Annotated in this window: 56 protein-coding genes, 1 tRNA gene and 1 riboswitch (2 of these 58 running past the window's edge); of the genes, 14 read left to right on the top strand and 43 right to left on the bottom strand. The window is 69.7% G+C overall.

What is annotated here, in order from left to right; genetic code table 11:
• Positions 1–276, top strand: partial view of a helix-turn-helix domain-containing protein gene (locus tag KOL93_RS13595; protein ID WP_221585931.1) — the 3' end only. It extends 1188 nt beyond the left edge of the window; only the last 276 of its 1464 coding nucleotides appear in the window; its start codon lies beyond the left edge, outside the window; its stop codon occupies positions 274–276.
• Positions 277–300: 24 nt separating this feature from the next.
• On the opposite strand, the gene KOL93_RS13600 is transcribed toward KOL93_RS13595, so the two are convergent.
• Together KOL93_RS13600 and glyA are read right to left on the bottom strand one after the other, a co-directional pair.
• Positions 301–1182: a bifunctional methylenetetrahydrofolate dehydrogenase/methenyltetrahydrofolate cyclohydrolase gene (locus KOL93_RS13600; protein WP_221585932.1), complete on the bottom strand. Its 882-nt coding sequence runs from the start codon at positions 1180–1182 to the stop codon at positions 301–303.
• 96 nt (positions 1183–1278) lie between these two features.
• Complete coding sequence (gene glyA / locus KOL93_RS13605; RefSeq protein ID WP_221585933.1) at positions 1279–2577, bottom strand: serine hydroxymethyltransferase; 1299 nt, start codon at positions 2575–2577, stop codon at positions 1279–1281.
• Between the two features lie 38 nt (positions 2578–2615).
• A riboswitch (ZMP/ZTP riboswitch) is annotated at positions 2616–2704 on the bottom strand.
• A gap of 101 nt (positions 2705–2805) precedes the next feature.
• On the opposite strand from glyA, the gene KOL93_RS13610 reads away from it, so the two are divergent.
• Positions 2806–3207 (top strand): META domain-containing protein, encoded by a 402-nt coding sequence (locus KOL93_RS13610; RefSeq protein WP_260406566.1) that lies wholly within the window; start codon positions 2806–2808, stop codon positions 3205–3207.
• A gap of 144 nt (positions 3208–3351) precedes the next feature.
• Here KOL93_RS13610 and KOL93_RS13615 read toward each other — a convergent pair whose 3' ends face one another.
• Entirely contained in the window at positions 3352–5460 is a 2109-nt protein-coding gene (locus KOL93_RS13615) for a S1 family peptidase (RefSeq protein ID WP_221585934.1), read from the bottom strand.
• A gap of 283 nt (positions 5461–5743) precedes the next feature.
• Positions 5744–7765 (bottom strand): S1 family peptidase, encoded by a 2022-nt coding sequence (locus KOL93_RS13620; protein ID WP_221585935.1) that lies wholly within the window; start codon positions 7763–7765, stop codon positions 5744–5746.
• A gap of 258 nt (positions 7766–8023) precedes the next feature.
• Between KOL93_RS13620 and KOL93_RS13625 the strand changes: the two genes are divergently transcribed.
• Both KOL93_RS13625 and KOL93_RS13630 read left to right on the top strand, forming a co-directional pair.
• Positions 8024–8317 (top strand): META domain-containing protein, encoded by a 294-nt coding sequence (locus tag KOL93_RS13625; RefSeq protein ID WP_221585936.1) that lies wholly within the window; start codon positions 8024–8026, stop codon positions 8315–8317.
• Between the two features lie 307 nt (positions 8318–8624).
• Positions 8625–11408, top strand: coding sequence for a sigma-70 family RNA polymerase sigma factor (locus KOL93_RS13630; protein WP_221585937.1), 2784 nt, complete (start codon positions 8625–8627; stop codon positions 11406–11408).
• A 163-nt stretch (positions 11409–11571) separates the two neighbouring features.
• On the opposite strand, the gene KOL93_RS13635 is transcribed toward KOL93_RS13630, so the two are convergent.
• The 7 genes from KOL93_RS13635 to rplJ form a co-directional block, all read right to left on the bottom strand.
• Positions 11572–13215 carry a glycoside hydrolase family 13 protein gene (locus KOL93_RS13635; RefSeq protein ID WP_221585938.1) on the bottom strand — a complete coding sequence of 548 codons (1644 nt, stop codon included), beginning with the start codon at positions 13213–13215 and terminating at the stop codon, positions 11572–11574.
• 40 nt (positions 13216–13255) lie between these two features.
• A complete protein-coding gene (locus tag KOL93_RS13640; RefSeq protein ID WP_221585939.1) occupies positions 13256–14971 on the bottom strand; it encodes a glycoside hydrolase family 13 protein in 1716 nt (571 codons plus the stop codon).
• Positions 14972–15060: 89 nt separating this feature from the next.
• Positions 15061–15990 carry a carbohydrate ABC transporter permease gene (locus KOL93_RS13645; RefSeq protein ID WP_221585940.1) on the bottom strand — a complete coding sequence of 310 codons (930 nt, stop codon included), beginning with the start codon at positions 15988–15990 and terminating at the stop codon, positions 15061–15063.
• The gene (locus KOL93_RS13650; protein WP_221585941.1) at positions 15990–17123 is read right to left on the bottom strand and encodes a carbohydrate ABC transporter permease; all 1134 of its coding nucleotides are present in this window, start codon (positions 17121–17123) and stop codon (positions 15990–15992) included. Before KOL93_RS13650 ends, KOL93_RS13645 begins: the two co-directional genes overlap by 1 nt.
• Before the next feature lie 3 nt (positions 17124–17126).
• Positions 17127–18419: an ABC transporter substrate-binding protein gene (locus KOL93_RS13655; RefSeq protein ID WP_260406567.1), complete on the bottom strand. Its 1293-nt coding sequence runs from the start codon at positions 18417–18419 to the stop codon at positions 17127–17129.
• A 207-nt stretch (positions 18420–18626) separates the two neighbouring features.
• Positions 18627–19010: a 50S ribosomal protein L7/L12 gene (rplL, locus tag KOL93_RS13660; RefSeq protein ID WP_221585943.1), complete on the bottom strand. Its 384-nt coding sequence runs from the start codon at positions 19008–19010 to the stop codon at positions 18627–18629.
• 57 nt (positions 19011–19067) lie between these two features.
• Positions 19068–19583 (bottom strand): 50S ribosomal protein L10, encoded by a 516-nt coding sequence (rplJ, locus tag KOL93_RS13665; RefSeq protein WP_221585944.1) that lies wholly within the window; start codon positions 19581–19583, stop codon positions 19068–19070.
• 304 nt (positions 19584–19887) lie between these two features.
• Here rplJ and KOL93_RS13670 point away from each other — a divergent pair, with 304 nt between their 5' ends.
• Positions 19888–20370 (top strand): DUF3237 domain-containing protein, encoded by a 483-nt coding sequence (locus tag KOL93_RS13670; protein WP_221585945.1) that lies wholly within the window; start codon positions 19888–19890, stop codon positions 20368–20370.
• 231 nt (positions 20371–20601) lie between these two features.
• On the opposite strand, the gene KOL93_RS13675 is transcribed toward KOL93_RS13670, so the two are convergent.
• Positions 20602–21282, bottom strand: coding sequence for a YqaJ viral recombinase family protein (locus KOL93_RS13675; protein ID WP_260406568.1), 681 nt, complete (start codon positions 21280–21282; stop codon positions 20602–20604).
• Positions 21283–21439: 157 nt separating this feature from the next.
• Between KOL93_RS13675 and KOL93_RS13680 the strand changes: the two genes are divergently transcribed.
• Together KOL93_RS13680 and KOL93_RS13685 are read left to right on the top strand one after the other, a co-directional pair.
• Positions 21440–23125, top strand: a complete 1686-nt coding sequence (locus KOL93_RS13680) for a DHA2 family efflux MFS transporter permease subunit (RefSeq protein ID WP_221585947.1) — start codon at positions 21440–21442, stop codon at positions 23123–23125.
• Positions 23122–23583, top strand: coding sequence for a MarR family winged helix-turn-helix transcriptional regulator (locus KOL93_RS13685; RefSeq protein WP_221585948.1), 462 nt, complete (start codon positions 23122–23124; stop codon positions 23581–23583). Before KOL93_RS13680 ends, KOL93_RS13685 begins: the two co-directional genes overlap by 4 nt.
• Here KOL93_RS13685 and KOL93_RS13690 read toward each other — a convergent pair whose 3' ends face one another.
• The 17 genes from KOL93_RS13690 to KOL93_RS13770 all read right to left on the bottom strand — a co-directional run bounded on the left by KOL93_RS13690 (position 23584) and on the right by KOL93_RS13770 (position 38176).
• Positions 23584–24129 (bottom strand): hypothetical protein, encoded by a 546-nt coding sequence (locus KOL93_RS13690; RefSeq protein ID WP_221585949.1) that lies wholly within the window; start codon positions 24127–24129, stop codon positions 23584–23586.
• On the bottom strand, positions 24126–24806 hold the full coding sequence (locus KOL93_RS13695; protein WP_221585950.1) for a hypothetical protein: 681 nt from the start codon (positions 24804–24806) through the stop codon (positions 24126–24128). Before KOL93_RS13695 ends, KOL93_RS13690 begins: the two co-directional genes overlap by 4 nt.
• A complete protein-coding gene (locus KOL93_RS13700) occupies positions 24803–25366 on the bottom strand; it encodes a signal peptidase I (RefSeq protein ID WP_221585951.1) in 564 nt (187 codons plus the stop codon). Before KOL93_RS13700 ends, KOL93_RS13695 begins: the two co-directional genes overlap by 4 nt.
• 16 nt (positions 25367–25382) lie before the next feature.
• A complete protein-coding gene (locus KOL93_RS13705) occupies positions 25383–25952 on the bottom strand; it encodes a SipW-dependent-type signal peptide-containing protein (RefSeq protein ID WP_308291639.1) in 570 nt (189 codons plus the stop codon).
• Positions 25953–26004: 52 nt separating this feature from the next.
• Positions 26005–26634 carry a SipW-dependent-type signal peptide-containing protein gene (locus KOL93_RS13710; RefSeq protein WP_221585953.1) on the bottom strand — a complete coding sequence of 210 codons (630 nt, stop codon included), beginning with the start codon at positions 26632–26634 and terminating at the stop codon, positions 26005–26007.
• 175 nt (positions 26635–26809) lie between these two features.
• A complete protein-coding gene (gene rplA, locus KOL93_RS13715) occupies positions 26810–27508 on the bottom strand; it encodes a 50S ribosomal protein L1 (RefSeq protein WP_221585954.1) in 699 nt (232 codons plus the stop codon).
• A 13-nt stretch (positions 27509–27521) separates the two neighbouring features.
• Positions 27522–27953, bottom strand: coding sequence for a 50S ribosomal protein L11 (gene rplK / locus KOL93_RS13720; protein ID WP_221585955.1), 432 nt, complete (start codon positions 27951–27953; stop codon positions 27522–27524).
• Between the two features lie 147 nt (positions 27954–28100).
• A complete protein-coding gene (gene nusG / locus KOL93_RS13725; RefSeq protein ID WP_221585956.1) occupies positions 28101–29084 on the bottom strand; it encodes a transcription termination/antitermination protein NusG in 984 nt (327 codons plus the stop codon).
• 16 nt (positions 29085–29100) lie between these two features.
• Complete coding sequence (secE, locus tag KOL93_RS13730) at positions 29101–29364, bottom strand: preprotein translocase subunit SecE (protein ID WP_221585957.1); 264 nt, start codon at positions 29362–29364, stop codon at positions 29101–29103.
• 36 nt (positions 29365–29400) lie between these two features.
• Positions 29401–29473 (bottom strand) — tRNA-Trp (locus KOL93_RS13735).
• Between the two features lie 145 nt (positions 29474–29618).
• On the bottom strand, positions 29619–30404 hold the full coding sequence (locus KOL93_RS13740; protein WP_221585958.1) for an amino acid ABC transporter ATP-binding protein: 786 nt from the start codon (positions 30402–30404) through the stop codon (positions 29619–29621).
• Positions 30401–31339 (bottom strand): amino acid ABC transporter permease, encoded by a 939-nt coding sequence (locus KOL93_RS13745; protein ID WP_221585959.1) that lies wholly within the window; start codon positions 31337–31339, stop codon positions 30401–30403. Before KOL93_RS13745 ends, KOL93_RS13740 begins: the two co-directional genes overlap by 4 nt.
• Positions 31340–31352: 13 nt before the next feature.
• Complete coding sequence (locus KOL93_RS13750; RefSeq protein WP_221585960.1) at positions 31353–32249, bottom strand: ABC transporter substrate-binding protein; 897 nt, start codon at positions 32247–32249, stop codon at positions 31353–31355.
• A 60-nt stretch (positions 32250–32309) separates the two neighbouring features.
• Positions 32310–34007 (bottom strand): amidase, encoded by a 1698-nt coding sequence (locus KOL93_RS13755; protein WP_221585961.1) that lies wholly within the window; start codon positions 34005–34007, stop codon positions 32310–32312.
• Positions 34004–35038: an agmatine deiminase family protein gene (locus KOL93_RS13760; protein WP_221585962.1), complete on the bottom strand. Its 1035-nt coding sequence runs from the start codon at positions 35036–35038 to the stop codon at positions 34004–34006. The genes KOL93_RS13755 and KOL93_RS13760 overlap by 4 nt, the downstream gene beginning before the upstream one ends.
• Positions 35039–35105: 67 nt before the next feature.
• The gene (locus tag KOL93_RS13765) at positions 35106–36704 is read right to left on the bottom strand and encodes an amidohydrolase (protein ID WP_221585963.1); all 1599 of its coding nucleotides are present in this window, start codon (positions 36702–36704) and stop codon (positions 35106–35108) included.
• The gene (locus KOL93_RS13770; protein ID WP_374107118.1) at positions 36701–38176 is read right to left on the bottom strand and encodes a purine-cytosine permease family protein; all 1476 of its coding nucleotides are present in this window, start codon (positions 38174–38176) and stop codon (positions 36701–36703) included. The genes KOL93_RS13765 and KOL93_RS13770 overlap by 4 nt, the downstream gene beginning before the upstream one ends.
• Before the next feature lie 69 nt (positions 38177–38245).
• Between KOL93_RS13770 and KOL93_RS13775 the strand changes: the two genes are divergently transcribed.
• Positions 38246–38851, top strand: coding sequence for a TetR/AcrR family transcriptional regulator (locus KOL93_RS13775; RefSeq protein WP_221585964.1), 606 nt, complete (start codon positions 38246–38248; stop codon positions 38849–38851).
• 57 nt (positions 38852–38908) lie between these two features.
• On the opposite strand, the gene KOL93_RS13780 is transcribed toward KOL93_RS13775, so the two are convergent.
• On the bottom strand, positions 38909–40372 hold the full coding sequence (locus tag KOL93_RS13780) for an NAD-dependent succinate-semialdehyde dehydrogenase (RefSeq protein WP_221585965.1): 1464 nt from the start codon (positions 40370–40372) through the stop codon (positions 38909–38911).
• 20 nt (positions 40373–40392) lie between these two features.
• Positions 40393–41748 carry a 4-aminobutyrate--2-oxoglutarate transaminase gene (gene gabT / locus KOL93_RS13785; RefSeq protein ID WP_260406569.1) on the bottom strand — a complete coding sequence of 452 codons (1356 nt, stop codon included), beginning with the start codon at positions 41746–41748 and terminating at the stop codon, positions 40393–40395.
• 73 nt (positions 41749–41821) lie between these two features.
• Between gabT and KOL93_RS13790 the strand changes: the two genes are divergently transcribed.
• Positions 41822–43321, top strand: a complete 1500-nt coding sequence (locus KOL93_RS13790; protein ID WP_308291640.1) for a PucR family transcriptional regulator — start codon at positions 41822–41824, stop codon at positions 43319–43321.
• 340 nt (positions 43322–43661) lie between these two features.
• Positions 43662–44861 carry a pyridoxal phosphate-dependent aminotransferase gene (locus KOL93_RS13795; protein ID WP_221585966.1) on the top strand — a complete coding sequence of 400 codons (1200 nt, stop codon included), beginning with the start codon at positions 43662–43664 and terminating at the stop codon, positions 44859–44861.
• Between the two features lie 67 nt (positions 44862–44928).
• Here KOL93_RS13795 and KOL93_RS13800 read toward each other — a convergent pair whose 3' ends face one another.
• Positions 44929–45267, bottom strand: coding sequence for a winged helix-turn-helix transcriptional regulator (locus tag KOL93_RS13800; RefSeq protein ID WP_221585967.1), 339 nt, complete (start codon positions 45265–45267; stop codon positions 44929–44931).
• A gap of 78 nt (positions 45268–45345) precedes the next feature.
• Between KOL93_RS13800 and KOL93_RS13805 the strand changes: the two genes are divergently transcribed.
• Positions 45346–45996, top strand: a complete 651-nt coding sequence (locus KOL93_RS13805) for an FMN-dependent NADH-azoreductase (protein ID WP_221585968.1) — start codon at positions 45346–45348, stop codon at positions 45994–45996.
• A gap of 90 nt (positions 45997–46086) precedes the next feature.
• Here KOL93_RS13805 and KOL93_RS13810 read toward each other — a convergent pair whose 3' ends face one another.
• The 8 genes from KOL93_RS13810 to KOL93_RS13845 form a co-directional block, all read right to left on the bottom strand.
• Positions 46087–47235 carry a UDP-N-acetylmuramate dehydrogenase gene (locus KOL93_RS13810; RefSeq protein WP_221585969.1) on the bottom strand — a complete coding sequence of 383 codons (1149 nt, stop codon included), beginning with the start codon at positions 47233–47235 and terminating at the stop codon, positions 46087–46089.
• Positions 47232–47657 (bottom strand): MaoC/PaaZ C-terminal domain-containing protein, encoded by a 426-nt coding sequence (locus tag KOL93_RS13815; protein WP_221585970.1) that lies wholly within the window; start codon positions 47655–47657, stop codon positions 47232–47234. Before KOL93_RS13815 ends, KOL93_RS13810 begins: the two co-directional genes overlap by 4 nt.
• A complete protein-coding gene (locus tag KOL93_RS13820) occupies positions 47657–48109 on the bottom strand; it encodes an FAS1-like dehydratase domain-containing protein (RefSeq protein WP_221585971.1) in 453 nt (150 codons plus the stop codon). The genes KOL93_RS13815 and KOL93_RS13820 overlap by 1 nt, the downstream gene beginning before the upstream one ends.
• 5 nt (positions 48110–48114) lie before the next feature.
• Positions 48115–48921: a sulfite exporter TauE/SafE family protein gene (locus tag KOL93_RS13825; RefSeq protein WP_260406570.1), complete on the bottom strand. Its 807-nt coding sequence runs from the start codon at positions 48919–48921 to the stop codon at positions 48115–48117.
• Between the two features lie 127 nt (positions 48922–49048).
• Positions 49049–49963: a DUF4097 family beta strand repeat-containing protein gene (locus tag KOL93_RS13830; protein ID WP_221585972.1), complete on the bottom strand. Its 915-nt coding sequence runs from the start codon at positions 49961–49963 to the stop codon at positions 49049–49051.
• Entirely contained in the window at positions 49960–50658 is a 699-nt protein-coding gene (locus tag KOL93_RS13835) for a response regulator transcription factor (protein WP_221585973.1), read from the bottom strand. Before KOL93_RS13835 ends, KOL93_RS13830 begins: the two co-directional genes overlap by 4 nt.
• Positions 50646–51917 (bottom strand): sensor histidine kinase, encoded by a 1272-nt coding sequence (locus tag KOL93_RS13840; protein WP_221585974.1) that lies wholly within the window; start codon positions 51915–51917, stop codon positions 50646–50648. Before KOL93_RS13840 ends, KOL93_RS13835 begins: the two co-directional genes overlap by 13 nt.
• 84 nt (positions 51918–52001) lie before the next feature.
• Entirely contained in the window at positions 52002–52913 is a 912-nt protein-coding gene (locus KOL93_RS13845) for a LysR family transcriptional regulator (RefSeq protein WP_221585975.1), read from the bottom strand.
• 110 nt (positions 52914–53023) lie between these two features.
• Between KOL93_RS13845 and KOL93_RS13850 the strand changes: the two genes are divergently transcribed.
• Together KOL93_RS13850 and KOL93_RS13855 are read left to right on the top strand one after the other, a co-directional pair.
• Positions 53024–53551 (top strand): quercetin 2,3-dioxygenase, encoded by a 528-nt coding sequence (locus KOL93_RS13850; RefSeq protein ID WP_221585976.1) that lies wholly within the window; start codon positions 53024–53026, stop codon positions 53549–53551.
• A complete protein-coding gene (locus KOL93_RS13855; protein ID WP_221585977.1) occupies positions 53551–54339 on the top strand; it encodes an alpha/beta hydrolase in 789 nt (262 codons plus the stop codon). Before KOL93_RS13850 ends, KOL93_RS13855 begins: the two co-directional genes overlap by 1 nt.
• Positions 54340–54388: 49 nt before the next feature.
• Here the strand turns inward: KOL93_RS13855 and KOL93_RS13860 are convergent, their stop codons facing one another.
• Genes KOL93_RS13860 through KOL93_RS13870 form a run of 3 tightly spaced genes read right to left on the bottom strand, consistent with a single transcriptional unit; the run spans position 54389 to position 56029 of the window.
• Entirely contained in the window at positions 54389–54967 is a 579-nt protein-coding gene (locus KOL93_RS13860; RefSeq protein ID WP_221585978.1) for a GyrI-like domain-containing protein, read from the bottom strand.
• Positions 54968–55027: 60 nt separating this feature from the next.
• On the bottom strand, positions 55028–55393 hold the full coding sequence (locus KOL93_RS13865; protein WP_221585979.1) for a nucleoside triphosphate pyrophosphohydrolase family protein: 366 nt from the start codon (positions 55391–55393) through the stop codon (positions 55028–55030).
• Between the two features lie 3 nt (positions 55394–55396).
• A complete protein-coding gene (locus KOL93_RS13870) occupies positions 55397–56029 on the bottom strand; it encodes a TetR/AcrR family transcriptional regulator (RefSeq protein ID WP_221585980.1) in 633 nt (210 codons plus the stop codon).
• A 166-nt stretch (positions 56030–56195) separates the two neighbouring features.
• Between KOL93_RS13870 and KOL93_RS13875 the strand changes: the two genes are divergently transcribed.
• Positions 56196–56419 carry the 5' end (the start) of an SDR family NAD(P)-dependent oxidoreductase gene (locus tag KOL93_RS13875; RefSeq protein ID WP_221585981.1) on the top strand. Its footprint extends 571 nt past the window's final position, so 224 of the gene's 795 nt are visible here — the first part of the coding sequence; the start codon lies at positions 56196–56198; its stop codon lies off the right edge, out of view.

The following is a 56419-nucleotide window of genomic DNA, read 5'->3' on the forward strand; positions in this document are numbered from 1 at the left end:
TCCCGCGACACCGGCGACTTCTCGATCACGGTCGGGGTGCCGTTCGACGACGCGAAGTGGTGGCGCGGCCGCGAGACGCAGAAGCGCGCACAGTCGACGTGCCCCGACGAGAGCTGCTGCCGCCGCCCGGATCCGTCGGTCACCGAGCGCTGGTCGGGCAAGGCCTGGCCGAGCGCGCGCGTGCACACGCACATCTTCAGCCCGCTCCCGCGCGGCAATTTCCCCGGCGTCGCCGAGAGCGACGTCTTCGAGTTCCTCGAGCGCCACGACGGCTGACGCCGCCGCGGCGCCGGCCCGCCGTCAGTCGAGCGTGCGCTCGGCGGCCTCGACGACGTTCGTCATGAGGAGGGCGACGGTCATGGGGCCCACACCGCCGGGATTCGGCGAGAGGTATCCGGCGACGTCGGCGACGCTCGGGTGCGCATCGCCGTAGACCTTCTGCTTGCCTGTCTCGGGATCCTCTTCGCGCGTGACGCCCACGTCGAGGACGGCGGCGCCCGGCTTGACGTCCTCGGGCTTCACGAGGTGCTTCACTCCCGCCGACGCCACGATGACGTCGGCCTGGCGAAGATACTGACTCATGTCGACCGTTCCGGTGTGCACCTGCGTCACGGTCGCGTTGATCTCGCGGCGGGTCAGCAGGAGCCCGATCGAGCGGCCGATCGTCACGCCGCGCCCCACGACCACGACGTGCTTGCCGTTGAGGTCGTAGTCGTTGCGCAGGAGCAGCTCGATCACGCCGCGCGGCGTGCACGGCAGCGGCGTCGTGATCGGAGCGTTCACGTTCAGCACCAGACGACCGAGGTTCGTCGGGTGCAGCCCGTCGGCGTCCTTCGCCGGATCGATGCGCTCGAGCACGGCGTCGGTGTCGATGTGCTGGGGAAGCGGCAGCTGCACGATGTAGCCGTGGCAGGACGGATCGGCGTTGAGCTCGTCGATCAGCGCGTCGACCTCCTGCTGCGACGCATCGGCCGGCAGCTCGCGCTGAATCGAATTCATGCCGATCGCGACGGACCGCTTGTGTTTCATGCCCACGTAGAGCTGCGATGCCGGGTCGGCGCCGACGAGGACCGTCGCGATCCCCGGGGTGATGCCGCGCTCCTTCAGCGCCGCCACGCGCTCCGTGAGCTCGTGTGTGATCGCCGCGGAAGCGGCCTTGCCGTCGAGAACCTGAGCGGTCATGCGAATCTCCTCTTCGAGCGGGTGCGGCGTGCGGTTCGCGCCGTCGCGAACATCCCTCTCACCATAGTGATATTGCGTGGTGCGATCGAGGAGGTCTCAGGATCCGGCGTAGCCCTGCGGTGCCGACTCGACGCTCGGGTAGAGCGGGAAGGCATCGGCGAGCTTCTGGACGCGCGCCCGCAGCGCGGGGATGTCGGCACCCGGCAGCAGGACCCGCGCGATGACGTCGGCGACCTCGGCGAACTCCTCGTCGCCGAATCCGCGCGTGGCGAGCGCCGGCGTGCCGATGCGCAGCCCCGACGTGACCATCGGCGGGCGCGGGTCGTTCGGCACCGAGTTGCGGTTGACCGTGATCTGCACCTCGTGCAGGAGATCCTCCGCCTCCTTGCCGTTGATCGCGGCGTCGCGCAGGTCGACCAGCACGAGGTGCACATCGGTGCCGCCCGAGCGCAGCGTGACGCCCGCGTCGGCGACGTCCTGCTGCAGCAGACGCTCCGCCAGGATCTGCGCGCCGCGCACGGTGCGCTTCTGGCGGTCGGCGAACTCCTCGGTGGCCGCGAGCTTGAAGGCGGTGGCCTTCGCCGCGATCACGTGCATGAGCGGTCCGCCCTGCTGACCGGGGAACACGGCGGAGTTGATCTTCTTCGCGACCGCCTCGTCGTTCGTCAGGATGAAGCCCGAGCGCGGCCCGCCGATCGTCTTGTGCACGGTCGACGAGACGACGTGCGCGTGCGGGACGGGGTTCGGGTGGATCCCCGCGGCGACGAGCCCCGCGAAGTGCGCCATGTCGACCCACAGGTACGCGCCCACCTCGTCGGCGATGCGCCGGAACTCGGCGAAGTCGAGCTGGCGCGGGTACGCCGACCAGCCGGCGATGATCACCTTCGGCTTGTGCTCGTGGGCGAGGCGGCGCACCTCGTCCATGTCGACGAGCGACGTCTCGGCGTCGACGCCGTACGCGACGATGTCGTAGAGGCGGCCGGAGAAGTTGATCTTCATGCCGTGCGTCAGGTGACCGCCGTGGTCGAGCGACAGCCCGAGCACCGTGTCACCCTGGCGGGCGATCGCGTGGAGGACGGCGGCGTTGGCCGAGGCGCCGGAGTGCGGCTGGACATTCGCGAACTCGGCGCCGAACAGGCTCTTGGCTCGCTCGATCGCGAGGTTCTCCGCGACGTCGACCTCCTCGCAGCCGCCGTAGTAGCGACGCCCGGGGTAGCCCTCGGCGTACTTGTTCGTGAGAACGGATCCCTGCGACTGCAGAACCGAGACCGGGACGAAGTTCTCGGAGGCGATCATCTCGAGGAAGCCGCGCTGCCGGTCGAGCTCGCGCTGCAGGACCTGCGCGATCTCGGGGTCGACCTCGGTGAGGGGGGCGTTGAAGAGGGAATCGGTCATGCGTGCTCCAGAACGACGTGGGCGGTGCTCGGGGTGATCGCTTCGGCCCAGGCGCGCGGCCGAATGCCGTTCTCAGGTGCCGCTCCCCGGTGGTCTTCCACCTCGGGCGCCAGTCGCGACGCGTCCGATCATACCGGTTGCGCATCGCGCTCTCGAGGACGGGTGTTCACGATTACGATGTTGAGCAGCTGGGCGACACCCGCCCCGCGTTCCGAGGGGAGAGAACTCATGACCCGCACTCGACAGGCCATGACGCTCGCTGCCGTCGCCGCCTCCGCGCTCCTGCTCGCCGGCTGCGCGTCCGCGAACTCCGCTGGTGGGACCGACGGCGAGGCCGTCGACGCCGACGCACTCGTCGGCGCCACGTACGCCAGCTCGGAGGAGGGCGAGCCGCAGCTCACCTTCGCCGACGACGGCACCTACACGGGCACGGACGGCTGCAACGGTCTCCAGGGCGAGTACGAGATCACCGACGATGAGATCGTCCTCGACCCCGGCATCTCGACGCTCAAGGCCTGCGAGGGGGTCGACACGTGGCTCCGCGACGCGAAGACGCTTCAGGTCGATGGCGACGCGATGGTCGTGTTCGACAGCTCCGACGCCGAGATCGGCACACTCGCGCTCGACTGAGCAGCGCCGCACGACGACGCGGCCCGCGGATCCTCAGAGGATCCGCGGGCCGCTTTCTCGTCTGCGCATGCGCCGGCGAACGCCGCTGGGGCGGGACGTCCTCACACGAGGACGTCCCGCCCCAGCGGGTCACTCACTGATGCGTCAGGCGCGAATCGCGCGACGCACCGCCAGCAGGATGCCACCGGCGAGCAGCGCCACTGCGGCGCCGCCGGCGAGCGGCAGCATCATGCTCATGTCGGCACCCGTTGCGGGGAGCTCGTCACCGGGCTGCTCCGGCGCGGGAGCCGGCGCGGGCTCCTCGTCGCTGCCGCCGTTGCCCGGCTCCTCGCCGCCGCCGCCGTTACCCGGCTCCTCGGGAGCGGGAGTCGGCTCGGGCGTGGGCTCGGGGCTCGGGGCGGGCTCCTCAGCCACGACGACCTCGAAGGTCGCCTCGGACGCGGCGCTCGAGACGCCGGCCGTCGACTGCGTCGCCGTCACCGTGTAGGTGCCGGGAGCGAGCTGCGCGTCGAAGTCGACCATCCACGTGCCGCCGACGACCTCGGTGTCACCGACCTCGGCGAACGCCTCGAGCTGCGCCTCGGTGGCGTTGTCGCCCTCGATCGAGACGTCGACCATCGCGCCCTCGATGCCGGACTCGCCGATGACGGCGGGAAGCTGACCCTCGACGTAGCTGCCGCCGTTCTCGGGCGTCACAATGCTCGGGGCACCGGGAACGACCTGGAACGACACCCAGCGGGCCTCAGACTCGACGCCCATGCGGGACTGCGTGACGCCGACCGTGTAGGCGCCGAAGCCGAGCTCGGTCTCGACCGACCACGTGCCGTCCTTCTTGACGGTGGTCGAGCCCTCGGCGTCGCCCTTGAGCGCGATCGTCGCACCGGCGTCGCCGGTGCCCGTGATCTCGGTGATCACATCGGTGGTGGTGAGCTCGTTCTCGGGGCTCGTGATGCCAGGAGCATCGACCGTGATCTGGCTGGTCTTGACCGTGGCGTTCACCTTGTCGGAGACGTTGTAGCCCTGCTTCGCGACGAGCGAGATGTCGAACGAACCGACCTCACGGGGCGCCTGGAACGTGAACTCGCCGTTCGCGTCGGCCTTCGCCGTCGCGGTGATGTCACCCGAGATCGTGACGGTCGAGCCCGCGGGAGCGGTGCCCGTGTAGGTGCCGCCGCGCGTGACCGTCTTCTTCGAGACGCCCGGCTCGGCCAGGTCGAGCATGACCTGGTACTCGCCCGCGCCCTGATCCGCTGCGACCTGGAGGCCGTGCTGGAGATCCGTGTACCAGAGGTAGTCACCCGACGCGCTGCCACCGCTCGTGACGCCGACGGCCTCGGTGCCCTGAACGACGGAGCCGCCCGAGTCACCCCCGAGGACAAGGGGCTCGGAGCCGGTCTGCTCGGCACCGTATCCCTTCACCCAGCGGTTGCTGACGGACATCCAGCCCTCTTCGATGACGACGCCTGTCTGGCGACCCGTCGTGCGACCGCTGCGCTCGATCTGCTCGCCGATCTCGGCGGTGCCGACCGACTCGACCTTGGTGGTCGACGCTGCCAGGTCGTCGCTTCCTGCCGTCGTCCAGTCGGTGACCTCGGGGCGCAGCGTCAGCGCACCGCTGATGTCGTCGATGATCGAGATGTCGGTCGACGTCGCGCCGCCCTCGGAGCCATCGGAGTTGCCCGGGCCGCCGTACTGCGAGAAGCCGAACGTGCCGAGCGCATCCATCGGAACGAAGCCGGGACCGCCGACAGCCTGCTCCTCGGAGGGAACCGAGCGGTACACGTCCGTGATCGATCCGTCGTTCGCGCAGTGCCCGGCCGAGATCAGCGCGGGCTCACCCTGCGGGGACCATGCCGAGAACCCGAGCGAGCACGTGTAGAGCGACCCGGGCTCGGACGGGTCCTCCATGACGTAGCCGGCGCCGCCGACGACCTCATCCTGTGCCGCGGACACCAGCTGCTCTGCGTCGGTGTCGACCACGACGTTGTCGTACGTCGCCTCGAGCTTCTTCGCCGAGGCCACGGATGCCGACGTCGCGACGAGCCCGCCGTCACCCTCCGCGCCTTCTTCCAGCGTCGAGACGGTGATGATGCCGTCCGCATCGACCGTGACGCCGACGACGCCCTCGATCTGCATGGCTTCGACCGCGACCTCGTCGAGCGTCGCGTTCTTCGGCGCGGTCTCGGCTGCGGCGGCGGGCGCGACGATGAGCGCGCTTGCGGCGAGTGCCGCGGCGGCGCCGGCGGCGCCCAAGCGGATCCCTCGTGTGATTGTGGAGCTCAAAAGAGTCCTCTCCCCGGTGTGAAGGCGGTCGAAGCCGCCTCATGCGTGTGAATTCGCTGACGTCCCCCGGTGCGCGGCACAGTCCCTTGTGCGAGGCGCACGGAGCAGACACAGCTTCTCGACCCTATAGATGACTCGCGCTCCGTGCCGAATCTTCCAGGCACGCGCATAGACCTGTTTGCTACGCGAACGCCGCTGGGGCGGGGCGAGTCACGTGGACTCACCCCGCCCCAGCGGGTCTTTCAGCTGTGCGTCAGGCGCGGACCGCGCGGCGCAGCGCGAGGAGCGCTCCACCTGCGAGCAGTGCGACTGCGGCGCCACCGGCGAGCGGCAGCATCGAATTCATGTCGGCACCCGTCGCGGCGAGCTCATCATCGTCTCCGCCGCCTTCACCGGGCTGCTCGCCACCGCCGTTGCCGTCACCCGGCTCCTCGGAGGCGGCCACGACATCGAACGTCGCCGAAGCGGCGGCGCTGGTGACACCAGCCGTCGACTGCGTCGCCGTCACCGTGTAGGTGCCGGGAGCGAGCTGCTCGTTGAAGTCGACCATCCACGTGCCGCCGACGACCTCGGTGTCGCCGACTGCGTCGAGCGCCTCGAGCTGCGCCTCGGTGAGGTTGTCGCCCTCGATCGAGACGTCGACCATCGCGCCCTCGATCCCCGATTCGCCGACCACCGAAGGAAGCTGGCCCTCCTCGTAGGTGCCGCCGTCTTCAGGCGTCGCGATGCTCGGCGCACCGGGAACGACCTGGAACGAGACCCAGCGGGCCTCCGACTGCACACCCTTGAACTCCTGCGTCACGCCGACCGTGTAGGCGCCGAAGCCGAGCTCGGTCTCAACCGACCACGTGCCGTCGTCAGCGACCATCGCGGTGCCCTCGGCATCGCCCTGCAGCATGACCGTGGCGCCGGGCTCGCCGGTTCCGGTGATCGCGGTGACGACCTCGGTCGTGCTCATCTCGTTCTCGGGGCTGGTGATCCCCGGGGCGTCGACGGTGATCTCGCTGGTCTTGACCGTGGCGTTCACCTTCTCGGACACGTTGTAGCCCTGCTTCGCGACCAGTGAGATGTCGAATGAGCCGACCTCGTTCGGCGCGGGGAACGAGAAGTATCCGCTGTCGTCCGCGGGAACCTCGGCCTCGATGTCTCCGGTGATGGTGACCATCGAGTTCGCCGGTGCCGAACCGGTGAAGGATCCGTCGCGCTCCGTCATGTCGCGCTCGACGGCCGGCTCGGCGATGTCGAGCATGACCTGGTAGTCGCCGACCGCTCCGCGGATCTGGTCGAGTCCGAGATCGAGGTCAGCCCACCAGGAGTAGCCCTCGATGCCGCCCGACAGAACGCCCATCGCGGCACCGTTCGAGATCGCCGATCCACCCGAGTCACCCGGGATCGTCGTGATCTGGGCACCGAAGCCCTTGACGATGCGGTCCTCGACCATGACGTAGCCCTCGTCGTAGACCTCGCTCTCGGCGTAGCCCGTCGTGCGTCCACTGCGCTGAAGCGGGTCGCCCGGCGCGGCGTTCTTGACACCCGTGATCGGCTGCGACGATGCGAACAGGTCGTTCTGCGAGGCCGTCGACCAGTCGGTCATGCGCGGCTTGAGCGTGAGGTTCTCATTCGTGACATCGAACACCGCGATGTCGGTGAGGGGCTCGGAGGTGTCCTGCGACGTCGAGTTGCCCGGACCGCCGAACTGCGCGAACGCGAGGCTGCCGAGGTCCTTCCAGATCACGCCGCCCTCGCCGCCGTTGGCGGGGTCGGTCGCGGGCTCGGTGAGGTAGCTCGTCGTGTACGCGCCGTCACCCGTGCAGTGACCGGCCGAGATGTAGGCCGGGTCGCCGTTCGGCGACCATGCCGGGAAGCCGATCGAGCAGTAGCCGCCCTCGCCCGCGTCGTTGAAGGACGCGTAGCCCTGGCCGCCGACGACGTCGTTCTCGCCGAACGCCTTGATCGCCTCGGGCAGCTGCTGGACCGCGACATTCGAGTACTGCTGGGCGATGGCCTCGGCGGAGGTCGCATCGGCGGAGTACGGCTTGATGCCGCCCTCTCCGGCGTCCCCCTCAGGAACCGTCTTGATGAGGATCTGGCTGCCATCCGTTGTGACGGCCTGGACGCCCGCCGCGTCGAAGGCGACGGCGGCGATCTCATCGAGGGTCGCCGGAGCGCCGCCCTCTTCTGCCATCGCAGGTGTGACGAGCAGCGCGCCTGCGGCGAGTGCCGCGGCGGCGCCGACAGCACCCAAGCGGGCGCTTCGTGTGAATGTGGAGCTCAAGCGCTTCCCCTTTTCCGAGGCGACCAGGGTCGCCGTCTCAACATGTGATTGCAACATGCCCGAGCGGGAAGACCCAGCAGATTCCTAGCTCCCCCAACAGACACAGCATGCTCACGATACAAAAAATCCGGATAGATTGGGAAAAAATCTCTGAACAGCCGATGACGGGACAGCGACGCCGGCACGCGCTTCCCTGAGAATCCGCGGACAGATCGACGTAAACTGAAATTTTTTCTACACCTGTCTTGCGAGGGATCCATGGACCCACAGACCTTCGTCGGTGCGACGTTCCTCAGCTCCGAGAACGGTCGGCCGCGACTGACCTTCTCGAGCGACGGCACCTACTCGGGCTCCGACGGCTGCAACGGACTGCAGGGCGGTTACACGCTCGACGGCGACACGATCACCCTCGCCCCCGGGCTCTCCACGCTGCGTGCGTGCCGGGGCGTCGACAGCTGGCTGCACGCCGCGAAGACGCTCGAACTCGACGGCGACACGCTGCGCGTCTGCGACGCGACCGGCGCCGAGATCGGCGCACTGACGCGCGACTGATCCGCCGACCAGACGAAATGAGGCGGCTCGCGCACCCATCCCCCGATGGATCCGCGAGCCGCCACTCGGGAAGGATCTCCACGTTCCTCGCCGCGCCCGGTCTTACTTCCCCCGAATGCCGGGCGACGCCTCTCTCACCCGTCAAGACGGCGGATCACGCGTTTCGTGACGCGACTCCGGCAAGTTTTTCTCCAGATCCTAGAAACCCTTGGTCAGGCACAACATCCGCGGTGAAGATCGATCGCCGCTTGGCACGAAGCACCCTCGCGGGGGAGAATCATACGAACGCCCGAACCCGAGGAGCACCATGCCCGACACGCACGACGAGCACGTCCCAGACGTGTCAGACGTGTCGGATGGCGACCTCGTCCTGCGGTCCCGCTCGGGCGATACGGCGGCATTCGGTGAGCTCTGGGCGCGTCACTACCGCTCGGGAATCACCGCCGCGCGAGGCGTGACGTCGAGCATCGACTCCGACGATCTCGTGCAGGAGGCCTACGCCAAGATCTTCCAGACCGTGCAGCGCGGCGGCGGGCCGACGGGCTCGTTCCGCGCGTATCTGTTCACGACGATCCGGCACACGGCGGCGACCTGGGGGCGCTCCCGCGGCGATGTCGCGATCGACGAGATGGATCACATCCAGGATCCGTCCACGACCGACGACGCCGCCGAGGCCGCGCTCGATCGCGGACTCACCCACACGGCCTTCCGCAGCCTGCCCACACGCTGGCAGGAAGTGCTCTGGTACACCGAGATCGAGCAGATGAAGCCGCGCGAGGTCGGCCCCCTGCTCGGGATGAAGTCGGCGGCTGTCTCGCAGCTCGCCGTTCGCGCACGCGAAGGGCTCCGTGAGGCGTGGATCCAGGCGCACCTCGCGTCCGTCGAAGACGGGTCCGAGCATCAGTGGGTCATCGAGCGCCTCGGCGCGCACACACGCGGAAATGTCGGATCGCGCGACCGCAAGCGACTCGACGCGCACCTCGCCGACTGCGCGCGCTGCACCATCGTCGCGTCTGAGGCGAAGGACGTCGGCAGCCGCCTCGCGATGATCCTCCTCCCCCTCGCGATCGGGGTTCCGGCCGCCGGCGCCTACCTCGCGTCCCTGCAGCGCGGCGAGCAGGCCCTCGTCGCCCTCGCTGTCATGCCTCCCGCCGTCGTCGAGGGAGCCGCCACCGGCGGCGCGGCCGTCGCCGGTGGCGGCGCCGCACTCGCGGGCGCGGGCGGCGGTGCGAGCGGCGGGTCCTCCGGCGGCGCCTCCTCCGGCGCCGCGTGGACAGTCGGCGGGCTGGTCACGGCGAGCGTGGCGACGGCTGCCGTCGTCGCAGCTGTGGCGGCAGCGTCGTTCTCGGCGAATCCCTCCGGCCCCTCGGCCGCCGGCGATGCCTTCGGCGGAGCGCCGGTACCGAACGAGGCGTCGATCGAGGCATCCGACGACCTCAGCGAGAGCACCGAGCCGGACGACGCGCCCGACGACGCGGACGATTCCGAAGACGAGTCGACGGCGCCCCTCGCGATCACCGGAGCGCACGTGGTCAACGCGCAGTCGCGCACCGTCTCGCTCGCGGTGAGCGGTGAGGCAGGCGCGTCGGTCCTCGTCCGCGTCGGCGACGGCAGCTCGACGGGCGCCGGCGGCTCGGGCGATCAGCCCGCGATGTCCGTCCTGCGCGCCGTCGGCGGAGCATCGGCCGGGGAATCGACGATCGACGGCGGCGGATCCGCCAGCCTCACGTTCTCCCTCACGGCCGACCAGGTGCGCAGCGACGCCTCCGTCTCGGTCGTCTACGACGAATCGGCCGAGGTCCCCGTCTCCACGACGCTCTCGGCCCTGGGCGTGCGGGACGACCTGCTCCACGCGCTCGAGCCGACGCCCACCCCCAACCCCACGCCGACTCCCGAGCCGACCCCGGATCCTGAGCCGACGCCCGATCCCGAGCCGACGCCCGAGCTGCCGCAGCCGGATCCGCCGCGCCCCGGCCCGGAGCCCGCCCCCGAGCCTCCGAAGCCGAGTCCGACGCCCACGCCGACCCCGTCTCCCGCACCTCCGGCGCCCGCCGCTCCCGCCGCGCCGCAGGACGTGGTCACGTCGGTCGACGGCGACAGCGTCACGGTCGAGTGGAACGGCGTCGACGACGCCAAGGACTACACGGTCTACCGCGGCAGCGACGAGGAGTTCGACGACGCCGAAGAGATCGACGCGCTCGAAGAGACCTCGTTCGTCGACGCGAACCTGGAGCCCGGCACGTACCACTACTTCGTCACCGCCACCGGTCCGGGCGGAGAGAGCGACCCGAGCGAGGCCGTCGAGGCGACGGTGAAGGAGCCGGAATCGGCCCCGTCGCCGACGCCCACTCCAACACCTGCGCCCGAGCCGACACCCACGCCCGACCCCAGTCCCGAGCCGAAGCCGGAGCCCACGCCGGATCCGACTCCCGATCCCACGCCTGAGCCCGAGTCTGTGACCCCGGACGCTCCGGAGGACGTCGTCGCGGTCGCCGTCGATACGAGCATCAGCGTCGAGTGGACGCCGGTCGACGACGCCGAGATGTACAACGTGTACCGCGCCGATGGCTCGGCCGGCTTCGGATCCGCACACGTGGTGGCCGAGGGAACGGCCGAGATCGCCCTCGAGCAGACCGATCTCGCGCCCGGCAGGTACACCTACTTCGTCACGGCGATCGCCGACGAGGAGAGCACGGCGACCGCGTCCGAGCCAGTGACCATCGAGGAGCCCGCGCCCGAGGCGCTGTTCCCCGAGGGCGCGCCGGCGATCGCGGCGGCCACGCTCGTCGATCCGCCGGGCCTCCTGGCGAACGACTACGCGCTCGACCTCACTGGTGCGCCCGGTGCGACGCTCAACCTGCGCTTCACGGGCCTGATCGACGGCATCTCCGAGACGACCGACGTCGACCTGACGCTCGACGAGAGCGGCAGGGCGACGTACACCCTGCGCGTCGGCATCCTCTCGACGGAGAACCCGATCGCCCTCCGCTACATCGGACAGGATGACGCTGGCGCCCGCGTCGAGAGCGACGACGTATCGGCCTTCACGATCGGCGACTTCGGCGAGGCGGACGGCCCCGCACCCTCCTGAGGAGATGCGCACTCCTGAGGATCCGCCCGCCCCGGATCATCATCAATCCAGCACATCTCCTCACGAACGCACTTCTCGCGCAACGCACCCCGCACCCTCCTGAGGAGATGCGCGCTCCTGAGGATCCGCCTGCCCGGGAGCTTCCTCAATCCGGCACATCTCCTCACGAACGCGCAGGCACGACCCATGCCGCCGCGTCGGGCGGCAGCAGCCCCTCCTCGAGGTCCGCGCTGAGGGCGATCGCGTGGCCCTCCGGGAGCGCGAGGGGGTCCTCGCCGAGGTTCGCGAGGACCATCACGTCGCCGTTGCGGAACGCCAGGACGTCGTCGCCGGCGCCGTCCATCCATTCGACGTCCCCCGTGCCGAGGCCGTGCTCGCGGCGCAGCCGGAGGATCCGCCGGTAGAGCGACAGCGTCGACGACGGATCCGCGATCTGCGCGTCGCGCGCGAACGACCCCCAGTGCGGCGGCTGCGGAAGCCACGACTCCCCCGTGTCGTTGAAGCCGTGCGACGGGCCATCTGCCGTCCAGGGAAGGGGGACGCGGCATCCGTCGCGCCCGTAGGCTTCGCCTTCCGATCGGAAGAAGCGCGGATCCTGGCGCTCGTCATCGGCGATCTCCGTCACCTCGGGCAACCCGAGCTCCTCGCCCTGATACAGGTAGGAGGATCCGGGGAGGCCGAGCATCACCATCGTCGCCGCACGGCCGCGGCGCAGAGCGATCACCGGGTCGGGAAGGACCGCGGAGTCGGGTCCGAGAGCGACGGACTGCTCCTCGGCCGGGAGCGCGAGCCGCGACGTGTGGCGCACGACGTCGTGGTTCGAGAGCACCCAGGTCGACGGCGCCCCGACGGCGCCGAACACCTCGCGCGACTCGTCGATCACTGCGCGCAGACGTTCGGCGTCCCATGGCGTGCCCAGGTAGTTCATGTTGAACGCCTGATGCATCTCGTCGGGTCGCACCCACAGGGCGACCTGCGCGAGCGTGGGCAGCCAGGCTTCGGCACAGAGCGCGCGGTCGCCGTCGTAGGAGTCGAGCAGCCGCCGCCAGTCGCGGTAGATCTCGTGAACGCCCTCCTGCGCGAGGTACGGGGCCTCGTTGCCGAGGCCGCCCATCGCCCCGGTGCGGGTGGTGTCGTGATCGGGCAGGTCGGGATCCTTCACGAGGCCGTGCGCGACGTCGACGCGGAAGCCGTCGGCGCCACGGTCGAGCCAGAACCGCAGGATGCTGCGGAACTCCTCCCGCACCTCCTCGTTCTGCCAGTTGAAGTCGGGCTGCGAGCTGTCGAACAGATGCAGGTACCACTGGCCGGGCGACCCATCCGGATCGACCGTGCGGGTCCACGCGGATCCCCCGAAGAAGGACGGCCAGTTGTTGGGCGGTTCCTCGCCGCGCGGCCCCTTGCCATCGGAGAAGATGTAGCGCGCGCGCTCGGGGGAACGAGGAGCCGCGGCGAGCGCCTGCTGGAACCACGGATGCTGGTCGCTCGAGTGGTTCGGCACGAGGTCGACGATGACGCGGATCCCCCTCTCGTGCGCCGCCGCGAGGAACGCGTCGAAGTCGGCGAGCGTGCCGAACAGCGGGTCGATGTCGCGGTAGTCGCTGATGTCGTATCCCGCGTCCTTCTGGGGCGACGGCATGAAGGGCGAGAACCAGACGGCGTCGACGCCGAGGTCGGCGAGGTGGTCGATGCGCGAGAGCGCCCCGGCGAGATCGCCGATGCCGTCGCCGTCCGCATCGGCGAACGAGCGCGGGTAGACCTGGTAGATGACGGCGGATCGCCACCACTCGGCACGGGGAGTCGTCATGCGTCGATGATCGTGCCCTGCGACGGCGACGCGCAAGCGATCAGCCGCCGTACTTCTCGACGAGGTCGTCGATGTCCGAGGGGACGATCGGCACACCGCCCGTCTCGGGGCCGATCGGCACGCCGCCCGAGTCGATCCATACGGCCGTATCGGTTGGCAGATGCGCGTCCGCGAGCGGGCCGCTCGCGGCGATCACCTGACCCGACGGCAGGGGGAACGGCTGCTCGCCGAAGTTCACCACGACCGTGATGTCGTGGTTGTGGAACGCCAGCACGTCCTCGCCGACATCGTCGATCCACACGAGCACGCTGCGACCCAGACGACGGGCGCGCCGCTCGCGCAGGAGCCGCCGATACAGGTTGAGGGTGGATCCCGGATCCGCTCGCTCGACATCGCGCGCGTGCACATCCCACCCCTCCGGCTGGGGCAGCCAGGTCTCGCCGGTCTCGCTGAACCCCGCGGAGGGCGCACCCGCCGTCCACGGGATCGGCACGCGGCAGCCGTCGCGGCCGTAGCGGCGCCCCTGCGTGCGCGCGAATGTCGGATCCTGTCGCGCCTCGTCCGGGATGTCGACGACCTCAGGCAGCCCCAGCTCCTCGCCCTGGTACAGGTACGCGGATCCGGGGAGCGCGAGCATGAGCATCGTCGCCGCGCGCGCCCGGTGCAGGCCCGTCTCGTGCTCGGGGATGCGCGGCGAGCGCGGGCCGATTCCGTCATCCTGGTCGGGCGGCAGCATCAGTCGCGTCGCGTGGCGGATGACGTCGTGGTTCGACAGCACCCACGTCGCCGGCGCGCCGACGGCGGGGTACGCGCGCAGCGACTCGGTGATGACGTCGCGCAGGGCCTGCGGATCCCACCCCGTCATGAGGTAGCCGAAGTTGAACGCCTGGTGCATCTCGTCGCGGCGCACCCACAGCGCCGTCTTGTCCGCCGTCGAGAGCCATGCCTCGGCGCAGAGCACCCGGTCGCCCTCGTACTCGGCCATCACCTGGTGCCACTCGCGGAAGATGTCGTGCACCTCGGGCTGGCCGCGGTAGGGCGAGAGGTCGTCCCTGCTGCCCATCGGGCCGGAGTTCGATGGCTTCTGGTGGTCGCCCATCTCCTCCTTCTTGATGAGGCCGTGCGCGACGTCGACACGGAAGCCGTCCACTCCCCTGTCGAGCCAGAACCGCAGGATGTCGAGGAACTCGGCCCGCACCTCCGGGTTCCGCCAGTTGAAATCGGGCTGCGAGCTGTCGAACAGGTGCAGGTACCACTGGCCGGCGGATCCGTCGGGTTCGGTGATGCGTTCCCACGCGGATCCGCCGAACTCGCTCTCCCAGTTGTTGGGCGGCAGCTCGCCGTCGGATCCGCGGCCGTCGAGGAAGAGATATCGCTCGCGAGCCGCGGATCCGGGGCCCGCCGCCAGCGCCTCCTGGAACCAGGCGTGCGCGACCGACGAGTGGTTCGGGACGAGATCGACGATGACGCGGATCCCCCGCTCATGCGCCGCCGCGAGGAACGCGTCGAAGTCGACGAGCGTGCCGAACAGCGGATCGATGTCGCGGTAGTCGGCAACGTCGTATCCCGCATCGCGCTGCGGAGACCGCATGAAGGGCGAGAACCAGATCGCATCGACGCCGAGGTCGGCGAGATCGTCGATGCGGGTGAGGGCGCCGGGCAGATCACCGACGCCGTCGCCGTTCGCATCGGCGAACGAACGGGGATAGATCTGATAGATGACGGCTTCGCGCCACCACTCGTCGCCCAGTGCCATCGCGGTTGCCCCTTCGTGTCGCGACCGTTGTCCCGATCCTGTCGTCCGACAGGACCGGGACGCAAGCCGACGCCGAGGCGTCCGTCGCGTCAGCCCTTCGCGGCGCCGGCCAGCAGACCGCGCACGAAGAACCGCTGGAGCAGAAGGAACACGAGCAGCGGGACCGCGATCGCGATGAACGCGCCCGCTGTGAGCAGGTGCCAGTCGCCGCCGCGCTCGCCGACCATCTGCGCCAGCAGCTTCGTGACGGGCGCCACGGCGCCGTCCGCGAAGATCAGCGCGACGAGCAGGTCGTTCCACACCCAGAGGAACTGGAAGATCGCGAAGGAGGCGATCGCGGGCATCGACAGCGGCAGCACGATGCGGAAGAAGATCTGCCCGTGGCTCGCGCCGTCGACGCGCGCCGCCTCGATGACGTCGCGCGGGATCTGCGCGATGAAGTTGTGCAGCAGGAAGATCGCGAGCGGCAGCGCGAAGATCGTGTGCGCGATCCACACCTGCGCGTACCCCGCCGCCCCGAACGCCTGGATCACCGGGAACCCGAAGACCTCGCCGCGGGAGAACAGCTGCAGCAGCGGGATGAACGCCATCTGGATCGGCACGATCTGCAGTGCGAACACGAACACGAACAGGAGGTTCTTGCCGGGGAAGTCCATCCAGGCGAACGCGTACGCCGCGAGCGTCGCGATGATGAGCGGGATGATGGCCGCCGGGATCGTGATGGCGAGCGAGTTGACGAACCCCTGCGCCATGTTGAACCCGGAGATGCTCGTGGACAGCGCCTCCGAGTAGTTCTCGAGCGTCCACCCCCAGTTCTGGAAGGCGGTCCACCAGCCCGACGTCTGGATCTCGTTCTGCGGGCGGAACGACGAGATCAGCACGCCGAACGTCGGGAGCGTCCAGACGATCGCGATGATGATCGCGGCGAGCGTCGCCCACCGCGAGGTGAGGCGCCGCTTCACATCCCGCAGGGCGCGCGGCTTCGCCCCCGCCGTGGTGACAGTGCGCGTTTCGCTCATCACACCGCCTCCCGATGCTTCTTGGTCTGCCTCGCGTTGTAGATGATCAGCGGGAGCACGAGCAGGAACAGCACGACCGCGTACGCCGCGGCGCGCCCCGCTTCGAACACGCGGAACTGCGAGTACATCTCGTTGGCGACGACCGACGTGTTGTTGCCGCCGGCCGTCATCGTGCGCACGATGTCGAAGATCTTCATCGACGTCAGGGCGATCGTCGTCAGCACGACGATGATCGACGAGCGGATCCCCGGCACGATCACCTGCGTGAAGCGCTCGAACGCGTTCGCTCCGTCGAGCTGCGCCGCCTCGATCTGCTCTGTCGGCACGCCCTTGATGGCAGCGGACAGCACGACCATCGCGAAGCCCGTGTAGATCCACACGAACACGACGATGAGGAAGAACGTGTTCCAGGGCTCGACCTGCAGGAATCGCACCGGCTCACCGCCGAGCCACACGATCACCTGATTCAGGAATCCGATCTGCTCGCGGTCGGCGGGACGCGCCGTGTACATGAAGCGCCAGATGATGCTCGCGCCGACGAACGAGATCGCCATGGGGAGGAAGATCAGCGTCTTGTAGATCTTCTCGCCGCGCGTCTTGTCGATGAAGTAGGCGTACACGAGACCGATCACCGTCGAGAACACGGGCGCCACGAGCACCCACACGATCGTGTTGAGGACCGTGCGGATGCCCTGTGGCTGCGTGAAGATCCAGGTGTAGTTGTCGAGTCCGACGAACTGGCTGCTGCTCGAGTTCATGAACGACTGCACGAACGTCTGGATCACCGGGAAGATCAGGCCGACGACCAGCAGCGCGAGCGCCGGGGCGAGGAACCCGAACAGCTGGAACAGGTACCCGGGCCCCCGCTTCCCTCGCTGATCGAGCCAGAAGAACAGCACGCCGAGCACGCCGGCGCCGATGATCGCCCACCACCAGGACTGCAGGATCCACAGGAGGAGCAGCGGGAGCACCACGCACGCGGCGAGGCGGATGAGGGTGTACACCCGCCCCTGCCGCGGCGCGATCTCGATGAAGAAGAGCAGCGCGCCGACGGCGAGAGCGAAGACCCCGATGATGAGCGGGATCTGCGCCCACGGCGACAGATAGCTGAGCCACTCGAGGAAAGCCGCCATGACCTACTCGGAGGGCCAGCCGGACTCGATCTGCTCGAGAACGCGGTCGAGTTCGGTTCCGCCGACCCAGTCGCGCATGCCCTGCCAGAACGTTCCGGAGCCCACGGCACCCGGCATGAGGTCGGATCCGTCGAATCGGAACGTGGTCTCGGGATCCTGCAGGAGCGCCACCGACTCCTCGAGGATCGGGCTGGACGCGAGCGAGGGGTCGAGTCCCGAGTTCGCGCTGATCACGCCAGTGAGCGCGACGCGCGAGTTGGCCCACTCGGCGCTCGACAGGTACTCCTGCACCTGCACGGTCGCCTCGTCGTCGTTGAAGGCGCCGACGAGCTCGCCTCCGCCGGTGAGTGCGGTCTCGCCGCCCTCCTCGTACGGGGGCATCATGAAGGCCCACACGTCGCCGTCTTCGGCGACCTCTGCGCCCGCATCGATGAGGAAGCCCTCGAGGAACGACGCCTGGTGCGAGAGGATGCAGTCGCCCGATGCCAGCGGGATCGCGACGTCACCGAACGGCGTCGAGTCGATCGAGTTCACGCCGCCGAAGCTCGCGTTGACGTACTGGTCGTCGAGTAGGATCTCGCCCGTGTCTTCGAAGGCGCTCTTGATGGCGTCGTCGGTGAACGGCACCTCGTTCGCGACCCAGTCGTCGTACGTGTCGGTGCCCTCAGAGCGGAGCACGAGGTCCTCGATCCAGTCGGTCCCCGGCCAGCCCGTCGCGGCGTCGGATCCGAACCCGACGCACCACGGCGGCTGATCGGTGTCCTCCCGGATCTGCTCGGTGAGGTCGAGCATCCCCTGCCACGATGTCGGAGTCTCCCAGCCGTTCTCCTCGAACGCGGGAACCGAGTACCAGATCCAGCCCTTGATGTTCGCCATCAGGGGCGCGCCGTAGATCTCGTCCTCGTACGTGAGGTAGCCGGCCCAGTCCTCGCTCCAGTACTCCTCGACGTTCGAGACGACGCCATCGGAAGCGGGCACGAGGTAGTCGCGTGCCGCGAGATCGGTGAACAGCCCCGGCTGCGGGAAGATCGCGAGGTCGGGCGGATTGCCGCCCTGGGCGCGCACGGCGATCTGCGCTTCGAACTCCTGCGAGCCCTCGTAGACGATGTCGATGCCCGACTCCTCTTCCCAGTCGGCCCACGACTCCTCGAGGAGCTCCGCCTCGGCATCGACGATGGTGCCGTACACCGTGACGCTCTGCTCGCCCTCGGATCCGCCGCCCTCATCACCGCCGGAGACACCGGGACCGCCCGAGCATCCCGCGAGCGCGAGCGCTGTGGCAGAGAGCGCTCCCATTGAGAGGATCCATCGGCTGTGTCGAGTCATCGCATTGCCCCCATTGGCTGTTCGTTGACTGTGCAGGACAGACGTCCTGCGGCGAGGTTAGTGACCCTGCGAGGATCCTGGCAATGGGAACGCCGACATGTGATCGATCGGTAACACGACGAAGCCCCTGGAACCCGAAGGTTCCAGGGGCTTCGTGCAGAGAAGCGGTGCTCTCGATTACTTGACGGTAACCGAAGCGCCTGCCTCCTCGAGCTTCGCCTTCGCGTCCTCGGCAGCGTCCTTGGCGACGCCCTCGAGGACAGCCTTGGGCGCACCGTCGACGAGACCCTTGGCGTCGCCGAGGCCGAGCGAGGTGAGCTCGCGGACAGCCTTGATGACCTGGATCTTCTTGTCGCCGGCACCCTCGAGGATGACGTCGAACTCGGTCTGCTCCTCGGCCTCCTCAGCGGCGGCAGCCGGGGCGCCAGCCACGGCAACAGCGGCCGGGGCGGCAGCGGTGACGTCGAACTTCTCCTCGAACGCCTTCACGAACTCGCTGAGCTCGATGAGCGTGAGCTCCTCGAACGCGCTGAGCAGCTCTTCGGTGCTGAGCTTCGCCATGATGTATCTCCTGTATTGGTGTGAGTGAGGTAAGTGGGTTCTTGTGAACGTCGGGCGTCAGCCCGCGTTCTCCTGCTTCTCGCGCAGCGCTTCGACCGTTCGCACGGTCTTCGACGGCAGCGCCTGGAAGACGGCGGCAGCCTTCGACATCGAGGCCTTCATCATGCCGGCGACCTTCGACAGGAGAACCTCACGGCTCTCGAGGTCGGCGAGCTTGTTGACTTCCTCAGCCGAGAGCGGGGCACCATCGAAGTACCCGCCCTTGATCACGAGAAGAGGGTGTGCCTTGGCGAAGGTGCGCAGACCCTTGGCGACGGCGACAGGGTCACCGTGCACGAAGGCGATCGCCGACGGACCCTGCAGGTCGTCGTCGAGACCCTCGATGCCGGCCTTGTCGGCGGCGATCTTGGTCAGCGTGTTCTTCACCACGGCGTATTCCGCATCCTGACGAATGCTGTTGCGGAGCTCCTTGAGCTCGGCAACCGTCAGGCCGCGGTATTCGGTCAGCAGAACGGCACCGGAGTTCTCGAACTTGTTCGCGAGCTCGGTGACCGATGCTTCCTTCAGCGCCATGGCCACTCCTTGATACGTACGAGGCGCCCCACGGTGGTGAGGTGCCGGCCCCGGCCGCCTACCCGCACACATGACAAAAGCTCCGGCGCGGGCGCACGGAGCTCAGAAATCCTGCAGAACAGGGAAGAGATTCAGTACACCTGCGCGGGCCCCTGCGTCTGCAGAGCTTCGATCGGATCGCATTCGCACGCGACTCGATGACCGGCGGTCTTCGGCTTCAGCTATCGTACGACACCCCCGCGGCTTCCGCCAACTCGCTCGGCGGATCCTCAGACGCGACAGAAGGGCCCGTATCGTCGGCGACATGACAGACGATGCCCCCGCCGCCATCCCCGCACCCAGCCTGCGCTACTTCGCGACGATCACGGCGCTCGTCGACGAGCCCGTCGAGCTCGGCGACATGCCGGGCGGCGCCCGGCGCATCATTCCGATCCGCGGCGGCGACATCTCGGGGCCGGGCATCTCGGGCCGCGTCCTGCCCGGCGGCGCCGACTTCCAGATCCTGCGCTCCGCGACCACCACCTCGCTCGAGGCGCGCTACGCGATCGAGACCGACGACGGCACGCGCATCAGCGTCGAGAACCATGGCATCCGCACCGGCTCCCCCGACGACATCGCCGCTCTCGTCGCGGGCCGTCCCGTCACCCCCGAACGGATCTACTTCCGGTGCGTTCCGACACTCACGGCGTCGGGCGAGCGGTGGGGCTGGCTGACCGACAGGATCCTCGTGGGATCCGGCGTCCGCCGCCCGGACAGAGTCGAGCTCGCGGTCTTCGTCGTCGACTGAGCTCTCTCAGCGGGCTCGATCCCCGGCGGATGGCGAAGCCGGATCCGCCGAGATGGGAAAAGAATCGAGTCCCCCTTTTGGTGGCTCGATCCCCGGCGGACGGCGAAGCCGGATCCGCCCAGACAGGACACGAATCGAGTCCCCCTTTTGAGGGCTCGATCCTCGGCGGACGGCGAAGCCGGATCCGCCCAGACAGGACACGAATCGAGTCCCCCTTTTGGGGGCTCGATTTCAGTCGGTCAGCGCGAGGGCGCGGTAGGCGTCGCGCGTCGCCTCACGGAGCATCGCCTGCTCGCGCGGTGAGAGATCGCCCTGCGGGATCGACTGCCCCGTCGTGAGCCGGTAGAGCTCGTCGATGAGCTCGGTCGCCATGCCGACGAGCTGATCGATCGCCGTATCGTCGCGGTCGATCCACACGAACTTCGGCTCGTCGTGAAGCGGGCGGAAGTCGCGGTGCTCCTCCCACGCGAACAGGGTGCGCTCGGCGCCGAGCACATGCTGCTGCCACCACACCTGGCGGAGGTAGTGGCGCGGGATGGTGCGCCACGGCTTGTTCGTCGTCTTGATCTCGGCGAGCACCACGCAGCCGTCTTCCTGCTGCAGGATGCCGTCGGGCGTCGCGAGGTGGCGCTTCTCGATCTCGGCACGGAACAGCACCGTCGAGGGCAGGATCCCGTGCTCCTTCTCGACCCACGCCGCGATCTCAGGCTCACGGCGACGTCCGTGATCCGTATAGGCGTTGCCCGAGAAGCCGGAGGGGCGGAGCTTCTGCTTCGCCGCGCGCTGGATCGATGCGGGGGTCGAGAGGTGGGCGACGTCGGTCGCGGTGACGCCCTGCGAGCGGGCCCGCATCCACGCCACGCGATCACGCGAATCGGCGACGATCCGGGCTTCGAGTTCTGGCGTGAGCATCCTCATGAGACTAGCCGAGCCGCGCTGAGAGCCCCGGAGCGACGCGAGGGATCCCTTTGGTTGCCAAACATCAACCATCTGTGTATAGTTGACGATCGTCAACTTTTCTGCGCGACAGCGTCGCCGCGCTCCCCTCCCCTCCTCTCTTCCCGGAAGGATGCGCGTGAGCACTCACACCACCACCGTCTCCGCACACATGTCGCGTCGCCAGGTGCTCGAGGCCCTCTCGGGCCTGCTGCTGGCGATGTTCTGCTCGATGATCTCGATGACAGTCGTCGGAACGTCGCTTCCGATCATCGTCCCCGAGCTCGGCGGATCCCAGACCTCGTACACCTGGGTCGTCACCATGACCCTGCTGACGACCGCGATCTCGACCCCCATCTGGGGCAAGCTCGCCGATCTCACGAACCGCAAGGTTCTGATGCTCGTCGCGCTGACGATCTTCGTGCTCGCGAGCGCGGGTGCAGGTCTGAGCCAGAACGTCGAGATGCTCATCTTCTTCCGCGCGCTGCAGGGCATCGGCGGCGGCGGGCTCCAGGCCCTCAGCCAGATCCTCATGGCCGACATCATCAGCCCGCGCGAGCGCGGCAAGTACATGGGACTCTTCGCCGGCGTCATGGCGGTCGGCACGGTCGGCGGCCCCCTGCTCGGCGGCCTCCTCACCGACACGGTCGGCTGGCGGTGGAACTTCTACGTCGGCGTCCCGCTCGGGATCATCGCGTTCGCGGTGATCATGCGCACGCTGCGCATCGAACAGCACCGCAAGGGCAAGGTGCGGATCGACTACCTCGGCATCGCGCTGCTGAGCATCTCCGCCGGCTTCCTCCTCGTCTGGATCACGAACGTCTCCGACTACGGCTGGGCCAGCTGGGAGACGCTCTACATGGTCGGCATCGGCGTCGTCGCGGCGATCGTGTTCGTGCTCGTCGAGATGCGCGTCGCGGAGCCGCTCATCCCGATGTCGCTCTTCCGCAACCGCACGTTCTCGCTCGCGGTCCTCGCGTCCATCTCGATCGGCGTGTCCATGTTCGGCACGGCCATCTACCTCAGCCAGTACCTGCAGATCGCACGCGGCTTCGGCCCGACCGAGGCCGGTCTCCTGACGATCCCCATGGCCGTCGGGATGCTCGGATCCTCGACCATCGTCGGCCAGCTCGTCACACGCACGGGCACTTGGAAGCGCTACCTCGTCACGGGCGCCGTCCTGATGATCGCGGGCACGTCGCTGCTGTCCACCCTGCGCGTCGACACCCCGCTCTGGCTCGTGTGCGTCTACATGTTCCTGCTGGGGGCCGGGACCGGCATGACGATGCAGAACCTCGTGCTCGTCGTGCAGAACTCCGCGAACCCCGCGCAGATGGGCGTCTCGAGCTCCGGCGTGAACTTCTTCCGCTCGGTCGGGGGCACGGCCGGTGTGGCGATCATGGGGTCCGTCCTCGCGGCGAGCATGACGCAGCAGATGACGGATCGTGCGGCGGAGGTCGGCCAGGCGATCGCCTCGCTCGGCGCGAAGGGCCAGGCGGTCGCGAAGCAGCTCGCGGCCGGCTCGCTCCCGACCACCCGGGACATGCCGCAGCAGATCGCGATGATCATCGAAGAGGTCGCGGCGAACTCGATCTCCCACGCGTTCCTGGTCGGGGTGCCGCTCGCCGTCCTGAGCCTGATCGCGATCGCGTTCCTGCCGAACGCCTCGCTTCACCGCCAGACGACCGTCGAACGCCTCCGCGAGCAGAACGCGAATGACAGCGGATATGCTGATGCGGCCGCCGTCGCGACCGCGTCGACGGGCTCCGTGCCGATCATCACGGACGACGCCCAGGTGACGGAGGAGCGCCGCTCATGACGGAGCCGCAGGGCCACGAGCACGACGCGATCCGTGCGCTCGAGGCCGAGTTCTCGGATCTGCTCGCGCGCTTCCGAACGATCATCCACGACACCGCGGAGCGCGTGAGCCCCGGCCTGATGCCCGGCTCGTACAAGATCTTCACGCTCATCGACCGTCATGGCCCGCTCACCGCCTCATCCATCGCCGAGATGCTGCGGGTCGACAAGGGGCACCTCAGCCGCATGGTGCGCGAACTTGAGTCGCTCGAGCTCGTCGTGCGCACGCCCGATCCCGACGACGGCCGTGCGCACCTGCTCTCGGCGACCGATTCGGGGCGAGAGAAGCTCGAGGAGGCGCGCGCCGGTCGCGACAGCTCCCTGGAACTGACGCTGTCGCGCTGGCCGCTGTCGGACATCGAGCGTCTCACTCAGCTGATCCACGCCCTCACGAACGACGAAGTGCCTCCGGTCGAGTGATCAGGCGTCGGGATTCGGGCACTGGATCCCGGTGAGCAGCGGCAGGGTGACCTGGACGGTCTTCTGCTGCGCCGACTGCCACGGCGCCGTTCCGGGGGTCCACACGGTGCGCACCGTCACGGGGAAGCTCGTTCCGAACAGGTCGGTGATGCTTCCGAGGATCTGCTGCAGGACGTTCCCCGTGAATCGCGTCGTGTAGACGCCGTTGGACGGTCCCGAATGCGTCGCCGTCGCGATCGTGCCGTTGATGCGCCACTGCGTATTCGCCGCCGTCAGGTTCGGATACGGCCGCCCCGTGCCCGGCCATCGCCACTGCACGGTGAGGAACGGCTGGCCGAGGTTCAGCAGCGTCGGGCGCTGGCAGCTCGTCGACGCGATGACGGGCGGCTGCAGCACGACCGTCCCCAACTGTGACGAGGCACTGTGCTCGACGTCGGTGAACGCCGCGTCGGTGGCCTGCGGATCGGCCCCCTCGCCGAACGCGAAGACCAGGGCGGAGACGGACACTGCGGCGACGGCGATGAGACGGCGGACACGCGCTCTCACTGGGCACCTCCCCGCGTGCGGCGGCGCGCCAGGAGCGCCGTGCCGATGCCGCACAGCACGGCGGCGAGGCCGAGCCCGCCCGACCAGGACAGGTCGGCGCCCGTGACCGCGAGATCGTCCTCGTCGTCATCGGGTGGCGACGCGGGCTCGTCGTCGGGCGGTTCCGACGGGTCGGGCGGCCCGGAATCGATCTCCTCGCCGAACCCCTCCGCCACGATCCGGATATCTGTCGAGGCGTTCTGCGGCACGGGATCGGGCGCCTCGACGGTCACGTGCAGGTGCGCGACGCCGCTCGCGGCGGCGGATACGAGATGCACACGCGAGCCGTCGAGGGGGCCGGGCGCAGCGGGGTGGAGGACGGTCTCCCCCGCGGCGCAGACGCCATCCTGCCACGCGACCTCGCACCGCGAGACGGCGACCTTCACGGCGAGTTCGCCCCGCCCCTCCAGCAGGACGTCGATCCGGCCCGGTGACGGAGCGTCCGCGCTGACCTCGAGCGTCCAGCCGATGCGCTCGCCGTTCGCCAGGCTCCCCGCCGCCTCGTGGTCGAGCGTGGAGACGATCCGGAGGTGCTCGCCTTCGATTGTCCGCGACGACGGGTCGGCGGACGCCGCCACCGGAAGTGCGACGAGCGCCGCCGCGAGCGCCGCTGCGAACATCAGTCGCCGGGCGGTCACGGGGCGCCCTCCCTCGCGAGCGGTCGCGACTTCTCGTCGTCGAGCTTCTCTGCGCGCGGCCAGAACGCCCAGCCAACGAGCACTCCCGCGGCGATCGTGATGCCGCCGAGTACGTACGGATTGCTGAACCACACGATGATCGGCGCGAGCCCCGGAATCGCGAAGAGCACCGTGCGCACGCCGGTCACGGCGTACGGATGCGGGTCGTCCGACGCGTTCGCGTCCCCGCGCATCGTGATCACGCGCTCCGCGTCGATGCTCCCCTCCTCGATGCTCGTCACCCGGTGGGTCACGGGGAGCTGCTCATCGCGATCCACCGTGACGATGTCGCCGACGTCGATCTCCGCCGCCGGCACGTGCTTCACGATCGCAACGGACCCCGCGGGGATCGTCGGCGCCATGGACCCCGTTCGGAACATCATCAGCGTGATGTCGAACGCCCACGCGAGCACGACGAGCGCGATGCACACCAGGCCGCCGACCGCCGCGAACCAGAGAAGGACCTCGCCCGCGACCCTCGCGACACGGGGCTTCTCGCGTCTCGCATGCTGCATCGTCATCTCGGCGCTCCGCACGTCACGTCACGGACTGAGCATTCACGGTCCAGCGCGCCGTGACCGTCTGCCCCTGCGCCGCGTTGCCCGTCGTGGCCGGCATCGTCACGGCGAAGCAGTAGGTCACGACGTTGCCCGCCGCCGCCTGGAGCTGCTGCGCCGCGGTGGCGCCTGTGGTGAGCGAAGAGCCGGTCGCGACGATCTTCGGCGCGGCGGCGAACGTGGTCGCGTTGCAGGTCGTGCCCGTGATCACAGCGACGCCGTACTGCAGGAACGCCCCCAGCCCTGTCCCATTCTCGGTCGCGGCCCCGAGAGTCGCCTGCCCGGCGACCGACGAGGCCGTCGTGCGCACGCTGAACGGCGCGTACACCGTGTCGCCCGGCGCCATGGCTCCCGGGGTCACCTGAAACGACAGCGCGGCCGCCTGGCCGCTCGAGGCATGCTCGGTGAAGGTGGTCCCGTCCGTTGCGCCCACGATCCCGAAGGTTCCTGCGGTGAACGTCGCCGTGGTGTGCTCCTGATCCGTCCACGCGGCAAGTGTCGCCGCCGCGCCGACGCCGAGGACGAGCCCGCCCGCGAGGAGCGCGCGCACGCGCCTCAGGAGAAGCGACCGGGAGCGACGTGCCTGCTCCCTCTTCGCCATCTCAGCTCGCGTCGTCCGAGGTCGCCTGGAACTCCCACGTCGCCGTCGCCGTCGCCCCCTGCGTCAGCTCTTCCGAAGCTTCGACGGCGAAGCAGAGGTGCACGGGGACTCCCGCGACGGCCGTGTCGTCGTCATGGACGAGGTCGGCAGTCGCGGCGGCCGCCGTGTTCTCGTCGAGCCCGGCGCCCGTGCCGAGCACCGTTCCTGCGGCGATCGTGGTGGCGTCGCACGTCTCGCCGACGCCGATGGCCGCCACATCGTACGCGTACTCCGCCACGTCTCCCGTGCCGGTGATGCCGTTCATCGCCAGCGTCCCCGAGACCGTCGTCGGTGCGTCGACGCGCACGAAGAACGAGTCGTAGGCGATCTCGCCCGGCACCATGCTCGAGGTGTCGGCGACGTACTCGACGGTGTCGAGCTGCTGGGCGGTCGCGGCCGTGTCGTGCTCGGCGTACGCGTCGGTCCCGCCGTTGTCGAGGGATCCCTCGATGTTGAAGGATCCGGCCGCGAACGTTCCTGTCGCGAACTCGGAGTCGTTCCAATTCGCCAGTGTGATGGCGGCTCCGACGCCGACGACGGTGCCGCCGGCGAGGACCGCAAGGATCTTGCGACGTGTGGTGGTAGTGGCCATGTGAGTCCCCATACTCTCGGCAAGCAGTCCGGCACGGTCGTGCGACCGCGATATCTCGGTAGAGAGACTGTCAGTCATCGACGGGACACACAAGAGGTTCGCCGAGGGGTACCGGGAACGACGAACGCCCCGTCGCACAGGGCGACGGGGCGTTCGAGGAACCCGGAGGGCTGACTCAGACGGCGGCTGCGATCGAGCTGACGTCGAGCGGGATGCCGGGACCGAACGTGGTCGACACCGTGCCCTTCTGGATGTAGCGACCCTTGGCGCTGGCCGGCTTCAGACGGACGACCTCGTCGAGGGCGGCCGCGATGTTCTCGTCGAGCTTGTCGAGGTCGAACGAGGACTTGCCCACGATGAAGTGCAGGTTGGCGTGCTTGTCGACGCGGAAGTCGATCTTGCCGCCCTTGATCTCCTCGACCGCCTTGGCGGGGTTCGGGGTGACCGTTCCCGTCTTGGGGTTCGGCATGAGACCACGGGGGCCGAGGACCTTGCCGAGGCGTCCGACCTGACCCATGAGCTCCGGAACGGCGACAGCCGCGTCGAAGTCGGTCCAGCCGTCGGCGACGCGCTGGATGAGCTCGGCGCCGCCGACCTCGTCCGCACCCGCGGCGATCGCGGCCTCAGCGGCCGGCCCGTTCGCGAACACGATGACCTTGGCGGTCTTGCCCGTGCCGTGCGGGAGCATGACGGTGCCGCGCACCATCTGGTCGGCCTTGCGCGGGTCGACTGCGAGCTTCAGCGCGACCTCGACGGTCGAGTCGAACTTCTTCGAGCCGGTCTCCTTGGCGAGCGCGACGGCCTCGGTGGGCGTGTAGAACTTGCCCTCTTCGAGCTTCGCGACCGCGGCGGTGTAAACCTTGGACTTTGCCATCTTCGTTATCCCCTCAGCCCTCGACCGTGATGCCCATGGAGCGGGCGGTGCCGGCGATGATCTTCGACGCGGCCTCGAGGTCGTTCGAGTTCAGGTCGGGCTCCTTGGTCTTGGCGATCTCCTCGACCTGAGCCTTCGTGATCTTGCCGACCTTGACGGTGTGCGGCGTGGCCGAACCGCTCTTGAGGCCCGCGGCCTTCTTGATGAGCTCGACGGCCGGCGGCGTCTTCAGGATGAACGTGAAGCTGCGGTCCTCGTAGACGGTGATCTCGACGGGGACGACGTTGCCGCGCTGCTGCTCGGTCGCGGCGTTGTACGCCTTGCAGAACTCCATGATGTTGACGCCGTGCTGACCCAGGGCAGGGCCGATCGGCGGCGCCGGGTTGGCCTGGCCGGCCTGGATCTGGAGCTTGATGAAGCCCGAGACCTTCTTCTTCGGTGCCATTGCGTTTCCTTTCTTCGAACACACGCCGTGTGCGTGCGCTCTCCCACACCTGAAGAGGGTGTGGTGGCTGGTGGCGCGCTGAGGCGCGCAAACTCAGACATTATGCCTGAGCAGGCTGGAGAACTCCAGAGGATCCGACGAATCGGATCAGACCATCTTGGTGACCTGATCGAACGACAGCTCGACGGGCGTCTCGCGCTCGAAGAGCGACACGAGCACGGTGAGCTTGCCGCTCGCCGGGCTGATCTCGTTGATCGTTCCCGGCAGGCCCGCGAACGAGCCGTCCTTGATCGTGATCGTCTCGCCGATCTCGAAGTCGATCTCGGCGGGGATCGAACGCTGCGCGTTCGTCTGCTTGGCCTTCTGATCGCCGGCGGCTGCCTTCTCGGCCTCCTTGATCTCGGCGAGCGGCTTGAGCATGTTGAACGCCTCTTCGAAGCGCAGCGGCGTCGGGTTGTGCGCGTTGCCGACGAAGCCCGTGACGCCCGGCGTGTGACGCACGACCGACCAGGTGTCCTCGTTCAGCTCCATGCGCACGAGCACGTAGCCCGGGATGCGCACGCGCGTGACCATCTTGCGCTGGCCGTTCTTGACCTCGACGACATCTTCCATCGGCACCTCGACCTGGTAGATGTCCTCTTCGACCTCGAGCGTCTGCTTGCGCTGCTCGATGTTGGTCTTCACCTTGCGCTCGAAGCCCGCGTAGGAGTGGATCACGTACCACTTGCCCTCGAGCGAGCGCAGCTCAGCACGGAACTCCGCGTACGGGTCCTCGTCCTCGGCCGGAGCGTCAGTCGTCTCCTCGACCTCGGCGGTCGCTTCGGCCTCGGCGGGAGCCTCCGCACCCTCCTGGGCCTCGTCGTTCAGGACGTCGGCCGCGGCCTCGACCTCTGCGGTCTCGTCGATGTTGAGTGCGTCGTTCACGATCGCATCTGCCTCCGGGTCTGCGATGGAGATTTCTTCGCTGTCGACGAAGCCGCTGCCGTCATCGACATGCATGGCCTTGTGCTCGGCGGTCTCGCTCGCCTGCTCGCTGCTCGCGAGCGTGTTGCCCGTCTGGGCCTCGTCTTCTTCGCTCGACTGCTCGGCCGAGGGGGCCCAGTCTGCGTCGTCGAGATGCTTCTCAGACACGTCTTGCCTCTTTCGTTTAGCTCGGAACGCCGAAGACGACGTTCACCACCCACGAGAAGACGGTGTCGAGACCCAGAATCAACGCCATCATGACGACGACGAAGCCCAGCACGACGCTCGTGAACTTGATGAGCTCCTTGCGGGTCGGCGTCACCACCTTGCGGAGTTCTGCCATGACCTCACGGAAGAAGATCACGATACGGGCGAAGAAGTTCGGCTTCTTCGCGGCGTTCGCGCCTCCTGCGGCGGCGGACATGCCGCCGGCTGCATCCTGAGCCATTCGTCACCTTTCGTGAGTCAGCGTGCCGCTGACGCGCAGGGCGGACAGGAATCGAACCTGCAACCTGCGGTTTTGGAGACCGCTGCTCTGCCAATTGAGCTACCGCCCTAGAGATCCTGCGATCTCGAGGTGTTCACCGCGCTCGTCACTGAGACCGGAGGCGCAGTGAATGATGCAGTGAACAACTGCTCTATCGATCATACGGCATGGAAAACGAGGAGGCGAACCGGGCAGGGATCCGCGCGTGGCGCCGGTCAGCTGGCGACGCGCGCCAGGAATGCGCGCGTGCGCTCGTGCTGCGGATCGTCGATGACCTGCGCCGGCGGCCCCTGCTCGACGACGACACCGTCGGCCATGAACACGACGCGATCGCACACCTCGCGTGCGAAGCCCATCTCGTGCGTGACGACGATCATCGTCATCCCGTTGTCGGCGAGCTGACGCATGACCGCGAGCACCTCACCCACGAGCTCGGGATCGAGAGCGCTCGTCGGCTCGTCGAACAGCATGACCTTGGGCTTCATCGCGAGGGCGCGTGCGATCGCGACGCGCTGCTGCTGGCCGCCGGACAGCTGCGATGGGTAGACGTCGGCGCGATGCGCGAGGCCGACCTGCTCGAGCAGCGCGAGCGCCTCCGCGCGCACCTCGCCCCGGGGCCGCCCGAGGACGCGGATCGGCGCCTCGCACACGTTCTCGAGGGCCGTCATGTGACCGAACAGGTTGAAGCGCTGGAACACCATGCCGAGGTCGCGGCGCCGCTGGGCGACCTCCTTGGGGCGGAGCTCGTAGAGGCGCCCCTTGTGCTCGCGATAGCCGACGAGGACGCCGTCGACGCGGATCTCGCCCGCGTCGAGCTCCTCGAGGTGGTTGATGCAGCGCAGCAGGGTCGATTTGCCGGATCCGGACGGACCGAGGATGCCGACGACCTCGCCGGCGCGCACCTCGAGGTCGATGTCGCGCAGGACCTCGGTGTGACCGAAGGACTTGCCGACGTGGGAGATCGTGACGAGCGGCTCCGCCGCGGGGGTCGTCGTGCTCACTTGGCCTGCTCCTTCACGGTGTCGATGGCGCCGGTGCCGACGTCCGGCTCGGTGCGGGGCGTCGACCGGAACGCGACCATGCGCGACAGCCAGCCCTCCCGCTTCGGCGCGTCCTTCGCGAACCGGCGCTCGAGCCAGGCCTGCAGCACGCTCGCCACCGAGGTCAGCGCGAGGTACCAGACGCTCGCGACCAGCAGCATCTCCATGAGGCTGAAGTCGGCGGCGCCGATCTGGCGGGCGCGGTAGAGGAGATCCCCCGCGCCGATGACCGACACGAGCGAGGTCTCCTTGAGCAGCGTCACGACCTCGTTGCCCGTCGGCGGGAGGATCGCGCGCATCGCCTGCGGCAGGATGATGCGCCGCAGCGTCTGCCCCGGCGTCATGCCGAGCGCACCGGCGGCCTCGTGCTGGCCCGTGTCGACCGAGAGCAGCCCGCCGCGCACGATCTCGGACATGTACGCCGCCTCGTTCAGCGTGAGCGCGATGAGCGCCGCGACGAAGGGCGAGATCGTGTTGAGCGGGACGCTGAACTCGCCGAAGCCGAGGGAGGGGATGAACAGCGCGAGGTTGAACCAGATGAGGATCTGCACGAGCAGCGGCGTGCCGCGGAAGACCCACACGAACAGCCACGCGACGGTCGTCAGGACCGGGTTGCCCGACACGCGCATGACGGCGATCACGATGCCGAGGACGACGCCGAGGATCATGGCCACGACCGTCAGCACGACGGTCACGAGGGTGCCCTCGAGGATCGCCGTCGCGCCGACGCGAGAGAAGATGACGTCCCAGCGGATCACGCTGTGCTCGACGACCTGCCAGACGAGCAGTGCGGCGAGGACGGCGAGGACGAAGACGCCGGCCCACTGGCCGTAGTGGCGCACGGGGACGACCTTGCGCGGGGCTTCTGCCCGCGGCGGCGTGCTGGTGTCGGTCATGATGCCTTTCGCGTCACTCCGCGCCGTTGACCGTGATCTCGTCGAGCGCGCCGAGCGAGACGTCCCAGCCCTCGAGGATCTCGCCGTACGTGCCGTCGTCGACGAGCGACTGCAGCGCGGCCTGGAAGGCGTCGCGCAGCTCGTCGTCGCCCTTCGCGAAGACGAACCCGAGCGGCTCGCCGCTGATCGACTCCGTGTTCGCGACCTCGAACGCGGCTCCGTCCTGGATCTGCGCCGCGTTGTAGACGCCGACGGCCTCCTGCGTGAGCGTCGCCGACGCGCGACCCACCTGCACCTGTGTGAGGGCCTCGGTGTCGGTCTGCTGGGTGAGGATGTCGATCTCGTCCTCCGCGCAGGACGCCTCGTTCTCAGCCTCGAGAAGCGCCTGCTGCGACGTGTCGACGAGCACCGAGACCGTGAGACCGCAGAGGTCGCCCATCTCCGCGATGTCGTCGGGGTTGCCGGCCGGGACGATGATCGCCTGGTCGGCCGAGAAGTAGTCGACGAAGTCGTAGTTCGCCTGGCGCTCGACCGAGTCGGTCACGCCCGCGACGACGAGGTCGTAGCGCTCGGAGTCGAGCGAGGGCAGCAGCGTGTCGAAGGCGACGTTGTCGAGCTCGTAGTCGAGGCCGAGCTTGGCGGCCGCCGCCTCCAGAAGGTCGATGTCGAGCCCCTGGATGGTCTCGCCGTCCGCCGTGTCGACGAACTCGTACGGCGGGTACTGCGCCTCGGTGCCGACCGAGACGGATCCGGCCTCGCGGACGTCGTCGGGAAGGAGAGCGGCGAGATCCTCGTCGACGGCGACGTCGGGAGTCTCGGGCGCCTCCTCGGCGGAGGACGAGCAGCCGGCCGCGAGGGCGACCGTCAGGGCGATGCCGCCCAGGGCGAGGGGAAGACGGGATGAGCGCATTCCTCTATCTTCTGCCCTGTCACCTGGGGAGATGCCAGACGACGCGCCCGTAATCCCGTGTCACCCGAGCGGCGGCGTGCGCGGGGGTGCGACGCGGCGCTCCCCCGTCTGCTCGAATGCGAGGCCGAGCTGCAGCAGCGCGGTGTCGTCGTAGGCGCGGCCCGCGAACGTGAGCCCCACGGGCATGCCGGTGTCGGCCATGGATCCCATCGGCACCGTGACCGTCGGGATGCCCAGGTGGCGGATCGCCAGATTGCCGTTCGCGACCCAGACCCCGTTGCGCCAGCCGAGGTCGGCGGATGCGGGGTCCACATCCATGTCGGCACGCCCGATATCGGCCATCGCGGGGAAGACGACGGCGTCGAGGCCGCGCTCGTCCATCCACTCCTCGAGGTCGACGCGGCGCGTCTCCTCGAGGCCGCGCACCCCCGCCGCGAGCTCGGGGATGTCCGTCATGTCGGCGACGGCGTGCGCTCGCACGTGAGCCGGATAGGTCGCGATGTCGTCGTCGAAGCCCGTGTAGCGATCGGGCAGCGCCCCATCGGGATGCGGGAAGATCTGCGCCCCGTCGACGCCGGCCAGCGACGGGATCCGCGGATCGCCGTTCGCGCGGAGGAAGTCGTCCCAGCCCCATGCGGAGAGGTCGACGATCTCGCGGCGCAGGTAGTCCGCCGAGACGAGGCCGCGCGTCGCGATCGCCGGCGCGCCCGGGCGATCGCCCTCGTAGTTCGACACGACAGGAAAGTCGACCTCGACCACGGTCGCACCGGCTGCCTCGAGGTCGGCGCGCGCCGCCTGCCACAGCGCGATGACGGAGTCGCGCGTCTCGATGCGCTGGCCGGTCGGGCCGCCGATCCCGGTCGCGCCCGCGGTGCCGGCATCGGGATCCGCGTTCACGTACATCCGCGGCACACCGAGCGTCGCACCACGGAGGTCTCCCGTGAGCCCGCCATAGGAGGCGGGGCGCACGCGCGACGCGGCGGGGATCTCGACCCAGGGCTGCGTGCGCCAGAAGTCCCCCCGCGCATCCGCGTCGTCGCCGACGACGACGTCGAGGACGGCGAGCATATCGGCCATCGTGCGCGTGTGCGGGACGACGACGTCCATCGTGGGCACGAGCGGCCAGTTGCCGCGCACCGAGATGACCCCGCGCGAGGGCGTGTACGCGCACAGGGCGTTGCACGAAGCCGGGGCGCGCCCGCTCGACCAGGTCTCCTCGGCGAGTCCGAAGGCCGCGAAGCTCGCGGCCGTCGCCGTCCCTGATCCGTTGGACGATCCGGAGGCGAAGGCCGACGTGAGGTATTCGGCGCTGTACGGGCTCTCGGCCCGGCCGTAGAGCCCGCGCTGCATGCCCCCGTTCGCCATCGGCGGCATGTTCGTGAGCCCCAGGCAGATGGCGCCGCCCTCCCGCAGCCGCTCGATCGCGAACGCGTCGCGGCGCGCGACGAGATCGGCGAACGCCGGGCTGCCGGCGGCGGCCGTGAGGCCGGCGACGAGGTAGCTGTCCTTCGCCGTGTACGGGATCCCGTCGAGCGGCCCGCGCAGGGCGCCCGCGGCGCGGCGGGCGTCGGAGGCCTCCGCCTCGGCGCGCGCGTCGGGGTTGCGGACGACGACGGCGTTGAGGGCGGTCGGCGTCCCGGCCGCGTCGTAGGCGTCGATCCGCGCCTCGTACGCGCGGACGAGGTCGACGGCGGTCGCGCGCCCCGATGCGAGCGCCTCCTGCAGATCAGCGATGGTCGCCTCGGTCACCTCGATCATCGCGACGCCTCCGGCTGCTGCTGCGTGATGCAGTGGATCCCGCCACCGCGGGCGAAGATCTCGCGCGCGTCCACCGTCACGACGGTGCGGCCCGGGTACACGCGACCGAGGATCTCCCGCGCACGGGCGTCGGCTGCGGGCTCGCCGAACCCGCAGGCGATGACGCCGCCGTTCACGACGAGGTGGTTGATGTAGCTCCAGTCGACGAACCCCTCGGCGTCGCGGAGCGTGTCGGGCGCGGGCAGGTCGACGATCTCGAACGACCGCCCTCGCGCGTCCGTCGACTCGGCCAGATGTCCGCGGAGCATCGCCATGACGGCGTGATCGGGGTGCACGGGGTCGCGCTGCGCGTGCAGCAGCAGCGTGCCGGGCGCGGGCAGCGTCGCGACGATGTCGACATGGCCGCGCGTGCCGAACTCCTCGTAGTCGCGCGTGAGGCCGCGTGGGAGCCACACGGTGCGCGCGGCGCCGAGCGTGTGGGCGAACTCGGCCTCGATCTGCGCCCTCTCGACGCCGGGGTTCCGACGCGGATCCCGCTGGACCGTCTCGGTGGCGAGCACGGTCCCCTCACCGTCGACGTGGATCCCCCCGCCCTCGTTGACGAGGTCGGAGCTCACGATCTCGGCGCCGGCGGCGCGGGCGACGACGCGCGCGTGGTCGGCGGAGCGGTGCCAGTCGGCCCACGAGGCGTCGCCCCAGCCGTTGAAGACCCAGTCGACGGCGCCCAGCACGCCGGGGCGCTCGTCGTCGACGACGAAGGTCGGGCCGCTGTCGCGCAGCCAGAACTCGCCCACGGGCGTCTCGAGGAGCTCGATGCGACCCCCCAGCATGCGCCGCGCGCGCGACATCTCGTCGGGATCGACGAGCATCGTCACGGGCTCGAACTCGGCGACGGCGTGCGCGACGGCCGTCCACGCGGCGTACCCGGCCTCGCGCTCGGCGCTCGTGGCGCCGAGGGTCGCACCCTCACGCGGGAACGCCATCCAGGTGCGCTCGTGTCGCTCGGTCTCTGCGGGCATCCGCCAGGTCATGTGCTGCTCCTCGCTTTATTGATCGCATGATCAATAGTGTCGATTGTGCCGTGAACTCCGGACGAGATCAAGCTCGATCGGCGGCGTAGCGCGTGCGGCCCGCGACGACGGTGCGCAGCACGCGCGCCTCGAGCAGCGCGGCAGGCCCCGCGGAGAACGGATCCCTGTCGAGCACGACGAAGTCGGCGGCGAAGCCCCGTGCGATCCGCCCGCGCCAGGCACCGTCGCCGACCGACGCCGCAGCGTCGGCGGTCGCGTGCACGATCGCGCGCTCGAGCGGGATCGCATGCTCAGGCTGAACCGCGGCGACCGACGGATCCAGCGCAGACGCACGCGTCGCCGCGACGTACATGTTGTGGAGCGGCTCGTGCGGTGCGGTCGGGGTGTCGGTCGAGAACGCGAGCGCGGCGCCGGCGTCCTCGTACTCGCGCCACGCGAAACCGCGATCGACCCGGTCGTCGCCCAGCTGCGCCGCCCAGTTGGCGAAGATCGCCGGATCCGCGTGAACGGGCTGCATCGAGGCCGTGACGCCGAGGCGCGCCATGCGCGCCGCCGTCTCGGGCGCCGCGTATTCGAGGTGCTCGATGCGGTGGCGGCGCGAGCGGTCGCCGTTCTCGCGCACGGCATGCTCGATCGCATCGAGCGCGAGCGAGCTCGCCGCGTCGCCGATCGCGTGCATCGCGATCTGCAGGCCCGCCGCATCCGCCTGCGCGACGACGGGGAGGAGGCGCTCAGCGGGCCAGATGGGACCCTCGTTCGAGCCGTCGGCGTAGGGCGCGCGCATCGCCGCCGTGCAGGCGTCGATCGTGCCGTCGAGGACGAGTTTGATGCCGAGGATGCGGACGCCGGGCGTCTCCGACCGCGCGAGCTCGACGGCGCGCGCGACCTGGGCGAGATTCCGCTCATCGTCGCCGGTGTTCGCGATGAACCAGTGCGCGTCGATGCGCAGCGGCATCGCGTCCCTCGATGCCGCGCGTCCGAACGCCGCGAGATCGAGCTCGTCGCACGACATGTCGACGGCGCCGGTGACACCGGACGCCAGATATGCCTCGACGATGCGATCCGTCGCCGCGTCGCGCTGCGCGTCGGTCGCCTGCGCATCGAGGTGCGCCCATGCGTACTGCTGTGCGGCGGTCTCATACAGCAGACCATCGGGAGTGCCGTCGTCGTGGCGGCCGATCCGGCCGCCGATCGGATCCGGAGTGTCGCGCGTGATGCCGAGCGTCTCGAGCGCCGCCGAATTGACCCAGCACGAGTGGTAGTCGTTGGCGTCGAGGAAGACGGGAACATCACGCACGGCCTCATCGAGCATCGCCGCGGTCGGCGCGCCGCCCGGAACGGAGTCGAACAGCCAGCCGCGCCCGCGCACGACGCCGCCCGCCTGCGCCCGCGCTGCGCGAAGACGCCGCTGGATCTCCTCCAGGGAGCGTGCATCGGTCAGCCCCACCTGTCCGAGCGCATCTCCCGTCTTCACGATATGCGCGTGCGCGTCGACGAACCCCGGGAGCACGACCCGGCCGGCAAGATCGACGACCTCGTCGACGTCCGGTGCCCCGTCCGCGTCTCCGACGAAGACGATCGACTCACCATCGACGACGAAGGCTTCGGCCCAGGCCGGATCCGCGGCGGTGAAGACGCGTGCATCACGGAACAGGGTGCGGGTCATGCGAGCTCCTTCAGTCGAGCGGGTGCGGAGGTGTTCGTCGGCCTGCGGCGAGCGGCGCGGGTCAGGATCGCGTACAGCGCGGATCCGGTGATCGCCCCCGCAGGGACGGAGAGATCGACGTGCCCGAACGCCGCGGCGACGGGTCCGACCCACAGGGAGGTGACGACGCACATCGCCGAGGCGAAGCCGCCCACGACGATGGCGATCATGCCGGCGGGCTTCCACCCACCGGCGAACCAGAACGGACCCCCGCGTCGCTCGTCGAACAGATCGAGAGCGTCATAGCGGCCGCGGCGCAGAAGCACGTCGGTCGCGAAGACCGCCATGAACGGTGCGGCGACGACCACGAGCAGCTGCAGCATGAGGTTCACCGCGTCGAGCAGACTGCCCGCCAGTACGAAGTAAACCGTGAGGGCGGCGCCGATGACGCCGACGACCACCGCCGCTGGGATTCGGCGGATCGGGATCCCGATCGCCTGCAGCGCCATGCTCGCCGTGTAGGTCGTCATGCCGTTGAGGGCGATCGTGTTGAGGATGACACCGATCACGAAGAGCGGGACGAGCCATACCGGGAGGGTGTCGAGCAGCGCCCCCTCCATGCCGCCGGCGACCTCCGCGACGCCGATTCCCGTCGCGAGGAGGGCGCCGACGATCGCGAAGAACGCGCTCGGGAGCGCGCCGCCGAGAGCGGTGGCGGCGACGACGCGCCATGGCTTCGTCTCGCGCGGGAGGTAGCGCGCCATGTCCGGGCTGTTCGTGAACGACAGCGGCGAGGACGCGAGGATCGTGAACCCGATCGTGACGGCCGACCACAGCGCGACGCCGCTGAGCGGCTCGGCCGCCCGGTAGCCCCAGTCGACCGTGGGCATGATGAACGCCGTCACGATGAGGAAGACCGCGACGAGCACCGTCGAGATGACACCGTACGACCGCAGGATCAGGCCGTGCCCGTAGACGGCGACCACGATCGTCACGCACGCGACGCCGAGAGTGACGACGATCGGCGCCAGCGTGGGATCGTCGAACCCGAACCGCGCGAGCAGCTCCGCCCCGATGAAGGCCGACGCGACCCAGTTGAGGGCGAGGTAGACGGCGGAGATGAGCCATCCGGAGAAGGCGACGATCACCTTGTTGCCGACGACGCCGAACAGGGCGCGGGTGATGACGGTGCCGGCTGTGCCCGCGGCCGGGCCCGATGTCGCGACGATCCCCGTGAGGATCCACAGCGAGCTCGCGGCGAGGACGACGAGCACGGCCTGCCACAGTTCGAGGCCGAGCACGATGAGGGTCGCACCGACCGTGAGGTTCAGCACGCTGACGCTCGGCGCCGCCCAGACGGCGAACAGATCCCGTGGGCGTCCGCGGCGATCCTGGTCGCGGACGAACTCGATGCCGCGTGTCTCGGGCTCGGTGGCGGATCCCGATTCGACTCGGGGTTCCGCGGCTTCTGGTCTCGACACGATGGTCCTCACGATCTCGACGCCTTCGTCTTATTGATCAATCGATCAATAAGACGACACGGTAATAGGATCGAACGCACCATGTCAACGGCATCTCGGCAGCGCGCACCGCGCAAGGACCCCGCTGAACGCGCCGCGGAGATCGCCGACGCCGCGCGAGATCTCGCGCTCGAGCAGGGACTGTCCGCCGTCACACTGCGCGCGGTGGGAGCGCGCATCGGCGTCGCGTCGGCCCTCGTCGCGCACTACTCCGCGGGGATGGACGATCTCGTCGCGCGGGCGTTCCAGCAGATCGTCTCGGCCGAGCTCGCCGACATCTCCGCCCTGCTTGCGCACACGGAGGATCCGGCGGCGCGCATGGATCAGCTGATCGCGACGACGCTCGACGGCACCCGCGAGGACGTCACGCTCATCTGGGTCGAGTCGTGGATCCTCGGCCGCCGCAGCGAGCCCCTCGCCGCCGTCGTGCGCGACGCGATGGACGGCTGGCACGGGCTCGTCCGCGGCATCATCGACGATGGGCTCCGCACGAGCGCGTTCGCCGTCGACGACGCCGACGCCGCGGCGTGGCAGGTGCTGGGGATGATCGACGGGCTCAACGCGCAGGGGCTCGTGCGCTGGGGAGAATCGGCCGCCCGCGTTCCGCTCCTGCAGTCGGCCGTCGCGGGCATGCTCGCCCGGCGCTGACGGACGACGGAAGCCCGGCGCGATCCGAGGATCCCGCCGGGCTTCCGTGCGCACGCGCTACGCGTTCGGCAGCAGCGTGTACTTCGTCGAGAGGTACTCGTGGATGCCCTCGAGGCCGCCCTCGCGGCCCATGCCCGACTGCTTCACGCCGCCGAACGGCGCGGCCGCGTTCGAGACGACACCGGCGTTGAGGCCCATCATCCCCGTCTCGAGGCGGTCGATCATGCGGTGTCCACGCGCAAGATCCTCCGTGAAGACGTAGGAGACGAGTCCGTACTCGGTGTCGTTGGCGATCTCGACCGCCTCGTCCTCCGTGCGGAAGGTGATGACGGCGAAGACCGGGCCGAAGATCTCCTCCGACATGATCTCCGCATCACGCGAGAGACCGGTGACGACGGTCGGCTCGAAGAAGCTTCCTGCGCCGTCGATCCGCTTGCCGCCGTGCACGAGCGAGGCGCCCTTCGCGACGGCGTCCTCCACGAGATCCACGGCCTTCGCGACAGCGTCGTCGTCGATCAGCGGGCCGATCTGGACGCCCTCCTCGGTGCCGCGACCGATCTTCATGGCGGCGACGCGCGCCGCCACCCGCTTCGTGAACTCGTCCGCGATGTCCTCGTGCACGATGATGCGGTTCGCCGCCGTGCAGGCCTGGCCGATGTTGCGGAACTTCGCCGCGAGCGCGCCCTCCACGGCCTTGTCGATGTCCGCGTCCTCGAACACCACGAACGGGGCGTTGCCGCCGAGCTCCATCGACACGCGCAGGACGTTGTCGGCCGCCTGCGCGATGAGGCGCTTGCCGACCCCGGTGGATCCGGTGAACGACAGCTTGCGCAGGCGGGCGTCGCCGATGATCGGCGCCGAGACGCGGCTCGACGACGACGACGTCACGACGTTGACGACGCCCTTGGGCAGACCGGCCTCCTCGAGCAGCTGCACGAAGAGCATCGTCGTGAGCGGCGTGAGCTGCGGCGGCTTGATGACGCTCGTGCAGCCCGCGGCGAGCGCCGGCGCGATCTTGCGGGTCGCCATCGCGAGCGGGAAGTTCCAGGGCGTGATGAAGAAGCAGGGCCCGACGGGACGCTGCGACACGATCATCTGCCCCGTGCCCTCGGGGTTGGATCCGTAGCGCCCCGAGATGCGCACGGCCTCCTCGCTGAACCAGCGCAGGAACTCGCCGCCGTAGGCGACCTCGCCGAGGGCCTCTTTATAGGGCTTGCCCATCTCGACGGACATGAGGAGGGCGAGGTCCTCCTTGCGCTCCTGCACGAGCTCCCACGCGCGGCGCAGGATGTCGCTGCGCCGGCGGGGCGGCGTCGCCGCCCACTCGTCCTGTGCGGCGACGGCGGCATCGAGCGCCGCCGTGGCGTCGTCGGCCGTCGCGTCGGCGACCTGCGCGATGACCTCGCCGGTCGCCGGGTCGCGCACGTCGAGCGTCGCGCCGCCGGTCGCGTCGACCCACTCGCCGCCGATGAACAGCTTCGCGGGGATCGTGCTGAGGAGTGCCTTCTCGTTCTCCGTCATGGTGGCTCCTTCGTCTTCGATCAGATCTTCGTGAGTTCGGACGCGATCACGTCGAGTGCATCATCGAGCAGCTCGTCGCCGATCGCCAGGGGCGGGAGGAATCGGATCACGTTCCCGTACGTCCCGCACGTGAGCACGAGCACGCCCTGCTGCGCACAGGCCGCTGCGAGCTGCGCGACGAGCGAGGCGTCGGGCTCGCCCGTCGTGGGATCCACGAACTCGGCCGCGATCATGGCTCCGCGCCCGCGGATGTCACCGAGGCGCGGATCCGCCTGCTGGATGGCCGCGAGGCGCTCGGTGAGGAGCCGGCCGATGCGGTCCGCGCGTGCGGCGAGGTCGTCGTTCTCGTAGGCGTCGATCGCGGCGAGCGCCGCGGCGCAGGCCACGGGATTGCCGCCGTATGTGCCGCCGAGGCCGCCGGCGTGCGCCGCGTCCATGATCTCGGCCCGGCCCGTGACGCCGGCGAGGGGCATACCGCCCGCGATGCCCTTGGCCGTCGTGATGAGGTCGGGGACGATGCCGAAGTGCTCGCTCGCGAACATCGCCCCTGTGCGGGCGAAGCCGGTCTGCACCTCGTCGGCGATGAACACGACGTCGTTCTCGCGACACCAGGCCGTGACCGCCTCGAGGAAGCCGTCGGCCGGGACGATGAACCCGCCCTCGCCCTGGATCGGCTCGATGATGACGGCCGCGAGGTTCTCGGATCCGACCTGCTTCTCGATGAGGTCGATGGCGCGCTTCGCGGCGTCGGCGCCCGTGAGGCCGTCGCGGTAGGGGTACGACGCGGGGGCGCGGTAGATCTCGGGTGCGAAGGGGCCGAAGCCCGACTTGTAGGGCCTGTTCTTCGCCGTGAGCGCCATCGTGAGGTTCGTGCGGCCGTGATAGCCGTGATCGAAGGCGACCACGGCCTGCTTGCCCGTGTACTTGCGGGCGATCTTGACGGCGTTCTCGACGGCCTCGGCGCCCGAGTTGAACAGGGCGCTGCGCTTGTCGTGGTCGCCGGGGGTGAGGCGGTTGAGGGCTTCTGCCACGGCGATGTACGACTCGTACGGCGAGATCATGAAGCACGTGTGCGTGAGGGCGGCGGCCTGGTCGGCGATCGCCCGGGCGACGGCGGGGTGGGCGTTGCCGACCGACGTGACGGCGATGCCCGATCCGAGATCGGTGAACGAGTTGCCGTCGGCGTCGACGACGACGCCGCCGCCGGCTGCCACGGCGACGAGCGGCATCGAGGCGGTCACGCCCGCCGCGACGGCAGCGGCCTTGCGCTCGAGGATCTCGGCCGACTTCGGGCCGGGGAGCTCGGTGACGATGCGGCGCTCCTGCGGAAGCGAGGGGCCGCCGAGGAGGGCGTCGGGGGTCATGGTGGTGCTCATGGGGCCGAGCGTAGGGGCGGCGCCGGGACGGATTCTCCTCCCGTGCGTCTATCGTGTGGGGAAAGATTTCGCCGTGACGTACAGAACGGATCCCATGGCCGCCCCCACACTCGGTGCCCTGCTGCAGCGACGCGATCTCGCACTGCGCGCCGTGACGGAGATCCCGCGCTTGAAGCGCGACGTCGAGCTGCGCTGGGTGCACAGCTCCGACCTCGCGGATCCGGGCCCCTTCCTCGACGAGGGCGTCGCGCTGCTGACGACGGGCACGCAGCTGGGCGACGCGGATGCCGATGCGTACGTCGACCGCCTCGTCGGGCGCGGCGTCGCGGCGCTCGGGTTCGGCACCGAGGTGATCCGCGCCGGGGTCCCCGACGACCTGCTCGCCGCGTGCGAGCGCACGGGCCTGCCGCTGTTCGAGGTCCCCTACCGCACGCCCTTCCTCCAGGTCGTGCGGGCGCACGCCGAGGCGATCGCGTCGCACGGCTTCGCGCGCCGCAGCTGGGCGCTCGCGGCCCAGCGCGCAGTGTCGCTCGCCGCGCTCCGCGCCGACCCGCTGCCCGCCGCGATCGGGGAACTCGCCCGCCAGATCGGCTCATGGACCGGCCTGTTCGACCCGGCGGGATCCCTGTCGATCGCGCGCCCGTCTCCCCTCCCCGCCGCCGTCGCGAAGGAACTGTCGGCCGCCGCCGCGCAGATGCTCGAACGCGGCGTGCGCGCCGCCGACACCGTCTCCTGCGCCGGGCGCACGTTCACCCTCCAGACGCTCGGGCGCGGCGGGCACCTGCGCGGCGCGCTCGCCGTCGAGGCGGAAGGGCTCGACCAGGAGGCCCGCGGCGTCGTCACCACCGTCGTCGCGATGGCCGGCTTCGCCCTCGAGCGGGCGGCCGAGCTCACGCGCGGCCAGGCGGCTCTCCGCGCGGGCGTCCTGCGCGGCATCCGCGCAGGGGATCTCACCCTCGGTCACGACGTCGCCGCGGCGGCGTGGGGCCGGCTTCCGAGCGAGCCCGTCCGCGCTTCGGTCGTCTCGTCGGCGAGCGACGAGCTGCTCGCGTACCTCGAGGTGCGCGCCGAGCACGCCCCCGGATCCGTGTTCTTCGCGCCGACCGCGGCCGACGAGACCGTCGTGCTGACGAGCGAGGGGGCGGATCCGCTGACGCCCGTCTGGACGCGCTTCGGGGCCGCCGTCGGCATCTCGCGGCCCTGCGGGTACGACGACCTCGATCGCGCGATCGACGAGGCGCGCGCGGCGCGGCCCGACGACGGGGTCGCCGAGTTCGCGCCCGGCGCGGCCGACCTGTTCCATTCCCCTGGGGCCGACCAGGCCGCCGCCGCCCGCGCGCTGCTCGCGCCGCTGCGGCGACACGATGCGCGCAGCGGCACGACGCTCCTCGCCGATGTCGACACGTGGCTCGCGCATGACGCCGCGATCGACCGCGCGGCCGCGGCCCTGGGGATCCATCGCCACACGATGCGCACCCGCATCGCGCAGGCCTCGACGCTGCTCGGGCGCGACCTCTCGACGTTCGAGGGCCGCGCGACGCTGTGGGCGGCGCTGCGGGCGGCGCGGGCCTGAAGGCGGCGCCGGCCCAACACAACGCAGTCAATCCACGCCTCCCCCGAGCGACACGCCGCTGTTCGACACCGCCCCGGCGCAGATCGACTGCGTTGTGTTGCCGGGCCGGGCCGGGCCGGGCGGGGCCGTCGCGCCGCCGCCGCACAGCGCAGTCAGGATGCACGGCGCCGGCGCACCTGCCCCGCACCGCCACAACACAACGCAGTCAGATCGCACCCGACAGGGCGGACACGCCGCCGCCCAGGCACCCCAGCCGCAGATTCGACTGCGTTGTGTTGAGCCGGGGCGTCGCGCGGCCGGAAAGGTGGAGAGGCGCGGACGCGCACCGTACGCTGTGAGCGTGACTGAACGCGCTCCGCTCTCCCGCAAGATCTCCGCCATCGCCGAATCGGCCACCCTCAAGGTCGACGCCAAGGCGAAGGCCCTGAAGGCCGACGGGCGGCCCATCATCTCGTATGCCGCGGGCGAACCCGACTTCGCGACGCCGGCACACGTCGTCGAGGCGGCACGCGAAGCGCTCGGGGATCCCGCGAACTTCCGCTACTCCCCCGCCGGCGGTCTCCCCGCCCTCAAGCAGGCCATCGCCGCTAAGACGCGTCGCGACTCGGGCCTCGAGGTCGCGGCGAACCAGGTCGTCGTCACCAACGGCGGCAAGCAGGCGGTCTACCAGGCCTTCCAGGTGCTCCTGAATCCCGGCGACGAGGTCCTGCTTCCCGCTCCGTACTGGACGACGTATCCGGAGGCGATCCAGCTCGCCGACGGTACGCCGGTCTCCGTGTTCGCGGGCGCCGACCAGGACTACAAGGTCACGGTCGAGCAGCTCGAGGCGGCGCGCACCGACAAGACCAAGGCGCTCGTGTTCGTGTCGCCCTCGAACCCCACCGGGTCGGTCTACACCCCCGAGGAGACCGCGGCGATCGCGCAGTGGGCGCTCGACAACGGCGTGTGGATCCTCACCGACGAGATCTACCAGAACCTCACCTACGACGGCGCGCGGGCCGTCTCGGTCGTGGAGGCCGTCCCCGCGGTCGCGCAGCAGACGATCCTGCTCAACGGCGTCGCCAAGACCTACGCGATGACCGGATGGCGCGTGGGCTGGATGGTCGGGCCCGCCGACGTGATGAAGCTCGCGTCGAACCTGCAGTCGCACCTCACGAGCAACGTCAACAACATCGCCCAGCGCGCGGCGATCGCAGCGCTCGAGGGCCCCCAGGACGAGGCCGAGGCGTTCCGCCAGGCGTTCGACCGCCGCCGGCGTCTCATGATCGACGAGCTCTCGAAGATCGACGGCGTCTCGGTTCCGACGCCGCAGGGCGCGTTCTACGTGTACCCCGACGTGACCGGGCTGCTCGGCCGCGAGTGGAAGGGGCGCCGCATCGAGACGTCGCTCGAGCTCGCCGACCTCATCCTGGACGAGGCCGAGGTCGCCGTCGTCCCGGGCGAGGCCTTCGGTCCCAGCGGCTACCTGCGCCTGAGCTACGCCCTCGGCGATGAGCAGCTGCTCGAGGGGATCCGCCGCCTCCAGGCGCTGTTCGCGTAGCTGCGCACCGCACGCAGAAGGGCGCGCCTCGTCGGTCGACGGGGCGCGCCCTTCTGCGTGCGGCCCGTCAGTCGTGCGCGACCGGGATGTGCTCGGAGGCCCAGGCGCCGAGCTCATCGAGCACGGGGACGAGAGCGCTGCCGCCCGGCGTGAGCGAGTAGGCGACCGAGACCGGCGGCCCGCTCTGCACCTCGCGGGCGACGAGGCCCACGTTCGCGAGCTCGACGAGGCGATCGGAGAGCACGGCGTCGCTGATGCCGGTGACCGTGCGACGCAGCCGACTGAACGACAGGGTCTCTTCTCGCAGCGCGTCGATGATCATGCCGTTCCAGCGCTTGCCGAGCACGGAGAAGGCGAGCGAGACGGCGGCATCGCACTTCGGAAGATCATGTTCGCTCGTCGCCATCGCCCCAGTCTAGCCGTGCTAGCCTCACACGAGTCGCTCGCTTTTTATTAGCGACTATCTTCAACTGATCGGAGAAACATGCCCCTCTTCCGTCTCGACGCGAGCATCCTTCCGCAGACCTCGGCGAGCCGCGCGCTCGGCGACATCGTGGAGGGCGAGTGGAGCGCCGCGCACCCGAACGATGTCGTCGTGACGCGCGACCTCGCCGCGGATCCGATTCCCGCGACGGCGTGGCAGAACGCCGTCACCGCCGGCTTCACCCCGGAGGAGGACCGCACCGACGCACAGCGGGACGCCAAGACCCTCGCGACGAACCTCGCCGATGAGCTGATCGGCGCCGACGCCCTCCTGTTCGCGATCCCGCTGTATAACTACGGCGTCTCGCAGCACGTCAAGACCTGGTTCGACCTCGCGTACACCGACCCGCGCATCGACCCGAGCGGCACGGCACTCCGCGGCAAGCCCGCGACGCTCGCCATGGTGCTCGGCGGCAACTACGGCCCGGGCTCTCCCAAGGAGGGCTGGGACCACGCGACGGCATGGCTGCGCCGCGTCTTCGAGGACGTGTGGGGCCTCGAGCTCACGGTCGTCGAGCGCCCGTTCACGCTCGTCGGCGTGAACCCCGCACTCGATGCCTTCGCCGACCGGGCCGCCGAGCTGCGCAGCACCGCGGAGGAGGACGCCCGTCAGGCCGGCCGCCGCATGGCCGAGACGCTCACCCGCGCCTGACGGCCGCTCGCCGGACCGCACGTCAGCGGCTCTCCGACGTCTCCGCGCGCCGCACGCGCCGACGTCGGAGAGCCGCTGACGTGAGAGGTCCTACAGTTCGACGCCGACGAAGACCGGCTCGGGATTCAGCTCGATGCCGTACTCGGCCGAGACGCGCATGCGCACGAAGCGCGCGAGCTCGGCGACCTCCTCAGCCGTCGCGCCGCCGCGGTTCGTGAGGGCGAGCGTGTGCTTCGTCGACAGCGTGGCGCGGGATCCGGGCAGGCCGAACCCCTTGCCGAGACCGGACTGCTCGATGAGCCACGCGGCGCTGACCTTCACCGCCTGCGGGGCGCTGCGCGGCGGCGCGATGTAGCCGTCCCACGTCTCGAGCGGGATCACCTGGACCTGCTCGATCTCGGGCTCGACCGGCCACCGGGGGCAGTCGGCGGGCAGTGCGCGCGCCGACCCCTCGTCGATGATCGGGTTGTTGAAGAACGACCCCGCGCTGCGGGTATCGGCATCGGACGCGTCGAGCACCATGCCCTTCGACGCGCGGATCTCGCGCACGGTGTCGCGGATCCACGCGAGAGACGCGTGCCCGGATCCGTCTTCACCCGCGGACCGGACGCCGTCGAGCCCCAGGGCACCGCGGAGGCGCAGATCGGTTACGGGGCGCGGGTCCGTTCCGACGACCTCGAGGTCGAGGGTCAACCCGACGACGACCGCCGAGCGCTCGGGCTCCAGCGCGTAGTGGCGCTTGAGCACGGACGTGCGGGGGCCGAGGCCCAGCTCGGCGGCGGGCACCTCGACGACCCGGTCGGATCCCTCGTCGAGCAGATCGACGGAGACGAGCGTCTGCACGATCTCCTGCCCATACGCGCCCACGTTCTGGATGGGCGCGGCGCCCGCCGTCCCGGGGATCCCGCTCATCGCCTCGATGCCGGCGAGTCCCTGCGCGACGGCCCACGCGACGAACTCGTCCCAGTTCTGACCCGCCTCGATGCGCACGCGCTGGTACCCCTCGCGCGCGCCGTCCACGAGGGAGTGCCCCGACGTCAGGATGCGCACCACGGTGCCGTCGAACGGCTCGTCGGAGGCGAGCAGGTTGGAGCCGCCGCCCAGCACGAACCACTCGTCGTCCGATGCCCACACCTCGTTCAGCGCCGCGACGAGCTCGTCGCGGGTCGCCGCGTCGACCATGTGCGCGGGAGCGGCGCCCACGCCGAGCGTCGTGAGCTCTGCGAGACGGGTGGTCACGCCGTGCGCTCCGGGACGACGACGGCCTGCGCCTTGCCGAGCACCTTCTCCTCGCCGTGAATGACGGCGAGGTCGATGCGCACGGATCCGTCGTCCTTCACGAGACCGACGGCGGCGGTGACCACGACGTCCGCCCCCTGCTCGGCGTCGACGACGATGGGCTTGGTGAACCGCACGACGTACGAGGCGAGCTGCGCCGCGTCGCCCAGCCACGCGGTGAGAACCGACGACCCGATGCCCATCGTGAGCATGCCGTGCGCGAGCACGCCGGGAAGGCCCACGCGCGCTGCGACGTCGTCGCGGTAGTGGATCGGATTGAGGTCTCCCGACGCGCCGGCGTAGCGCACGAGGGATTCGCGCGTGAGGTGCACCGTGCGCTCGGCGACGACCTGCCCCTTCTCGAGACCTGTGAGCGAGACCATCAGGCGTCCTCCTCCGATCCGATGAGCAGCGTCGAGCTGGCCGTGACGACATGTGCGCCGTCGGCGTCGGTGACCACGGTCTCGCTCGCGACCATGTGCGCGGATCCCATCTGGCGCACGCGCGTGACCCGCAGGCGACCCGTGAGCTCGTCGCCCGCGACGATCGGGCGCGTGTACGCGAACTGCTGGTCGGTGTGCAGCGCGCGCTCGAGCACGACGCCCGTGGACGGATCCGCCAGGAGCTGCTGCAGCGTGCGGTCCGCGATGACCATCGCGAAGGTCGGCGGGGCGACGACGTCGGCGTAGCCCTGCGCGCGGGCGGCCTCGACGTCGGTGTGCTGCTCCGCGGTCGCGAAGACCGCACGAGCGAACTCGCGCACCTTCTCGCGGCCCACGAGGTACGCATCCGTCGGCGGGAACTCCCGCGACGCGAGATCCGGATCGACTGCCATGTTTCTCAGTTCTCCTTATTCTTGCGCTGTGCGCGGATGGCCTTCTGAGCCATCTGCACGGCGATCACGACGAGGAATGCGGCGAACAGCATGTTCGCGACGAAGGGATCCACGACTCCCGCGACGAGCGCGCCGAGCGGGGTCGTGAGCACGGTCGCGAGGGCCACCGTGCCCGCCGCGATGAAGTCGACGTTGTGGTTCTTCGCGTTGCGCACGGCGCCCGAGATCGTCGTCGGGATCATCATGAGCAGGCTCGTGCCCTTCGCGACGAGGTCGCTCGTGCCGAACACGAGGATCAGCACGGGCACGACGATGATGCCGCCGCCGACGCCGATGAGGCCCGACAGGATGCCCGTGAGCACGCCGAGGGCGACCAGCGCGAGGCCCAGCCAGACGTTCATGGGCACGGCCGTCACGTCGCGATCCGGGATGATGAAGAACAGGCTGATCATGACGACGGCGAGGAAGCCGACGAAGAACCAGCGCAGGAACGCCTCGCTCAGTCGGTGCAGCAGCTGCGCGCCGATCGGGGCGCCCACGATGCCGCCGACGGCGAGGAGAGCGGCCGCGAGCCAGTCGACGTTGCCGTCGATCGCGTAGGTGATGACGCCGACGGCCGCCGTGACGATGATCGACGCCCCCGACGTGCCGGAGGCCAGCTTCTGCCCGAAGAGCGCGAACGTGACGAGAAGCGGCACGATGACCGTGCCGCCGCCGACGCCGAAGAGCCCCGACATGAACCCCGAGACGAGGCCGATGGCGAGGAAGGTGAGCAGGGCTTTCGGGCCACGGGCCTTCAGAGCGGAGATCATGCGCGAATCACCCGCCCCACCTTACTCGCGGGTCTCGCCGATCCTCCCCGCGCGGCTCTCCCTCCGCCGCACGCACCGAGGGCGGCGCACGTGCCCCCGCAGTGCGCCGCCGTCGATGTGGTCTGCGTCAGCTCGCGTAGAGCGCGACGTGCCCCGCAGCCACGTCGATGTCGACCGTGCGATCCGCGTCGGAGCGCTCTTCGAGCGAGCTCTCGACGTTCCCCGCTTCGCGCTGCACCGACACGTCATACGGCACGTCGGGCAGGGTCAGCTCGGCGGAGCCGGCCGTGAGGTCGACGGACACCGCCTCGGGCGGATCCCCCGTGAAGTCGGCATCCAGACGACCGGCCATGACCGTCAGATCGGCCGTGCGCACGCTGTCGAGCTCGAGGACCGCTCGGCCCGCGGCCATCTCGGACGCGACGGTCTCGGCGGATCCCTCGATCTCGAGCGAGCCGGCCTCCATCCCGTAGGTGACCTCGCCGAAGACGCCCTCGGCCGTGAACTCCCCCGCCGCGACGTCGACGTCGAGGTCGATGCCCTCGTAGCTCTCGGGGAGCGTCAGCGTGGCCTCCGCGCGCTCGCCCCAGTTGCCCGGGCCGAAGAGGTTGAACTCGCCGCGCGGGGACGAGACGACGATCGTGCCGCCGCTCCGGTCGAACGTCCATGCGCCCTGCGATGTCCTCGAGCGGAACTCGACCTCGTCGACGTCCGCGAACCGGATGTCGAGCTCGCCGGCCTGCAGATCGATGTCGAGCGCGTCGTCGCCGACGGCCGCGGGGAGGCTCGAGGTCGCCTCTTCGGCCGTGCTCGAGTACATCGTCGTGCCGACGGTTGCGAAGGCCGCCCCGACGCCCGAGACGACGAGCGCTCCCGCACCGAGCACGGTCACGGTGATGGCGAGGGCGCGCGCTCCGACGCGAGAGGCATCGCTCTGCGCGGCGGGCGGGGATGCCGCGGGCTGCGGCGCGGGTGGCTGCGGCGCGGGATACGACGGCTGCGGACCCTGGGGCGCGGGAGGCGTGGGCTGGGTGTCGCTCATCGGTGGGTTCCGTTCTGCGGCGCGCTCGGCCCGACGGGGCCCGGCGCGGCGGTGGCGTCGATATGGGCGAGCACCGCCAGCACGCGGCGGTTGCCGTGCTGGCCGTGCTCGAGGTCGAGCTTCTGGAAGATCGACGTGATGTGCTTCTCGACCGCGCCCTCGCTGACGAACAGGAGGCGCGAGATGGCGGCGTTGCTCTTGCCCTCGGCGATCAGCGACAGCACGGATCGCTCGCGCTCCGTGAGCCGGCCGATCTTCTCGTCGCGGGAGCGACGGGCGAACAGCTGCGCCACGACCTCGGGATCCAGGACGGTCGCGCCCTCATGGATCCGCTCGACCGACTCGAGGAAGTCGGCGACGTCGGTCACCCGGTCCTTGAGCAGGTAGCCGACCGCGCCGCCCTGCTGGGCGATGAGGTCGCTCGCGTAGCGCTCCTCGACGTACTGCGAGAGCACGAGCACGGCCTGCGACGGATCCTGCTTCCGCAGCCCGAGGGCCGCGCGGATCCCCTCGTCCGTGAACGTGGGAGGGAGCCGCACGTCGACGATCGCGAGATCGGGGACGAGATCCGCGACCTTCTCGAGCGCCCGAGAGGCGTCGGGCAGTGCCGCGACCACCTCGTGTCCGGCGTCGGCGAGCAGGCGCGAGAGCCCCTCGCGCAGGAGGACGGAGTCCTCGACGATCAGGATGCGCATGGCACGCTCACCTCCAGTGATGTGGGGCCGCCGGCGGGGCTGTCGAGCCGTGAGGATCCACCGAGGGCCGTGATGCGATTCTGGATGCCGTCGAGCCCGCCGCCGGCGAGGACGCGCGCCCCTCCGACGCCGTTGTCCTCGACGCGCGCCCACAGGATTCCCTGCTCAGGGCGCGAGCGGACGGTCACGCGGCAGTCGGTCGCGCGGGAGTGCTTCGCCGCGTTCGTGAGGCTCTCGGCGATCGCGAAGTAGAGCGCGGCCTCCGCATCACGTCCGGCGCGCTGCTCCATGCGCACGTCGAGTGCGACGGGGATGTGCGAGCGGCTCGCGAGCGCGCTGAGGGCGGCGTCGAGGCCGCGGTCGTCGAGGACGGAGGCGTGGATTCCGCGGGCGAGCTGACGCAGCTCGGTGATCGCGGCCTTCGTCGAGGTGTGCGCCTCGGCGACGAGCTGCTTGGCCGTGTCGGGATCCGAGTCGATCTTCGTCTGTGCGAGGCCGAGCGTCATGCCGACGGACACGAGCCGGGGCTGGACCCCGTCGTGCAGATCGCGCTCGATGCGGGTGCGCTCGACGTCGCTCGCGCGGATCGCGCCCTGCCGCTGCGTGACGGCGTCGCGCGCCTGGGCGGCGAGCTGCGCCTCGCGGATCGGCGCGATGAGCACCCGGGCAAGGGCGCCGTGCAGCATCGCGAGGCCGACGAGCGCGGCGAGCGCGAGCACGGACACGATGATGCCGACGAGCGGCGCGTAGGTGAGATCGAAGCGGAATTCCCAGATCTCGGCGACGCCCTCCGGGGCGTAGAGCGGCGCGAACGCCGTCGCGACCGACGACACGAGGAGCATGGCGATCCCGAAGGTGATCCAGCCGAGCACGGTCGCGATCGCGAGGTGGGCGATCGCTCGCCACATGGCGCCGTCGGTGAACTGGACCCAGATCGTGTGCAGGAAGCCGACGAATCCGCGCTTGGGCGAGCGCCGGGCTTTGAGCATCGGCAGGCCGAACTCGTAGAGGCCCTCGACGCGGGCCGTCTCGAGGAAGGCGGCGGCGTAGAGCGCGTAGACCATGCCGACCAGCAGGATCGCGCCGACGCCGAGGAACGGGAGCCCCGCGACGCCGAAGACGAGCAGCGAGCCGATGATCGTGAACACGGCCGTGCCGTAGAGGCCCATGAATGCGAGGTGCGCGACCCCGCCGGCGAGCCGGAGCGGGGTGTTGACGCGCGGTGGCGCCCCGGTGAGCGGGGCAGTCGTGGAAGTCATGGTTCAAAGCTACGGGCGCGGATCCGCCGCCACAGCGGGGACGACCGCCCACCTCGGAGGGGGATATCCCCCTCCAGCGTCGCGTCAGCGGCCCGCGCTCCCCGGCTCCCCCGCGCCCGTGACCTCCCGAACGATCGTCTCGAAGGCCTGCGCGTCCGGGTGATCCGGGTCCGCGCGCCGAACGAGCAGCAGATCGACGGGATCGATGTCGACGATGTCGACGTAGGCGAGCCCCTCCCGCGCGTAGTGCGTCGATGCGGAGCGCGCCGCGATGTTGGCGCCGATGCCCGCGACGCACAGGTCCATGAGGCCGGGGACGTCGTCCGAGACGCCCGTCACGCGCGGGTGGCTCCCGTCGGGTCGGGGATCGATGAGCCACAGCTCGCGTGCGGCCGGCGTGGCGTCGCTCGCGAACACGAACCCCAGGTCGTTCGTCTCGTCGATGCGCACGCTGTCGCGCCGCGCGAGCGGGTGGTCGTCGCGGAGGACGAGCACGCGATCCTCGGATCCGATGCGGAGCGCCCGATAGTCGCCGTCGGCGAGGAACGGCTCGATCGTGAACGCCACGTCGACGTCGCCCGCGGCGAGCGCGGGCCTCGCATCGACGAAGCCGAGCCGCACGATCTCGAGTCGCAGGCCCGGGCGACGGCGGGTGACGTCGGCGAAGATCCGCCCCGTGTGCGCGCCCGCACCCGAGGCGAAGATCCCCACACGCAGGGGCCGCGACGGCCGCCCCCTCCCCTCCGCCCAGGCGAGCACCGCGGCGTGCGCCTCGACAGCACTCCGGGCGAGCGGCAGCAGCTCCTCTCCCGCGGCGGTGAGCGCGACGCCGCGCGGGGAGCGCTCGAAGAGGATCCTGCCCGACTGCCTCTCGAGGCGGCTGATCTGCTGGCTCAGCGACGGCGAGCTGATGTGCAGACGCTCGGCCGCGCGGCCGAAGTGCAGCTCCTCGGCGAGCGTCGCGAAATAGCGCAGCGCGGCCTCGGAGATGTGCATAGGCCATGTTAGGCACGGCCTAATACTCGGTGGGGAGATCGAACTGGTCACGGCCGCGTGCGGGGCAGAAGCTGGGGAGCGTCCCGAATCCCTCGATGAGGAGGAACCTCATGACCGAGTCCGCATCCAGCGCGCTGCCCGCCGGCCCGCTCCCCTACCTGCTCGACGAGGCCGAGGGCGACAAGCTCGTCCTGTTCGATCAGCTGTTCACGCTGCTCACGACGTCGCCGCAGACCGAGGGCCAGTTCGACGCCTTCGTCACGGAGGGGCGTCCGGGCCAGGCCGTCCCCGCGCACTTCCACGCGCTCACGCACGAGACGTTCTTCGTGATGGAGGGGGCGCTGCGCCTCTGGATCGACGACCAGAACGGCCACCGTGAGACGCGGATCCTCGAGGCCGGCGGATTCGGCTACGTGCCGAAGAACACGATCCACTCGTACCGCATCGAGAAGACGGGCAAGGTCTTCGGTGTGACGAGCGGCGGCTTCAGCGACTTCTTCCGCGCGATCGCGAAGCCGACCGATGTCGCCGGCATCCCGGAGCCCGACCAGATCCACATCCCCGACTTCGCGCTCATGGCCGCGGAGGGCGCGAAGCACGACGTGAACTTCGTCGAGGGCTACGAGCTGTTCGACTGATGTCGACGCTGATCCACCGCGACGTCCCGTACCGCGCCGTCGAGGGATACCGCCCGCTGTCGCTCGACCTGCACCTGCCGGCATCCGAGCGTCCGCCCGTCATCGTGTTCCTGCACGGCGGCGGGTGGCGGCGCGGCAGCCGGGCGATGTTCTACCCGGGCGTCTCGGAGCGCGAGAGCTTCGGCCGTCTGACCGACGCCGGATTCGCGGTCGCGAGCGTCGACTACCGCCTGAGCGGCGAGGCGACCTTCCCGGCGCAGTCCGACGACGTCTCCGCGGCACTCGCATGGATCCGCACCGCCGGCGCCGAGGAGCACGGGCTCGACGCCTCGCGCATCGTCATGTGGGGCGAATCGGCGGGCGGCCACCTCGCGGCACTCGCGGCCCTGACGGATCCGCCCCTCGCGGGCGCCGTGTGCTGGTACGCCCCGTCGGATCTCACGACGTTCCCGCGGGATCCGTCCGATCCCGAGCCGACGCGGGAGGAGCAGCTGCTCGGCGGGACCGCGCGCGACCTGCCCGAGCTCGCCCGCGCCGCGAGCCCCGCCCTGCGGGTCGACCCCGGATGCCCGCCGTTCCACATCGCGCACGGCGACGCCGACGACCTCGTGCCGCCCGCGCAGAGCGAAGCCCTCGCGGCAGCCGTGTGTGCGGCCGGCGGCGACGCGGAGCTCATCCTCGTGCCCGGCGCGAGCCATATGTGGCGCGGCGTCGCAGACTCGGCGACGGTGTTCGACCCCGCGATCGCATTCGCGCGGCGGGTGACGAGGGTGTCACCGTCGACGTAGCGTGTGCTTCACAGTTGCTCGCCAGCTGCGCAGGTCGTGAGCGAAGAGCTCAGTGCACGGGGTCGCGCAGAATGGTGCGCAACGCGCCCTGGGGAGTCTCGCGCGTAAAGCCGTCGAGGTGGATCTCGTGATGCGGACCACTTCGACCGACCCCCTGCTCGTCGGCGAACGCGCCGAGACGCTCGAGCGTGGCGAACTCCTCGGAGAACGGCCCATGGTGCATGACCTGCACGACAACCTGCTCGGGGACGTCGCAGAGGTCGATGACGTCCTCGATCCGGTCCGCTCTGCTCGCCGCGCGCGCCCGCGCTGCTGCCAGTTCCATGGTCGTGGTGCTGCCCGGCACAGCGGCGAGGACTCGATACCGCAACGTCGGCACCGGACGGGACGTGTAGAAGTCGGCGATCCCGACCGGCGCAGATCCCTCCTCCGGGTACCAGTACTGAAGCTCGATGACGGGGGACGCTTCTCCTGTGACCTGCCCCGCGATGGCCCCGATCAGCGCCATCTTGCGATAGAACTCATCGGTGCCGGGAGACCCTGAGCCAGAGATCGATGCGTACGTGACCGCCGGGACGCGAACCAGCTCGGGTTCGTCTGGCGCATCAAGATGCCGAGCGACAGCCATTGCAACCTTCCTTCGTTCCGTCCGGGTCGCATCACCGTGCCTCCCGGCGCCCTTCGCTTCTCAGCGCGATGTGTCGGCGGGGTCGGTACGGGCGATCGTATCGTTCAGCCCGGAACGGATCGTCGACATCGTGCGGGCGAACGCCTGATCGATGTCGATGTCGAGCCTCTCGGCGAGAACGAAGACCCACCAGAGGCTCTCTGAGAGCTTGTGCCTCAGCTCTGCCTCGCTGTCGCCCTCGATCTTCCACGTTCCCTCCTGGGCGAGAAGAAGGCGACCGATGTGGCCGACGTCGTTGGAGAACCCGAGCATGAGCTCATGCAGAGTCCAGGTCCTGCCGTTGAAGCGCTGCTCGAGGATCTCGTAGAGGCGGCGGACCGCCAGAGCTTCGTCACGTGCCGCATCGAGGCCGGTCGTCTCATTCATCAGTCATGCCTTTCGCGAGAGCTGCAATCCATCGTCCGCGCCTGTCGCGCGTTCTGAGCGGGGAACGGCGCCAGTGCCGCGCCGTGCAAGAGCGACGAGCGCGTGCCGGGACTCGCCATCGGCGGCCCGAATAGCGAACCCCGTGGCGAGCGTGATCAGGAATCGGGCGAGTTCGTCTGCATCCTCGTCCGGACGGAGGTCGCCCTCCTGGATGGCGCGGCGGAACCTGTCGGCAAGGCGCGCCTGAATCGCTCGACGATTCTCGGCGAGGAGAGAGAAGGCATCCGCTTCAGGAGTGACCATCGCCTGAACGGACAGACAGCCGGCCGGTTGTCCCGGCGTCGTCACCGCCTCGGCGTTCCCCGTGAGAAACGCCTCCGCGACCTGGTGCGCGGTCGGCAATCTCAAGGCTGCTTCGACATACTCCAGATTGCGAGCAACATAGCGCTCAAGCGCGGCGTCGAAGAGCTGCGCCTTGTCCCCGAAAGCACGGTAGAGGGCAGGCCTGCTGATCCCCATCGCCTCTGTGAGCTCGGCGATTCCCGCGGCCTCGTACCCGTGTCGCCAGAATGTCTCGATGGCCGCGTCCAGCGCAGCGCTCGGCTCGAACGCGCGCGGTCGTCCTCCTGGTGCCATCGGTGCCTCCTCTGCGGTTGCGTAACGATCGGTACGAAACTAGCATCTCATATGCGACGGCCATGACAACCTCCCGCTCCACGAACACGGCATGAGTACGCTCAGGCACTGGCGAGGAGGCCGGACACTCACCGACGAATCTGCCCCACATCCGAAGGGAGCTCTCATGCTCATCGATCTTCACGGGCGCACAGCCCTGGTCACGGGTTCGACACAGGGCATCGGGCGGGCGATCGCCGCTGCACTCGCCGATTCCGGCGCCCGCGTTGCCATCAACGGGCGCCGCTCCCACAGTGTGGACTCTGCCATCGACGAGCTGCACAACGAGAGCGCTGAGCGCGATCTCGTCGCGGCGCCCGGCGATATCACCGACAAGGCGGGGGGCCACGC

Origin of the sequence: Microbacterium salitolerans (assembly GCF_019720895.1) — a bacterium.
Classification (GTDB): Bacteria; Actinomycetota; Actinomycetes; order Actinomycetales; family Microbacteriaceae; genus Microbacterium.

Bases quoted from the DNA above. Each gene is read 5' to 3' on its own strand.
- KOL93_RS13860 (WP_221585978.1), bottom strand. From the start codon at position 54,967: ATGGCTGTCGCTCGGCATCTTGATGCGCCAGACGAACCCGAGCTGGTT.
- KOL93_RS13820 (WP_221585971.1), bottom strand. From the start codon at position 48,109: ATGGCAGTCGATCCGGATCTCGCGTCGCGGGAGTTCCCGCCGACGGAT.
- KOL93_RS13850 (WP_221585976.1), top strand. From the start codon at position 53,024: ATGACCGAGTCCGCATCCAGCGCGCTGCCCGCCGGCCCGCTCCCCTAC.
- KOL93_RS13870 (WP_221585980.1), bottom strand. From the start codon at position 56,029: ATGGCACCAGGAGGACGACCGCGCGCGTTCGAGCCGAGCGCTGCGCTG.
- KOL93_RS13775 (WP_221585964.1), top strand. From the start codon at position 38,246: ATGTCAACGGCATCTCGGCAGCGCGCACCGCGCAAGGACCCCGCTGAA.
- KOL93_RS13680 (WP_221585947.1), top strand. From the start codon at position 21,440: ATGCGCGTGAGCACTCACACCACCACCGTCTCCGCACACATGTCGCGT.
- KOL93_RS13825 (WP_260406570.1), bottom strand. From the start codon at position 48,921: ATGATCTCCGCTCTGAAGGCCCGTGGCCCGAAAGCCCTGCTCACCTTC.
- secE (WP_221585957.1), bottom strand. From the start codon at position 29,364: ATGGCTCAGGATGCAGCCGGCGGCATGTCCGCCGCCGCAGGAGGCGCG.
- KOL93_RS13670 (WP_221585945.1), top strand. From the start codon at position 19,888: ATGACAGACGATGCCCCCGCCGCCATCCCCGCACCCAGCCTGCGCTAC.
- KOL93_RS13750 (WP_221585960.1), bottom strand. From the start codon at position 32,249: ATGCGCTCATCCCGTCTTCCCCTCGCCCTGGGCGGCATCGCCCTGACG.
- KOL93_RS13780 (WP_221585965.1), bottom strand. From the start codon at position 40,372: ATGACGGAGAACGAGAAGGCACTCCTCAGCACGATCCCCGCGAAGCTG.
- KOL93_RS13630 (WP_221585937.1), top strand. From the start codon at position 8,625: ATGCCCGACACGCACGACGAGCACGTCCCAGACGTGTCAGACGTGTCG.
- KOL93_RS13800 (WP_221585967.1), bottom strand. From the start codon at position 45,267: ATGGCGACGAGCGAACATGATCTTCCGAAGTGCGATGCCGCCGTCTCG.
- KOL93_RS13685 (WP_221585948.1), top strand. From the start codon at position 23,122: ATGACGGAGCCGCAGGGCCACGAGCACGACGCGATCCGTGCGCTCGAG.
- KOL93_RS13640 (WP_221585939.1), bottom strand. From the start codon at position 14,971: ATGGCACTGGGCGACGAGTGGTGGCGCGAAGCCGTCATCTATCAGATC.
- KOL93_RS13610 (WP_260406566.1), top strand. From the start codon at position 2,806: ATGACCCGCACTCGACAGGCCATGACGCTCGCTGCCGTCGCCGCCTCC.
- KOL93_RS13835 (WP_221585973.1), bottom strand. From the start codon at position 50,658: ATGCGCATCCTGATCGTCGAGGACTCCGTCCTCCTGCGCGAGGGGCTC.
- KOL93_RS13745 (WP_221585959.1), bottom strand. From the start codon at position 31,339: ATGACCGACACCAGCACGCCGCCGCGGGCAGAAGCCCCGCGCAAGGTC.
- KOL93_RS13840 (WP_221585974.1), bottom strand. From the start codon at position 51,917: ATGACTTCCACGACTGCCCCGCTCACCGGGGCGCCACCGCGCGTCAAC.
- glyA (WP_221585933.1), bottom strand. From the start codon at position 2,577: ATGACCGATTCCCTCTTCAACGCCCCCCTCACCGAGGTCGACCCCGAG.
- KOL93_RS13600 (WP_221585932.1), bottom strand. From the start codon at position 1,182: ATGACCGCTCAGGTTCTCGACGGCAAGGCCGCTTCCGCGGCGATCACA.
- KOL93_RS13675 (WP_260406568.1), bottom strand. From the start codon at position 21,282: ATGCTCACGCCAGAACTCGAAGCCCGGATCGTCGCCGATTCGCGTGAT.
- KOL93_RS13645 (WP_221585940.1), bottom strand. From the start codon at position 15,990: ATGAGCGAAACGCGCACTGTCACCACGGCGGGGGCGAAGCCGCGCGCC.
- KOL93_RS13650 (WP_221585941.1), bottom strand. From the start codon at position 17,123: ATGGCGGCTTTCCTCGAGTGGCTCAGCTATCTGTCGCCGTGGGCGCAG.
- rplJ (WP_221585944.1), bottom strand. From the start codon at position 19,583: ATGGCGCTGAAGGAAGCATCGGTCACCGAGCTCGCGAACAAGTTCGAG.
- KOL93_RS13655 (WP_260406567.1), bottom strand. From the start codon at position 18,419: ATGGGAGCGCTCTCTGCCACAGCGCTCGCGCTCGCGGGATGCTCGGGC.
- KOL93_RS13865 (WP_221585979.1), bottom strand. From the start codon at position 55,393: ATGAATGAGACGACCGGCCTCGATGCGGCACGTGACGAAGCTCTGGCG.
- KOL93_RS13815 (WP_221585970.1), bottom strand. From the start codon at position 47,657: ATGGTCTCGCTCACAGGTCTCGAGAAGGGGCAGGTCGTCGCCGAGCGC.
- KOL93_RS13755 (WP_221585961.1), bottom strand. From the start codon at position 34,007: ATGATCGAGGTGACCGAGGCGACCATCGCTGATCTGCAGGAGGCGCTC.
- KOL93_RS13625 (WP_221585936.1), top strand. From the start codon at position 8,024: ATGGACCCACAGACCTTCGTCGGTGCGACGTTCCTCAGCTCCGAGAAC.
- KOL93_RS13635 (WP_221585938.1), bottom strand. From the start codon at position 13,215: ATGACGACTCCCCGTGCCGAGTGGTGGCGATCCGCCGTCATCTACCAG.
- KOL93_RS13765 (WP_221585963.1), bottom strand. From the start codon at position 36,704: ATGACCCGCACCCTGTTCCGTGATGCACGCGTCTTCACCGCCGCGGAT.
- gabT (WP_260406569.1), bottom strand. From the start codon at position 41,748: ATGAGCACCACCATGACCCCCGACGCCCTCCTCGGCGGCCCCTCGCTT.
- KOL93_RS13710 (WP_221585953.1), bottom strand. From the start codon at position 26,634: ATGGCCACTACCACCACACGTCGCAAGATCCTTGCGGTCCTCGCCGGC.
- rplL (WP_221585943.1), bottom strand. From the start codon at position 19,010: ATGGCGAAGCTCAGCACCGAAGAGCTGCTCAGCGCGTTCGAGGAGCTC.
- KOL93_RS13700 (WP_221585951.1), bottom strand. From the start codon at position 25,366: ATGACGATGCAGCATGCGAGACGCGAGAAGCCCCGTGTCGCGAGGGTC.
- KOL93_RS13845 (WP_221585975.1), bottom strand. From the start codon at position 52,913: ATGCACATCTCCGAGGCCGCGCTGCGCTATTTCGCGACGCTCGCCGAG.
- KOL93_RS13830 (WP_221585972.1), bottom strand. From the start codon at position 49,963: ATGAGCGACACCCAGCCCACGCCTCCCGCGCCCCAGGGTCCGCAGCCG.
- rplA (WP_221585954.1), bottom strand. From the start codon at position 27,508: ATGGCAAAGTCCAAGGTTTACACCGCCGCGGTCGCGAAGCTCGAAGAG.
- KOL93_RS13805 (WP_221585968.1), top strand. From the start codon at position 45,346: ATGCCCCTCTTCCGTCTCGACGCGAGCATCCTTCCGCAGACCTCGGCG.
- KOL93_RS13855 (WP_221585977.1), top strand. From the start codon at position 53,551: ATGTCGACGCTGATCCACCGCGACGTCCCGTACCGCGCCGTCGAGGGA.
- KOL93_RS13760 (WP_221585962.1), bottom strand. From the start codon at position 35,038: ATGACCTGGCGGATGCCCGCAGAGACCGAGCGACACGAGCGCACCTGG.
- rplK (WP_221585955.1), bottom strand. From the start codon at position 27,953: ATGGCACCGAAGAAGAAGGTCTCGGGCTTCATCAAGCTCCAGATCCAG.